At 63.1% G+C, this 47,922-nt stretch carries 42 protein-coding genes, 1 tRNA gene, 11 pseudogenes and 1 riboswitch; of the genes and pseudogenes, 31 read left to right on the plus strand and 23 right to left on the minus strand.

The genetic code is table 11. The features are described 5' to 3' along the window. Positions 1-178: 178 nt before the first annotated feature. Positions 179-694, minus strand: coding sequence for a GcrA family cell cycle regulator (locus tag QNJ43_RS21345; protein ID WP_300472897.1), 516 nt, complete (start codon positions 692-694; stop codon positions 179-181). A 369-nt stretch (positions 695-1,063) separates the two neighbouring features. Here QNJ43_RS21345 and QNJ43_RS21350 point away from each other — a divergent pair, with 369 nt between their 5' ends. The 9 genes and pseudogenes from QNJ43_RS21350 (at position 1,064) to QNJ43_RS21390 (ending at position 9,546) form a co-directional block, all read left to right on the plus strand. Further along, positions 1,064-2,254 carry an aspartate aminotransferase family protein gene (locus QNJ43_RS21350; protein ID WP_300472900.1) on the plus strand — a complete coding sequence of 397 codons (1,191 nt, stop codon included), beginning with the start codon at positions 1,064-1,066 and terminating at the stop codon, positions 2,252-2,254. After that, complete coding sequence (gene argF, locus QNJ43_RS21355; protein WP_300472903.1) at positions 2,251-3,189, plus strand: ornithine carbamoyltransferase; 939 nt, start codon at positions 2,251-2,253, stop codon at positions 3,187-3,189. The genes QNJ43_RS21350 and argF overlap by 4 nt, the downstream gene beginning before the upstream one ends. Continuing rightward, a pseudogene (locus tag QNJ43_RS21360) lies at positions 3,189-4,191 on the plus strand (Hsp33 family molecular chaperone). Before argF ends, QNJ43_RS21360 begins: the two are co-directional and overlap by 1 nt. 564 nt (positions 4,192-4,755) lie before the next feature. Continuing rightward, positions 4,756-5,661, plus strand: a complete 906-nt coding sequence (locus QNJ43_RS21365) for a hypothetical protein (protein WP_300472905.1) — start codon at positions 4,756-4,758, stop codon at positions 5,659-5,661. 191 nt (positions 5,662-5,852) lie between these two features. Then, the gene (locus QNJ43_RS21370) at positions 5,853-6,185 is read left to right on the plus strand and encodes a hypothetical protein (RefSeq protein WP_300472906.1); all 333 of its coding nucleotides are present in this window, start codon (positions 5,853-5,855) and stop codon (positions 6,183-6,185) included. A gap of 181 nt (positions 6,186-6,366) precedes the next feature. Further along, positions 6,367-7,785, plus strand: a pseudogene (locus QNJ43_RS21375) (efflux RND transporter permease subunit); the annotation flags it as partial. After that, complete coding sequence (locus tag QNJ43_RS21380; RefSeq protein WP_300472909.1) at positions 7,782-8,174, plus strand: hypothetical protein; 393 nt, start codon at positions 7,782-7,784, stop codon at positions 8,172-8,174. The pseudogene QNJ43_RS21375 and the gene QNJ43_RS21380, both read left to right, overlap by 4 nt. Further along, complete coding sequence (locus tag QNJ43_RS21385; protein ID WP_300472912.1) at positions 8,171-8,482, plus strand: hypothetical protein; 312 nt, start codon at positions 8,171-8,173, stop codon at positions 8,480-8,482. Before QNJ43_RS21380 ends, QNJ43_RS21385 begins: the two co-directional genes overlap by 4 nt. A 113-nt stretch (positions 8,483-8,595) precedes the next feature. After that, positions 8,596-9,546 carry an efflux RND transporter permease subunit gene (locus QNJ43_RS21390; protein WP_300472915.1) on the plus strand — a complete coding sequence of 317 codons (951 nt, stop codon included), beginning with the start codon at positions 8,596-8,598 and terminating at the stop codon, positions 9,544-9,546. Between the two features lie 261 nt (positions 9,547-9,807). Here QNJ43_RS21390 and QNJ43_RS21395 read toward each other — a convergent pair whose 3' ends face one another. Continuing rightward, positions 9,808-10,464: an alpha/beta family hydrolase gene (locus QNJ43_RS21395; RefSeq protein WP_346433087.1), complete on the minus strand. Its 657-nt coding sequence runs from the start codon at positions 10,462-10,464 to the stop codon at positions 9,808-9,810. Positions 10,465-10,620: 156 nt separating this feature from the next. On the opposite strand from QNJ43_RS21395, the gene QNJ43_RS21400 reads away from it, so the two are divergent. Beyond that, positions 10,621-11,391 (plus strand): sterol desaturase family protein, encoded by a 771-nt coding sequence (locus QNJ43_RS21400; protein ID WP_300472972.1) that lies wholly within the window; start codon positions 10,621-10,623, stop codon positions 11,389-11,391. Here QNJ43_RS21400 and QNJ43_RS21405 read toward each other — a convergent pair. After that, complete coding sequence (locus QNJ43_RS21405; RefSeq protein ID WP_300472918.1) at positions 11,378-12,235, minus strand: transporter substrate-binding domain-containing protein; 858 nt, start codon at positions 12,233-12,235, stop codon at positions 11,378-11,380. The genes QNJ43_RS21400 and QNJ43_RS21405 overlap by 14 nt on opposite strands. Positions 12,236-12,714: 479 nt before the next feature. Between QNJ43_RS21405 and QNJ43_RS21410 the strand changes: the two are divergent. From QNJ43_RS21410 to QNJ43_RS21420, 3 genes and pseudogenes are all read left to right on the plus strand, one after another. Further along, positions 12,715-13,026, plus strand: a pseudogene (locus QNJ43_RS21410) (hypothetical protein); the annotation flags it as partial. Between the two features lie 515 nt (positions 13,027-13,541). Continuing rightward, on the plus strand, positions 13,542-14,039 hold the full coding sequence (locus QNJ43_RS21415; RefSeq protein WP_300472920.1) for a glycosyltransferase family 2 protein: 498 nt from the start codon (positions 13,542-13,544) through the stop codon (positions 14,037-14,039). Between the two features lie 215 nt (positions 14,040-14,254). Beyond that, a complete protein-coding gene (locus tag QNJ43_RS21420; protein WP_300472922.1) occupies positions 14,255-14,467 on the plus strand; it encodes a hypothetical protein in 213 nt (70 codons plus the stop codon). Here QNJ43_RS21420 and QNJ43_RS21425 read toward each other — a convergent pair. Next, positions 14,456-14,529 (minus strand) — tRNA-Gly (locus QNJ43_RS21425). The genes QNJ43_RS21420 and QNJ43_RS21425 overlap by 12 nt on opposite strands. Before the next feature lie 321 nt (positions 14,530-14,850). On the opposite strand from QNJ43_RS21425, the pseudogene QNJ43_RS21430 reads away from it, so the two are divergent. After that, a pseudogene (locus QNJ43_RS21430) lies at positions 14,851-15,578 on the plus strand (ion transporter); the annotation flags it as partial. Positions 15,579-15,666: 88 nt separating this feature from the next. Here the strand turns inward: QNJ43_RS21430 and QNJ43_RS21435 are convergent. Further along, a complete protein-coding gene (locus QNJ43_RS21435; protein WP_300472925.1) occupies positions 15,667-16,677 on the minus strand; it encodes a YihY/virulence factor BrkB family protein in 1,011 nt (336 codons plus the stop codon). Between the two features lie 42 nt (positions 16,678-16,719). Further along, complete coding sequence (locus tag QNJ43_RS21440; RefSeq protein ID WP_300472926.1) at positions 16,720-17,832, minus strand: 2'-deoxycytidine 5'-triphosphate deaminase; 1,113 nt, start codon at positions 17,830-17,832, stop codon at positions 16,720-16,722. An 86-nt stretch (positions 17,833-17,918) separates the two neighbouring features. Continuing rightward, positions 17,919-17,998, plus strand: a riboswitch (SAM riboswitch). Positions 17,999-18,039: 41 nt separating this feature from the next. On the opposite strand from QNJ43_RS21440, the pseudogene QNJ43_RS21445 reads away from it, so the two are divergent. Beyond that, positions 18,040-19,247 (plus strand): annotated as a pseudogene (locus QNJ43_RS21445) (aminotransferase class I/II-fold pyridoxal phosphate-dependent enzyme). Between the two features lies 1 nt (position 19,248). Here QNJ43_RS21445 and QNJ43_RS27600 read toward each other — a convergent pair. Continuing rightward, positions 19,249-19,425 carry a hypothetical protein gene (locus QNJ43_RS27600; protein WP_346433088.1) on the minus strand — a complete coding sequence of 59 codons (177 nt, stop codon included), beginning with the start codon at positions 19,423-19,425 and terminating at the stop codon, positions 19,249-19,251. A gap of 86 nt (positions 19,426-19,511) precedes the next feature. Then, positions 19,512-19,856, minus strand: coding sequence for a CDP-alcohol phosphatidyltransferase family protein (locus tag QNJ43_RS27605; protein WP_346433089.1), 345 nt, complete (start codon positions 19,854-19,856; stop codon positions 19,512-19,514). Between the two features lie 272 nt (positions 19,857-20,128). On the opposite strand from QNJ43_RS27605, the pseudogene apaG reads away from it, so the two are divergent. The 4 genes and pseudogenes from apaG (at position 20,129) to QNJ43_RS21470 (ending at position 22,107) form a co-directional block, all read left to right on the plus strand. Beyond that, positions 20,129-20,520: pseudogene (gene apaG, locus QNJ43_RS21455) on the plus strand (Co2+/Mg2+ efflux protein ApaG). 328 nt (positions 20,521-20,848) lie between these two features. Next, positions 20,849-21,142 carry a potassium transporter TrkG gene (locus QNJ43_RS21460; protein WP_300472929.1) on the plus strand — a complete coding sequence of 98 codons (294 nt, stop codon included), beginning with the start codon at positions 20,849-20,851 and terminating at the stop codon, positions 21,140-21,142. Next, entirely contained in the window at positions 21,090-21,545 is a 456-nt protein-coding gene (locus QNJ43_RS21465; RefSeq protein WP_300472931.1) for a potassium transporter TrkG, read from the plus strand. Before QNJ43_RS21460 ends, QNJ43_RS21465 begins: the two co-directional genes overlap by 53 nt. After that, on the plus strand, positions 21,538-22,107 hold the full coding sequence (locus QNJ43_RS21470) for a potassium transporter TrkG (RefSeq protein ID WP_300472933.1): 570 nt from the start codon (positions 21,538-21,540) through the stop codon (positions 22,105-22,107). The genes QNJ43_RS21465 and QNJ43_RS21470 overlap by 8 nt, the downstream gene beginning before the upstream one ends. A 117-nt stretch (positions 22,108-22,224) precedes the next feature. Here QNJ43_RS21470 and QNJ43_RS21475 read toward each other — a convergent pair whose 3' ends face one another. The 4 genes and pseudogenes from QNJ43_RS21475 to QNJ43_RS21490 form a co-directional block, all read right to left on the minus strand. Continuing rightward, positions 22,225-22,443, minus strand: coding sequence for a hypothetical protein (locus QNJ43_RS21475; protein WP_300472935.1), 219 nt, complete (start codon positions 22,441-22,443; stop codon positions 22,225-22,227). 76 nt (positions 22,444-22,519) lie between these two features. After that, positions 22,520-23,116: a LysR family transcriptional regulator gene (locus tag QNJ43_RS21480; RefSeq protein WP_300472937.1), complete on the minus strand. Its 597-nt coding sequence runs from the start codon at positions 23,114-23,116 to the stop codon at positions 22,520-22,522. A 314-nt stretch (positions 23,117-23,430) separates the two neighbouring features. Beyond that, a pseudogene (locus QNJ43_RS21485) lies at positions 23,431-23,843 on the minus strand (tellurite resistance TerB family protein). After that, complete coding sequence (locus QNJ43_RS21490; protein WP_300472938.1) at positions 23,840-24,319, minus strand: hypothetical protein; 480 nt, start codon at positions 24,317-24,319, stop codon at positions 23,840-23,842. The pseudogene QNJ43_RS21485 and the gene QNJ43_RS21490 overlap by 4 nt, the downstream one beginning before the upstream one ends. Before the next feature lie 239 nt (positions 24,320-24,558). Between QNJ43_RS21490 and QNJ43_RS21495 the strand changes: the two genes are divergently transcribed. From QNJ43_RS21495 to QNJ43_RS21505, 3 genes are all read left to right on the plus strand, one after another. After that, the gene (locus QNJ43_RS21495) at positions 24,559-26,214 is read left to right on the plus strand and encodes a lysine--tRNA ligase (RefSeq protein ID WP_300472940.1); all 1,656 of its coding nucleotides are present in this window, start codon (positions 24,559-24,561) and stop codon (positions 26,212-26,214) included. A 706-nt stretch (positions 26,215-26,920) separates the two neighbouring features. Beyond that, the gene (locus QNJ43_RS21500; RefSeq protein WP_300472942.1) at positions 26,921-27,415 is read left to right on the plus strand and encodes a Tar ligand binding domain-containing protein; all 495 of its coding nucleotides are present in this window, start codon (positions 26,921-26,923) and stop codon (positions 27,413-27,415) included. Next, positions 27,412-28,602, plus strand: coding sequence for a HAMP domain-containing methyl-accepting chemotaxis protein (locus QNJ43_RS21505; protein ID WP_300472944.1), 1,191 nt, complete (start codon positions 27,412-27,414; stop codon positions 28,600-28,602). The genes QNJ43_RS21500 and QNJ43_RS21505 overlap by 4 nt, the downstream gene beginning before the upstream one ends. A 35-nt stretch (positions 28,603-28,637) precedes the next feature. On the opposite strand, the gene QNJ43_RS21510 is transcribed toward QNJ43_RS21505, so the two are convergent. After that, entirely contained in the window at positions 28,638-29,276 is a 639-nt protein-coding gene (locus QNJ43_RS21510; RefSeq protein ID WP_300472946.1) for a helix-turn-helix transcriptional regulator, read from the minus strand. A gap of 356 nt (positions 29,277-29,632) precedes the next feature. Here QNJ43_RS21510 and QNJ43_RS21515 point away from each other — a divergent pair, with 356 nt between their 5' ends. Continuing rightward, positions 29,633-29,959, plus strand: coding sequence for a DUF952 domain-containing protein (locus QNJ43_RS21515; RefSeq protein ID WP_300472974.1), 327 nt, complete (start codon positions 29,633-29,635; stop codon positions 29,957-29,959). Beyond that, the gene (locus QNJ43_RS21520; RefSeq protein ID WP_300472948.1) at positions 29,956-31,056 is read left to right on the plus strand and encodes a quinone-dependent dihydroorotate dehydrogenase; all 1,101 of its coding nucleotides are present in this window, start codon (positions 29,956-29,958) and stop codon (positions 31,054-31,056) included. Before QNJ43_RS21515 ends, QNJ43_RS21520 begins: the two co-directional genes overlap by 4 nt. Here the strand turns inward: QNJ43_RS21520 and QNJ43_RS27610 are convergent. The 4 genes from QNJ43_RS27610 to QNJ43_RS21530 all read right to left on the minus strand — a co-directional run bounded on the left by QNJ43_RS27610 (position 30,989) and on the right by QNJ43_RS21530 (position 32,772). Continuing rightward, entirely contained in the window at positions 30,989-31,471 is a 483-nt protein-coding gene (locus QNJ43_RS27610) for an MATE family efflux transporter (protein ID WP_346433090.1), read from the minus strand. The two genes, QNJ43_RS21520 and QNJ43_RS27610, sit on opposite strands and share 68 nt — an antisense overlap. Beyond that, on the minus strand, positions 31,456-31,605 hold the full coding sequence (locus tag QNJ43_RS27615) for a hypothetical protein (protein WP_346433091.1): 150 nt from the start codon (positions 31,603-31,605) through the stop codon (positions 31,456-31,458). Before QNJ43_RS27615 ends, QNJ43_RS27610 begins: the two co-directional genes overlap by 16 nt. After that, complete coding sequence (locus QNJ43_RS27620) at positions 31,602-32,192, minus strand: MATE family efflux transporter (RefSeq protein ID WP_346433092.1); 591 nt, start codon at positions 32,190-32,192, stop codon at positions 31,602-31,604. Before QNJ43_RS27620 ends, QNJ43_RS27615 begins: the two co-directional genes overlap by 4 nt. A gap of 418 nt (positions 32,193-32,610) precedes the next feature. Continuing rightward, entirely contained in the window at positions 32,611-32,772 is a 162-nt protein-coding gene (locus tag QNJ43_RS21530) for a DUF6460 domain-containing protein (RefSeq protein WP_300472950.1), read from the minus strand. Between the two features lie 590 nt (positions 32,773-33,362). Here QNJ43_RS21530 and QNJ43_RS21535 point away from each other — a divergent pair. Continuing rightward, entirely contained in the window at positions 33,363-33,695 is a 333-nt protein-coding gene (locus QNJ43_RS21535; RefSeq protein ID WP_300472952.1) for a hypothetical protein, read from the plus strand. A gap of 176 nt (positions 33,696-33,871) precedes the next feature. Here QNJ43_RS21535 and QNJ43_RS21540 read toward each other — a convergent pair. From QNJ43_RS21540 to QNJ43_RS21565, 6 genes and pseudogenes are all read right to left on the minus strand, one after another. Then, positions 33,872-36,000: pseudogene (locus QNJ43_RS21540) on the minus strand (3-hydroxyacyl-CoA dehydrogenase NAD-binding domain-containing protein). A 19-nt stretch (positions 36,001-36,019) separates the two neighbouring features. Then, positions 36,020-37,110 (minus strand): annotated as a pseudogene (locus QNJ43_RS21545) (acetyl-CoA C-acyltransferase). 36 nt (positions 37,111-37,146) lie between these two features. Beyond that, a pseudogene (locus QNJ43_RS21550) lies at positions 37,147-38,272 on the minus strand (acyl-CoA dehydrogenase family protein). 353 nt (positions 38,273-38,625) lie between these two features. After that, a pseudogene (locus QNJ43_RS21555) lies at positions 38,626-40,422 on the minus strand (acyl-CoA dehydrogenase C-terminal domain-containing protein). Between the two features lie 151 nt (positions 40,423-40,573). Beyond that, the gene (locus QNJ43_RS21560) at positions 40,574-41,032 is read right to left on the minus strand and encodes a MerR family DNA-binding transcriptional regulator (RefSeq protein WP_300472954.1); all 459 of its coding nucleotides are present in this window, start codon (positions 41,030-41,032) and stop codon (positions 40,574-40,576) included. Positions 41,033-41,301: 269 nt separating this feature from the next. Beyond that, positions 41,302-42,825, minus strand: coding sequence for a hypothetical protein (locus tag QNJ43_RS21565; RefSeq protein ID WP_300472957.1), 1,524 nt, complete (start codon positions 42,823-42,825; stop codon positions 41,302-41,304). On the opposite strand from QNJ43_RS21565, the gene QNJ43_RS21570 reads away from it, so the two are divergent. From QNJ43_RS21570 to QNJ43_RS21595, 6 genes are all read left to right on the plus strand, one after another. After that, the gene (locus tag QNJ43_RS21570) at positions 42,817-43,140 is read left to right on the plus strand and encodes a hypothetical protein (protein WP_300472959.1); all 324 of its coding nucleotides are present in this window, start codon (positions 42,817-42,819) and stop codon (positions 43,138-43,140) included. The two genes, QNJ43_RS21565 and QNJ43_RS21570, sit on opposite strands and share 9 nt — an antisense overlap. 102 nt (positions 43,141-43,242) lie before the next feature. Next, positions 43,243-43,887: a hypothetical protein gene (locus tag QNJ43_RS21575; protein WP_300472961.1), complete on the plus strand. Its 645-nt coding sequence runs from the start codon at positions 43,243-43,245 to the stop codon at positions 43,885-43,887. Further along, positions 43,863-44,357, plus strand: a complete 495-nt coding sequence (locus tag QNJ43_RS21580; RefSeq protein WP_300472963.1) for a hypothetical protein — start codon at positions 43,863-43,865, stop codon at positions 44,355-44,357. The genes QNJ43_RS21575 and QNJ43_RS21580 overlap by 25 nt, the downstream gene beginning before the upstream one ends. 648 nt (positions 44,358-45,005) lie before the next feature. After that, on the plus strand, positions 45,006-45,827 hold the full coding sequence (locus QNJ43_RS21585; protein WP_300472976.1) for an SEL1-like repeat protein: 822 nt from the start codon (positions 45,006-45,008) through the stop codon (positions 45,825-45,827). A gap of 215 nt (positions 45,828-46,042) precedes the next feature. Next, positions 46,043-46,972 (plus strand): sulfite exporter TauE/SafE family protein, encoded by a 930-nt coding sequence (locus tag QNJ43_RS21590; RefSeq protein WP_300472966.1) that lies wholly within the window; start codon positions 46,043-46,045, stop codon positions 46,970-46,972. After that, a complete protein-coding gene (locus tag QNJ43_RS21595) occupies positions 46,969-47,796 on the plus strand; it encodes a TIGR02186 family protein (RefSeq protein ID WP_300472968.1) in 828 nt (275 codons plus the stop codon). Before QNJ43_RS21590 ends, QNJ43_RS21595 begins: the two co-directional genes overlap by 4 nt. Positions 47,797-47,922: the final 126 nt, after the last annotated feature.

Below are 47,922 nucleotides of genomic sequence, written 5' to 3' on the forward strand. Positions count from 1 at the left end.
CTCACGGAGTGCTGGATCCCCGCCTTCGCGGGGATGACAGCCAGAGAAATATGCGCAGGCGCTGCCTGAAGGACACCGCCGTTGTGGTCGCCTCAGCTGCCCGGTTCCTCACCCCCCAAACAAAAAACGACCGCCTTCGGGCGACCGTTTCTCTAACTCACCGATCTTGCGGAAGATCTTATCCGCGGGCGCGCTTGTCGCGGCGGCGGTCGTTCATTGGCTGATAGGCGATGCGGCAATGGTGCGGGCAGTAGGGAACGCCCGGCCCGGAATTGTGACCGCAGAAATAGAAGTCGTCCGTGCTGGGATCGCCGATCGGCCACTTGCAGGTGCGCTCGTTGAGCTGAAGGATCGTCGCGCGTTGCTCCTCGGGGATGTCGAGTTCGGCGACGGGAGCGGGTTGGGCCGCCACGGCTGGAACCGGCGTCGGCTCGGCCTTCAGAGCCATCGCCCCAACCGTCCGCGGTGTCGAGGGGGTCGTCGGACGGGTGGACGCAGGAGCTGCGGGACGGGAGCGGCGCGGTTTGGCCGGGGCGCTGGCGGTCTTGGCCCGTCCGGAAAGTTCGAGCCGATGCACCTTGTCGATGACTGCATTTCGTGTAGCGCCACCGAGTTCGGTCGCGATTTGACTTGCGCTAAGAACTTCTGACCAGAGCCTCTTCAGAAGAGCAACGCGTTCGGTTGTCCAAGACATTAGATAATAACTCCGCCGGATAGCCGCTGCTCAACGGATATACTTGTATCTCAGCTGCCGCATAGACACCTGTCAGAATTAACTGTTTGGTTACGAACTCGGTCCGCCACACGAGATTTCGTATCTGAATGATGAGATTATACAATATGCCGGAAAGCGCTCGCAACCCTGAGTGAGGCAAAAATGGCGGAAATCCGTAGTTTTCCCCAGATTAGCCGGAGCGACGATTTGCCGTTTCCCAGCATTGCATATGGTCAAGCTTTGCATTGACACTCAGCCGCCACAGCGGTGTATATAGTCCCTTCGTAGCCGTGCCGCCATCTTGGCGGCACGCTTTGTTTCTAGCCCTATTTTGTTGGGGATCGGACGATGAGTTCGTCGGTTTTATTCGGTACGTATGCACGCAGTGATCTGGCTTTCGTCAAGGGCGAGGGTTGTTGGCTGGAGACCGCAGACGGCCGACGATTCCTCGACTTCGCTGCCGGCATTGCGGTGAACTCTCTGGGCCATTCCCACCCGCATCTGGTCTCCGTTGTACAGGAGCAGGCGGCGAAACTGTGGCACGTGTCAAATCTGTACACGATTCCCGAGCAGGGACGGCTGGCTGCACGGCTGTGCGAGGCTACCTTCGCCGATCGCGTCTTTTTCACCAATTCCGGCGGAGAGGCGATGGAAGCCTGCATCAAGGCGGCGCGGCGCTATCACTATGGCAAGGGCGCGCCGGACCGCTACGACATCATCACCTTCGAGGGTGCCTTCCACGGTCGGACGTTGGGAACCATCGCCGCAGGCGGCAAGGACAAGTACCTTGAGGGCTTCGGCCCGAAAGCGCCGGGCTTCACGCAGGTTCCCTTCGACGACCTCAAGGCCCTGAAGGCGGCGATCAACGAGACGACCGCCGCGATCCTGATCGAGCCGATCCAGGGCGAGGGCGGCATTCGCCCCGTCCCGCACGAGTTCCTGCGCGATCTGTGCGATGTGCACGGTCTTCTGCTGATCTTCGACGAGGTCCAGACGGGCGTTGGCCGCACCGGGCGATTCTTCGCGCATGAATGGTCGGGCGTGACGCCGGACCTGATGGGCATCGCCAAGGGTATCGGCGGCGGCTTCCCCATGGGGGCATGCCTTGCCACGGAAGAGGCCTCGGCCTGTATGGTGCCGGGCACGCACGGTTCCACCTTCGGTGGCAATCCGCTGGCAATGGCCGTGGGCAACGCCGTGCTCGATATCGTGCTCGATGACGGCTTCATCGAGACCGTGGCGCGCAAGGGCCTGGTCCTGAAGCAGAAAATCGCGTCCGTCGTCGACAGTCATCCGGACGTGTTCGAGACGGTGCGCGGCGAAGGGCTGATGCTCGGCATCAAATGCCGCGCGAATGTCGGCGCGGTGGTCATCGAAGGTCGCGAGCAGGGTTTCCTGAGCGTGCCTGCCGGAGACAACGTGATGCGGATCCTGCCGCCGCTGACCGTGACCGATGAAGAGATCGACGAGGCGGTAAAACGGCTCGATGCAACGGCCGTTGCAATGGAGAAAACACTCGAGGCGGGGGCAAGCGCGTGAAAAAGAACGGCGCAGCGCGCGATTTTCTCGACCTCAGCGAGGTTCCGACAACCGAACTGAGAACAATCCTCACCGAAGCTCGGCGCTTGAAGAGCGAGCGCCGCGGCGCGTTCCGCGGGCAGGGGCCGCTGGCCGGCAAGGTGCTGGCCATGGTCTTCGAGCAGCCCTCCACGCGAACCCGCATCTCCTTCGATGTCGGCATGCGCGAGCTCGGCGGCGAGCCGCTGATGCTGACGGGCCACGAGATGCAGTTTGGCCGGGGCGAGAGCATTCCCGACACCGCGCGCGTTCTGTCGCGTTTCGTCGATGCGATCATGATCCGCATGCTCGACCATGATGCGGTGAAGGAACTGGCGGAATATGCCACCGTTCCGGTGATCAACGGTCTGACCAAGATCTCTCACCCCTGTCAGCTCATGGCCGACATTTTCACCTACGAGGAGCACAAGGGGCCTGTCGCCGGCAGCCGCGTGGCCTGGGTGGGGGATGCCAACAACATGTTGGAATCCTGGATGCAGGCGGCCGAACGCTTCGACTTCGAACTGCGCGTGGCTACCCCGCCGGAGCTGTCGCCCGACATGGACGCGGTGGAGAAGATCCGCTCCACCGGTGCCAACATCATGCTGACCAACGATGCCGAGGAAGCGGTGGAGGCGGCCGATTGCGTCGTCACCGACTGCTGGGTGTCGATGGGCGATGAGGAAGAGGCGACCCGCCACAATCTCCTGAAACCCTATCAGGTCAACACCGCCCTTATGGCAAAAGCGAAGAGCGACGCTATCTTCATGCACTGCCTTCCCGCCCATCGCGGGGAGGAGGTGACGTCGGAGGTCATGGACGGCCCGCAGTCGGTCGTCTTCGACGAGGCGGAAAATCGTCTTCACGCCCAGAAGGGCGTCCTGGTGTGGTGCCTGGGAGCAATACCGAACACATGATGCGCAAGACACAGGCGACGACGGACGTTGGCAGCATCGATCTGGCCGGCGATGATGCGGTGTTGCCCTTCGCCGTGGAGCCGCTCGACGTGCGCGGTCGCGCGGTCTATCTGGGCGATACGGTCGATGCGATCCTTCCAACGTCATGCCTATCCCGCACCCGTGTCCCGTCTCTTGGGCGAGGCGATCGTCCTGACGGCGCTGCTCGGTACCTCGCTCAAGTTCGAGGGACGCTTCATCCTGCAGACCCAGACCGACGGTCCAGTCTCCATGCTGGTGGTCGATTTCGAGACCCCGGACGCCATCCGCGCCTGTGCCAAGTTCAACGACGAGGCGGTGGCCGAAGCTGTGGCGGCCGAGCGTACGTCGTCGGCCGAACTGCTGGGCATCGGCACCCTGGCTATGACCATCGATCAGGGCCGGCACATGAACTGCTATCAGGGCGTCGTGCCGCTCGACGGCGGCTCGCTGAAAGACGTCGTGCACCGCTATTTCGCCCAGTCGGAACAGATCCCGGCCCGCGTGCGCCTGGCGCTGGCCGAGGTTCTGGAGCGCCAGCCCGGCGAAACGCCCAGCCATTCCTGGCGTGCGGGCGGTCTGATCGTGCAGTTCCTGCCCGAAAGCCCCGAGCGCATGCGCTAGCCGGATCTCCATCCCGGCGATGCGCCGGAGGATATCGACCTGTCCGATCCGCTGGGCGAGCCGGACGATGCCTGGATCGAGGCGCAGGCTCTGGTCGACACCATCAAGGACGTGGAACTGACCGACCCGCAGATGGCGGCCGAACGGCTGCTGATCCGCCTCTTCCACGAGCGCGGCGTGCGGGTCTTCGATCCCCAGCCCCTGCGCGACCGGTGCCGTTGCTCGCATGAGCGCGTCGGCGAGATGTTGCGCGGCTTTTTCGTTGACGACATCGATCACATGACAGTGGACGGGCAGATCGAGGTGACCTGCGAGTTCTGCAACTCCACCTATCATTTCGATCCGGTCGAGTTCGAGTAGGCCGCCGCCGCGCGACCTCTCTCGTTAGACGTCCCTCCCGCACTCTCCCCCGTCATTGCCCGGCTTCGTCCGGGCAGTCCAGCAGGCGGCTGTGTGTGCGGATAGTGCTGGATCCCCCGGACAAAGCCGGGGGATGACGACGCAAGGGTTCCGGCAAAAGGCCCCGTATGTCCGTGGGAGATGCCGCAGGCACAATTGTCATCTCCGCGAAGGCGGGGACCCAGTAACCGACTGATTTCGTTTATCGAATGAACGAGCGTTCCTCACGGGGTGCTGGATCCCCGCCTGCGCGGGGATGACAGTTTGGGGCAAAACGTGCCCGTTTCGGGCGTGCGCTTTCACAAGTTAGCCCCGGTGGGTATCTTGGCGCTTCCTCTATCGCGACCTCGATCGCTCCTCTTGGGTTTCCCGTAGCATTGCGCCCGTTACGCCTCGCGACGCTCCGTTACGGAAATTTAATCCAAGTTATCGTGATTCCGGTGCAATGTGCTTTTCCGCTACAATCGGAAGGACGTATTCGGCCTTCTGTCCTCTGGAGCACGTCGTATTGGGAGAAGCTCCGTATTGCTGAAATCGATCGAGACCGACACAGGCAACTCAGCTGATGAGCCGGCCGCAGAGCCCGCATCCCCCGCCGCCGACGCATCCCCCGTCGGCAGGGGCAAAGGCGCGGCGCTGATCTTCGCAAGGGCCATCCTTCAGATAGCGATCGCCAGCGGCGTGCTGGCTGCCGCCGTCTTCGCCTACTTCCATCTCCTGGAAACGCGTGAGGGCATCCCATCGCGCGCGGAGCGCGAACGCGTCTACGTGGTGCGCACCGTGCCCGCCGTTGTGAGCAACGAACAGCCGATGCTGACCCTCTACGGAGAGGTCGTGGCGGCCCATACCGTGGACCTGCGCGCTTTGGTCGCGGGCAAGATCGTCAAGGTCGGAGACAACCTTCAGGCCGGTGCTGCGGTCGATGCCGGAGACCGTCTGGTCGAGATCGATCGCTTCGCCTACGAGGGCGCGGTGGTAGAGGTGCGGGCCAATCTCGCCGAAGTCCGCGCGAAGTTGATCGAGGCGGAAGGCGAACTGCGCCTGGAGATCGCCAACGCCGATTTCGCCCGCGAGCAGCTCGCCTTCGCCGAACGCGATCTGGAGCGTGGCCGCAAGCTGCTGGAGCGCGGCTCGGCAACCGAACGCACGCTCGATGACCGCGCGCTCATTGTCTCCCAGCGCCGCCAGCAGCTCGACCAGCGCCAGTCCGGGCTCTCCGTCCAGCAGGCGCGCGTGGAACAGCAGAAGGCGGCCATCGAGCGGCTGGAATGGAAGCTGGAAGAAGCCGAACAGGCTCTGGCGGATACCGCGCTCACCGCGCCCTTCGATGCGGTCGTGCCCACGGAGGCCGCGGAAGTCGGCCGTCTCGTCAACGTCAACGACGTCATCGCCGTTCTCTATGACCGCAACGCATCGCCGTTCTCTCTATGACCGCAACGCGCTGGAAGTGCGCTTCACGCTTTCCGACAATCAATACGGCCGCCTGTTGAGCGAGACCGGCAACCTGTTCGGCCGCAAGGTCGAGCTTGTCTGGGTCTGGTTCATCGGCAACGAGCCGGTGACCTATCAGGTCGAGGTCGTGCCCGTGGGTGCGGACGTCGCCTTGGAACGCGGCGGCGTCGATGTCTTCGCTCGTATCCGCAATGACGATGCCAAGGTGCCCCTGCGCCTTCGTCGATCTGAAGGTGCCGGACAAGCTCTATCGCGATGTCATCCGCCTGCCGGAAACCGCGCTTTACGGCGGGGACCGCGTCTATGCCGTCGTCGAGGACCGTCTATCGGAGTGCAAGGTCGACGTCATCGCCTACGAGGGCAGCAACGTCATCGTGCGCGGTGACATCGCGGATGGCGACACTGTGCTGGCGACGCAGATTTCCGGGATCGGCAACGGCCTTCTGGTGCGTGAGGAAGGCGCGCCTCCCCTCCGGCCCCGGCCTGCCGTCCGCGATCTCTGAGGGAACCGTCTCCGCTCCCAAGCGCAAGGGGGCTCCCTCGTGAAGCGGCTTGGCAGGGCCACCGGCGTGGCCGCCTTCTTCGTCCGCCACCCCAACGCCGCCAATCTGGTCATGGCGTTGATGCTTTTCTTTGGCATTTATGGGCTCGTGAAGCTCAACACGCAGTTCTTTCCCACCGTCGAAGACCAACCGCATCTCCATCACCGTCGAATGGCTGGGCGCCAGCGCGGAGGATGTGGAATCCAACATCCTGCAGGCGATCGAGCCAGAAGTTTGTTTCCTGGATGAATTGGACGAGGTCGTCTCCTATGCCCGCGAGGGCGTCGGCAGCATCCATCTGGAATTCGTCGAGGGCGCGGAAATGCGCCGCGCGTTGTCCGATGTCGAGCAGGCCGTCAAGACGGTGACCACCTTGTCGGAGGATGCGGAAACGCCCACGGCCAGCTATCGCGAATGGTACGACCGCGTCGCCCGCATCGCGATCACCGGCGATTTCCCCGAACGCTCCCTGAAAGATTTCGCCCGCCGCATCCGCGACGACCTGATCGACCGTGGTATCGACCGGGTGACCTTCTCCGGCCTCAGGGCGGAGGAATATGTCGCTCGCCTGCCTGAGCGCGAATTGCGCCGTCTCGACATGACGGTCGCTGACGTCGCAGATCGGGTCGCCGCCAATACCCGCGATCTGCCGTCCGGCAACGTGGAAGGGGGCGTGGAACGCCAGATCCGCACGGTCGCGCCCGGAACCGGGCCGAAGGATATCGGCCGCATCGACATCAAGACCTATGCCACCGGCGAGAAGGTGCGCATCAGCGACGTGGGCACGGTGGCGCGCGAATACGACAAGAACGCGATCCGCGGCTTTTCCGGCGGCGAGCGCGCCATCGAGCTGACCATCGATCGCCCGGCGTCGGCCGACAGCCTGAAAACCGCGAAGATCCTCGAAGATTATCTGGCCGAGATCCGCCCGCAATTGCCGCCCACGCTCAAGATCGTGGAATACGAGGTGCGCTCCGATGTGCTCAAGGCCCGGATCGGTCTTCTCGTGCGCAACGGTATCGGCGGCCTGATAATCGTCGTGCTCTACATCTTCCTGAACGCGCGCATCGCCCTGTGGGTGGCGGTCGGAATCCCGGTGGCGACCATGGCGACGCTCGGCATCATGTTCATCATCGAACAGGCCATCAACATGATGTCGCTCTTCGCGCTGATCATGATGCTTGGCGTCATCGTCGACGATGCCATCGTGGTGGGTGAACACACCGCCACCCGGTTCGCGCTGGGAGATTCACCGGCCGTGGCGGCAGAAAGCGGCGCCGGTCGCATGCTGGCCCCCGTCATCGCCGCCAGCCTGACCACGGCCGCCGCCTTCGCGCCGATCTTCCTGGTGCGCGGCGCCATCGGGCAGATCATGGGGGCGATGCCGCTGGTGGTCATCGCCAGCCTCATCGAATGCTTCTGCGTTCTGCCGGGCCACCTTGCGCATTCGCTGAAGCCGGGGCCGCGGCGGCGCTGGCACTGGTGGCGGCACGGCATTCTGGCCGGAGTCATGACGTTGTTCGTCGTCGGCCTGTCCTCACGCCCCCCGATATCGAGGTGACGCCCGCGCTCGACGGCCTCGCCGGCTTCGGCCGCGACATGCGCGCCGGGATGGGAGCGCTGCCATTCGATCTCGCCGTTGTCGCGGTCGCCTTCGTCATTGCCGGAGCCATGGAAGTGGGCCTGTCGCTGCTGGGGCCTGGAACCCATGGACTGAGCTATGACGAGCCGACCTTCGCGCGCCGGGCGTTCGATGCCGGGTTCGCGTGGTTCCGCGATCATCCGTTCCGCGCCTTCGTGTCGCTCGCCTACCATTGGCGCTACGTGACCGTGGCGCTTGCCGTCTCCGCGCTCATCGTGGCAGCGGGCTTCGTCTTCTCTCCTCGCCGGAAGAGGAGAACATCCGCGCCACGGTTCATTTCAATGCAGGCATTCCCGAGGCCGAGGTGATTTCAGCACTGGCGCGCATCGAGGCGTCCCTGCGTGTGGCAGAGGCGCGGCTGATCCGCGATGCGCCGCAGGATCTCGTCGTCGCCTCCTATGTCACGCTGGGCGAGTCCGGGCGCAACAAGGGCGACAATGTCGCCGGTATCGACGTGCAGTTGACGGATTTCGAACTCCGCTCCGTCCGCACCCTGCCATCGTCAAGGCATGGCGGCAGGCGTTACCCGCGATTGCCTGCATCGAACGGGTGGCAATCTACGAGCGGCACGGCGGGCCTCCGGGCGCGATCTCGATATCCGCCTGCGCGGCGATGACCCCGCTGCCCTGAAGGAGGCCTCGCTGGAGGTGCAGAAGCTTCTGACAGGCTATCCCGGCGTGACGGGCGTTGCCGACGATCTGCCCCCTACGGCAAAAGCCGGAACTCGTGATGAAACTGACCTCGCGCGGCAAGGCGCTGGGCTTCACGGTGAATTCCGTCGGCTGCCAGATCCGCAATGCCTTCAAAGGCGCGATCGCGCGCCGCTTCGCCGACGACGAGGAGGAGGTCACCCTGCGCGTGCGGCAGGGTCTGAACGACGATGCGGGCGCGGCCGCCTTGCGCAGTCTGTCGCTGCGTGCAGCATCGGGCGAATTCGTGCCGCTCGGCGAGGTCGTCACCCTGACCGACAGGCAGGGCTTTTCGACCATCCTGCGCCGCGACGGCAAGGCGACCGTCAGCGTCACGGCGGATGTGAACTACGAGGTAACGTTCAATGCCGCCATCGTGGCGCGGTTGAGTGCCGGTCCGCTGGCCGATATCGCCGCGCGCCACGGCGTCGACTACTGGTTCTCCGGCCGTCAGGAGGATAGGGCGGATTCCTTCACCGATCTGAAGCTCGGCACGCTGATCGCGCTGGGCGCGATCTACCTGATCCTGGCCTGGATCTTTGCGAGCTACTTCTCGCCGCTCGCCGTCATGGCGATCATTCCCTTCGGCATCGTCGGCGCGGTCTTCGGCCACTACATCTTTGGCTTCCAGCTCATGATCCTGTCGCTGATCAGCCTGCTGGGCCTGGCGGGCATCCTGGTCAACGACTCCATCATTCTGATCTCGCGTTTCGATGAGCGTCGTGCCGAAGGCGAGGCCATGGCGGAGGCTGCGACAGGTGCCAGTCAGGACCGCCTGCGCGCCGTCCTCCTCACCTCGCTCACCACCATCGGCGGCCTGACCCCGCTGCTGTTTGAGACCAGCATTCAGGCCAAGTTCTTGCTGCCCATGGCGATCACCATCGTTTTCGGCCTGGCGATGGCAACGCTCCTGGTGCTGTTCCTGATCCCGGCGCTTCTCGGTATCGACCACGACATCCGCACTGTCTATCGCGGGATCTACGACCCGTGAAGGGATACGGCTCCGGCGGAGTGAGGGGGCGAGGGAGTGGCCTTTTGGGCGTCTCGGGCAACGGACGTTCCAACGTCTGGCCCATCCTTCGAGACGGTCGCTGACCTGACCTCCTCAGGATGACGTTATCGTGTTGTTAGCGATAAAGAATCTTTCAACATACACAACGTCATCCTGAGGAGGCCTGACAAGGCCGTCTCGAAGGATGGGCCGCACAGTCGAAACGAGCGGAATATCGCGCGCGCTTCTCCAGAGTCGTTGCTACGCGTGAAGCCCGTCCGCCAGCTTCCGGATCGCCTTCGCCGCCAGCTTGAGATTGCCGTCCCATGTCGCGGGCGAGGAGCCGCGCGGGGCGAGGTCGTGGCTGCCGTCTTCCAGAAACAGCACCTCGATCGCCTCCGGCAGCCCGTATCCCAGCACCTCCTCGCGATTGCCGAAGGCGTCGCGCTCTCCTTGCGCGATCAGGCAGGGCAGGGGGAGAGCTTGCAACGGCTCAAGCCGGAGCGCGTCGGTCTTTCCCGGCGCATGGAAGGGATAGCCGAGGCACACAACGCCCGCCACATGGGCATCGAGCGCCGGATCGGCCGTGATCATTGCCGCCACGCGCTCGCCCACCGACTTGCCGCCGATCAGCAGCGGTCCTTGTGCCTCGCCCGAGATTTCGGAAATCACTGTTAGATAGACGTCGATCAGCTTGTCCGCGCGCGGTGGCGGGCGCTTCTTGCCGGTTCTGCGGCGCTCGGCCATGTAGGGGAACTCGAAGCGGACAACAGCAATGCCCTCGGCTGCGGCAAAGGCCGCGATCTTCTCCATGAACGGAGAATCCATCGCTGCGCCCGCGACATGCGCCAGAAGAAGGGTCGCGACCGGCGCGCTGTCGGGTCGTGTCCAGAGAAAATCGGTCATCTTGATATCCATGCGCGGGGAATCGCGCGCTCGTGACTTGCATCTGGCCCGCTCAAGCGGCCATCGTCAACGCCGCGACGCGCGCCTGTTGAGCCCTTCGAGCCCCATGAGCCTGGGAGATCCCGAACCTTGAGCGAACTGACGATCCGGCTTGCCATCTTCGCCGCCATGGCACTTTTCGAGGTTCTGGCCCCGTGCCGCCCCTTGCGTTACGGCCGCGGCCGCCGCTGGGTGACCAATCTGGCCATCGTCGTCATCGATTCCGCCGTCATGCGCATCGTCTTCCCGCTCGCCGCCGTGAGGGCTGCCCTGTGGGCGGAAACGCGCGGGCTTGGCCTGTTTCACGCGCTCGGCATTCCGACTTTTCTCGCCGGTATCATTTCCTTCGTGGTGCTGGATTTCGCTGTCTGGCTGGAACATCTCGTTTCCCACAAGGTGCCCGGTCCTGTGCCCATCCACCGCATGCATCACGCCGATCCCGATATCGACCTGACCACGGCGCTGCGCTTTCACCCGCTGGAAATCCTCATATCGATGGGCTGGAAGGCCGGCCTCGTTGTGGCGCTTGGAGCACCCGCCACCGCGGTTCTGATTTTCGAGGCGGTGCTGACGATGTTCAATCATTCGAACGTGCGCCTGCCCGCCCGCCTCGATGCCGTGTTGCGCCCGTTTATCGTCACGCCCGACATGCACCGCGTCCATCACTCCGTCATCCGGCGCGAGACGGATTCCAACTACGGCTTCAACCTGTCGATCTGGGATCGGCTCTTCCGCACTTATGTCGCGGAGCCGGAGCACGGCCACGAGGGCATGACCATCGGACTGGCATCCTTCCAGAATGCGGCGCCGACCGGCATTCTCTGGTCGCTTCTGCTGCCGTTTCGCCCGCAAACGCGAGACGGCGAGGAAGAGCCCCCGGCGCGGCTCAATAGAAGCTGATCGGGAAGTAGCGCAGGTACAGCTCGCCGAAGCGGCCGTCTTCGTTGACCTGTTGCAGAGCGTAATTGATGGCCGTGCGCAGGCCTTCGTTCTTGGCACGCAGAGCAATCGAAAGGCCGTGGTCGAAATATCCCGGTTCCAGCCACGGGCCCGGCGCAAAGACGCAGCAATCGACAGAACTCGTGCCCTGCAGCCAGTAGCTCAGCGCCAGTCCGTCGCCGAAATGGGCGTCGACCTCGCCGCGCCGCAGCGCATCGCGGGCCTTCTGCTGATCGTAATAGGTGGCGATCCGGCTTTCGGGAAAGAACTTTTGCAGGAAGTCGGCATGGGCGGTGTGGTTGGCGACCGATATCCACTTGCCCGCCATGTCCTCCGGCAAAAGCGGCGTATCGCTCGCGTCCGCCTTGCGCACGACGAAATGCGCCGGGAGCTTCAGATAGGGGGCGGAAAAGATGATGGTCGGCTTGTCCGCGGTTTGCGTTTCGTTCGCAAGCGTTTTGCTCGCGTCCGGGTCCAGCTCCAGCCTCGCGATCACCGCATCGCCTTCGCCGCTTGCGAGTGCGGGCAGAAGCTCCTTGAACGGTTTCACCCGAAGCGTGCAGATCACCCGCGCCAGATCGACATTGAACCCCGTCAGCCGACCGGCCGGATCGCGAAAGGCAAAGGGCGGAAAGTCATCGCTTGCAAGAAAACGAATGGTGCACGCCGTCTCCGTCGGCTTGTCAAGTCGTACGCGTGAATCCCAGAAATTCGGGATGATCGGTCCCGTGTCCGCCGCAAGGGTACCCTCGACAAATATTGTCGAGAGTGCTAATAATTTTAATATCACACGTACAAGTCTCATTTAAAGCGAAACTCATTCATTGCGCCGTGGTGATCTTCGGTAAAGCGCATTGGTAACGAGAAAAGTCCCCATTTTTGAAGTCAGGTACATGATCTTTCCATATAGATGATCTGCAAGGCTCGACCCATTGCGAAGTCGCCGCAAGGGCTGGTTTGTACCGACGTCGCCGAACCACCGTCCGCATTCGTGAGCAGACCTTAGTTTATTGCAAGGGCGGGGGGAAGCCGTTGAGTGGCTTGTCGGATGGGGCCGACGATCACGCGTCGTCTTTTACGGGCTTTCAGGATGCCGGGCAGGCCGCTTTTCAGCACGCGCCGCCCGTAATGGCCGTATCCGGTTTCGAGCTTTCGCTTGCCCCGTCGCCCGACCGTCTCCCCGAACTGAACCTTCCCGAAGATATCCGCTTTCTGGCCGACGATGCGGCCTCCGCCTCCGGCGTGCCCCGCGCCCTGTTGGACGAGGCGGCCCGCTGGTCGCTGATGACGGGCGGACAGGCCGCCGAATTCCTGATTGCCCGCAGCATCGTTTCCGCCGATGACTACTACCGGCGCTTTGCCGCCTCGCTCGGCGTTCCCTTTCTCGCCTTCGAGGCCTTACGTCCGGATCCCCGCTTGGCGCCTTCGCTTGTTCGCGCCGAACCCGCCAAGCTCGCCGTTCTGGCACTGGAAACGGAGGGTGCCGCTCTTTCGCTCGCCATGGCGACGCGTCCGGCTAGCGTGGCGGAGGTGATCGCGCGGGTTCGTCGCAACCCGCACGTGGCAGCCCGCCTGTTCATCACGACACCGAACAACATCGTACGGGCTGCGGCCATTCACTCGGCCGTCCACGGTCTCGCCGTCGCTCGGCCGGAACGCTCCGCTGCCCATATCCGCCTGTTTGCCAATGCGGCCGCCACCGCACGCGCCGTCGTCTTTTCGCTGGCCGCCGCTTCAGCCGCGTTCTTCGCGCCCGGCCCGTTGATGGCACTTGCGGGGCTTCTCTTCGTCATCGGAGGGATCGCTCGCTTTTCCGCCGGGCTCTACAACGGCGTGGAGCACCCCCTTCGCCGGAGCCGCACGCCCGATGCGCAGGACTGGCTGGTCTACACCGTGCTCATACCGCTTTATCGCGAGGCCGCCGTCGCGCCGGATTTGATCGCCGCAATGCAGCGGCTTGAATATCCGCGCGAGCTTCTCGACATCAAGCTGGTGGTGGAGGAGGAGGACCACGAGATCCGCACCGCTCTGGCGACCGCCCTGCCGGGCCCGCCCTTCGAGGCGCTGGTCGTGCCGCCCAAGGGCCCGCGCACCAAGCACTTTCCTACGCCATGCGGTTTGCGCGCGGCGATCTCGTCACCGTTTTCGATGCCGAAGACCGGCCCGATCCCAACCAGCTGCTCAAATGCGCAAGGCTCTTCGCCTCCGCGCCGGCGCCCGTGGGCTGCGTACAGGCGCGACTGGCGGTCGATCATGCGGAGGAAACCTTCTTCACTCGCCAGTTTGCGCCGGAATACGCCACGCTCTTCGACATTCTGCTGCCTTGGATGGCGGGGCGCGAACTGCTTCTGCCGCTGGGCGGTACGTCGAACCATTTCCGTCGCCGTGTGCTTGAGGATTGCGGCGGCTGGTACCCGTACAACGTGACGGAGGACATCGATATCGGCATCCACCTGATGCGCGACGGCTGGCGCATCTTCACGGTTGAATCGATCACATGGGAGGAGGCTCCGCTGACCTTCTTCGCCTGGCTCAATCAGCGGGTGCGCTGGCACAAGGGCTGGCTTCAGACCTGGCTCGTTCACATGAGAAGCCCGCGCCAGCTCTGACGGGATCTGGGGCTGGTCAATTTCGCGGTCACGGTGCTGCTCTTTCTGGGCACCGTGCTCGCGCTCTTTGCCCATCCGGCGTTTCTTGTTTCCGTGGTGCTTTATGCGGTGAACGACACGCTGCTGCCGCGCCTGCAGGGGGTTGTCGATTTCACGGCTCATGGGAGCCGGGGACGGCCTGTCTCATCGGGGGCTATGGCGCCTCGGCCTTTGCCATGGTCCGTGCGGCGCGGTTCCCCCGCCTGTCGATCCGGCTCAGTGATTGGCTGGGCCTTCCCGTGTACTGGCTGATGATGAGCGTTGCCTTCGCCGTCGCGGTCGTCGAACTCGTCTGGCGGCCCTACCATTGGCGCAAGACGCAGCATGGCGTGGCCAAGGCGCGCAAAAGCGAAGGGAAATGGTCAAGATGGATGAGATGGAGCGGGTGAAGGGAATCGAACCCTCTTCGTAAGCTTGGGAAGCTTCTGCTCTACCATTGAGCTACACCCGCGAAAGGCACCGTCTCTTTTCCGTATCCGGGCCCGTTCTGTCAAGCGCAATAGCATTGGAACGGCGTGTCTTGCGCCGCGCTTTCAACAGTCCGGGGGCGGGGAGGGGCGCGGCTCTGCCGCAGCTTGTCGCGCTGGATTCCGGACAAGTGAGGCGTAAGCCGAACGCTGATCTGGAATCCAGCGCAACAGTCTGCGCCGCAGGCGCCCCGCTTCCCTTCTCTTTCCCCACTGTCCGCCCCTTGGCAGGGGCCGTACTGCCACCTACATCGCATCGACAATCGCGGCCGACGGGGGCTGCCTTTTGAAACCGAGGTGGAAGGATGCGCGCAAGGCTGCAGGGGCTCGTTCAGTCGAAGCCGTGGGAATGGGCGATCATCTCGATCATCTCGATCATCGTCCTCAATGCCGTAACGCTCGGTCTGGAAACGAGCCCGACCGTCACCGCGGCCCTTGGCGGCATGCTTGGCGTTATCGATCAGATCGTCATCGCGATCTTCGTCAGATCGCGCTGCGCATCTACGTCTTCCGCCTGTCCTTCTTCAAAAGACCGTGGAGCCTGTTCTACTTCTTCGTCGTCGCTGTCGCGCTGGTGCCCGCAACCGGTGCGCTGTCGGTGTTGCGCGTGCTGCGGCTTGTCTCCGCCGTCCCCTCGCTGCAGCGGGTCATCGGCGGGTTGATCGCAGCGCTTCCCGGTCTCGGCTCCATCGTGCTGCTGATGAGCCTGGCCTTCTACATCTTTTCCGTCATGGCGACGAACCTCTACGGCGAAACCTTCCCCGAATGGTTCGGCTCGCTGGGGGCGTCCGCCTACATGCTCTTCCAGATCATGACGCTGGAAAGCTGGTCGATGGGCATCGTGCGCCCCGTGATGGAGGCGCATCCCTGGGCGTGACTGTTCTTCCTGCCGTTCATCCTGTCCACTGCCTTCACCGTGCTCAACTTGTTCATCGGTATTATCGTCTCTGCCATGCAGGAGGAACACGACCAGATCGCGGAGGCCGACCGCCAGGCGATCCATTCGGAAACCGGCATCGTGCTGCAGGAGGTGCATCGTGCTGCAGGAGGTGAAGGAACTACGTCGCGAACTGGCGGAACTGCGCAAGACGGTGGGCCGTGCGGCCGGGGGCGTGAGCCGCCTATTGCCCGCGCGCCTTGCCCAGCGTATCGGCCACCACCGCGCCGTGTTCGCCCATCGGTTTAGGGGCGCCGGTCGTTGAATCGCGTGCGGTCTGGTGCTCCAGCTCCGCGTTGAGCTCCGCGCCCACGATCACGATGACGACCGAGATCCAGATCCATACCATCAGGCCGATCACCGCGCCCAGCGTGCCGTAGGTGGCGTTGTAGTCGGCGAAATTCTCGATGTAGTGGGAAAAGGCGAAGGAGGCGGCGAGCCATAGCGGCGTGGCGAGCGTCCCACCCCATGTCAGCCAGCGCCATTTCGCCCGGCTTCTGTCCGGGCCATGGCGATAGATCAGCGTGATGGCGAAACCGATCACCGCCAACAGCAGCGGCCAGCGGGCAAACGCGATTGTGCGCCCCGCCATATCCCCCAGATCGACGAAGGCCAGCACCGTCGGAATGACGCCGAGGGCGAAGATCAGCAGGAACCCGGTGAAGATCGCCCCGAGCGTGAAGCCCAGCAAAATCAGCGTGAGCCGCACGAAACTGCGTCTCTCGCGCTCGCCATAGGCGATGTTCATGGCCTCAAACAGCGCCTTGATGGCGGAATTCACGCTCCACAACGACACCTTGAGACCGCCGTAAAAGGCGAGGTTGAGCATGTTGCGCGTCTGCCCGGCGAACGCCTCGAGCTGGGCGTGAACGAGATCGATTGCGGCCGCAGGCGCAATGCCCTCCAGCGCTTCTACATGGTCGGCGATGGAAGCGGGGTCCGCGATCAGCCCGTAAAGTGCGACGAAGGCCGCAAGTCCTGGAAACAGTGCCAGCAGGAAATAGTAGGTCACGCCTGCCGCCACCAGCATGACACGGTCGACGACGATCTGATGCGCAACCCGCCAGATCACGTCGAAAAGCCCGCGCAACGGGATCTGGGACGGCCATGCCGCGCTCCGTCCCCGGCCGCGTTCGCGCGCACGGGCGGCGTCGGTCCGGTCTACGGTTTTCGGATCAAGGCCCGTCTGCGTCACGTCGTTTCCTGTTTGCAGGGTTTTCGCCGTGGCGGAATGTCGTTACTCTACCGGGTGGAAATGCTTGGAAAGCTTCAGCGCCTGGCCCTGATAGTTGGAGCCGCTGCCTTCGCCGTAAAGCGCTTTCGGCCGCTCCGCCATGCGCTCGTAAATGAGTCGCCCGACGGTCTGGCCGTGATCGAGAATGGAGGGCACGTTGTGCGAGCGAACTTCCAGGACCGCGCGCGAGCCCGCCCCGCCGATTTCCGAATGACCGAAACCGGGATCGAAGAAGCCCGCGTAATGGACGCGGAATTCGCCCACCAGCGGATCGAAAGGCACCATCTCGGCGGCAAAATCGGGCGGCACGTGCACCGCCTCGCATGAGACAAGAATGTAGAACTCGTTGGGATCGAGAATGAGTTCGGCCGCCCCGCGCCGATGGATCGGCTCCCAGAAATCGAGCGGATCATGCGCGGCCTTCACATCCATGTCGATGACGCCGGTGTGCCGCTTGGCGCGGTAGCCGACCAGATGATCCTCGCCCGATCCTTCCAGATCGATAGAAAGCTGCAAGCCGTTGCCGATGCGCGCATGACCGCCGGAGATCAGCTCTGCCGTCTCGTCGATGCCCTCAAGCTCGGCGTCCGAAACCGTCGGATGCCCGCGCCGGAAGCGGATCTGCGACAGCCGTGAACCGGTGCGCACCAGAACGGGGAAGGTCTTGGGGCTGATTTCGGCAAACAACCCGCCCTTGTAGCCCGCCGGGATCGTGTCGAATTCGCAGCCCTCCTCCGAGATCACGCGGGTGAAGACGTCGAGCCGTCCAGTGGAGCTTTTCGGATTGGTGGTCGCCGCAACGTCGCCCGGCAGGTCGAGTTCTTCCAGAAGCGGCACGATATAGACGCAACCCGTCTCCAGCACCGCGCCGCCGATCAGGTCGAACTCGTGCAGTTTCAGCCGGTCGAGCTTGCTCGCCACCGATTTGCCCGGCCCCGGCAGGAAGGAGGCTCGCACCCGCCAGGCGACCTTGCCGAGCCTGAGATCGAGGCTTGCGGGCTGAACCTGGTCCTTGTCGAGGGCGCGGTCGGCAGTGATGGCGCCTGACGCGAAAAGCTCCTCGATCATGTGCGCCGGAAGAATACCGGCTGCTGCGTCTTTCGCTGCGTTTGTCATCTCGATGCTCGCCTTGATCCCCTTGTCCGGTCCTCCCTTAATCGATCCCCGCATTGACGCCAAGCCGCTCATGCCGTAACCAGGGATTGCATCCTCGTGGTGATTTGAGCCGGTCGGCTTGTAGCCACGTTAAACAAGTCGCTAAAAAGACCGAGTGCTTCAGATCCCGGCTGCTTGCGACCGGGTTTTTTGTATCTGGAACATGGAATAACGCAGGAAAAAGATTGGCGCCCCGCAACGAAGCTCGTTCACGGTGGTACCCTCCGCAGCCCCTTCAACGAAACATCCGAAGCCCTCTATCTGACGCAGGGGTTCGTTTGCCCGAGCGCCGAGAAGGCCGAGGCCCGCTTCAACGGCGATGATCCCGGCTTCGTCTATTCGCGCTATGCAAACCCCACCGTCGACATGTTCGAACACCGCATGTGCGAACTGGAGGGAGCGGAGGCCGCAAGCGGCATGGCGGCTTTCACCTCCGCGCTTCTGGCCTCCGTCAAGGCGGGCGATCATATCGTCGCGGCCAAGGCTCTGTTCGGCTCCTGTCGCTATATCGCCGAGACGATTTTGCCGCGATTCGGTGTCGAGGCGACCATGGTCGACGGCACGAATATCGAGGAATGGAAGGCGGCGGTTCGTCCCAATACCCGCGTGATGTTCTTTGAATCGCCCACCAATCCGATACTGTCGGTCGTCGATATAGCGGCGGTCGCCGACATCGCGCATGAAGCGGGCGCGCGGCTGGTGGTCGACAACATCTTTGCCACCGCGCTGTGGTAGTCGCCGCTGAAACTCGGTGCCGACACGGTCGTCTATTCCGCGACCAAGCACATCGACGGTCAGGGCCGGTGTCTCGGCGGTGTCATGCTGTCGGACGAGGAGTGGATTGAGGAAGAGTTCCACCCCCTCTTCAAGCATACCGGTCCGAGCCTCTCGTCCCTTCAATGCCTGGGTGATGCTGAAGGGGCTTGAGATGATGTCCTCTGCGCGTCGAGCGTCAGACGGAAAGTGCTGCGCGTCTGGCCGATTTCCTGGTCGAGCACAAGGCTGGCACGCGGTTGATCTATCCCGGCCGCGACGACCGCCCGCAGGCCGATATCGTCAAGAAGCAGATGCGCGGCGGCTCCACGCTCGCCGCCTTCGAGCTTGCCGGCGGCAAGGAAGCGGCGTTCTCCTTCTGCAACGCGCTGGATATCGTCAAGATCTCAAACAATCTGGGCGACGCCGAGAGCATCATCTGCCATCCGGCAACGACCACGCACTAGAATGTCAGCGAAGAGGCCCATCTGGAGATGGGCATCACCGGCGGCACGCTGCGCATGTCGGTCGAGCTTGGGCATATCGACGATCTGATCGCCGATTTCGATCAGGCAATGGTTGCAGTCCGAACCGGGCGTCTGAGCCGGAAATGCACCCGTTAGATCAACGGCGCAGCATCAATGCGCCGTTGATCACGCGCATTAGCGCGGAGAAATAGCACACGCCTGAAAAGATCCAGGCAAGCAGCGCGAAATGGTCGGCAAACAGGCAGATTGCCACGAAGAAGGCGATCGCCTCGGTTCCTTCCGCAATACCGCCGAGATAATAGAGCGACTTCACCCCTTGCGCCGAGGTGGATAGCCCGCGCCGCTCGGCAATCGCCGCGAAGGCGAGGAACGTCGCGCCCGAGGCGTAGGAGCTCGTCGCTAGCGCCGCACCCGCGAACGCGTTGGCGGCAGGTCCGCCACGACGAAGGCGAACGGCACCGCGCCGTAAAACAGAAAATCGCACACGATATCGAGATAGCCGCCCATGTCGCTGGGCCTGGTGGCGCGCGCGATCGCGCCGTCGAGCCCATCCGCAATCCGGCTCGCGATCACGAAGATGAGCCCGACAAGCGGATGATGGAGCGCGATGGCCGCCGCCCCAGCAATGCCTAAGGCAAAGCCTGCGAGCGTCACCGTGTTTGCGCCTGCGCCGTGTCGCGCCAGCCAGGGGCCGGTCGCGTTGAGCGGTGGGTCGATCATCGGGCGGACAAAGGCGTCGAGCATGGGGTCTGCAGGGCTTGGCCGGGCAGGTTGGAAGGGGCGGTTAACCTTTCGCTCTACCGGCAATGATGAATTGTACGTATTGGCTTTATCCCACGCGCTGGGGCCGATATGACCGGCTGATCGGATAAATCCAGCGGCCGTGCGAAGACGAGTCCTCTTTGCCTGTGCTTGAGTTAGAATGATTCATCGGTGCCGGTCCACAGTTTCCGTTCTTCTCTGGCGGGGCTGACATCGGCACCGGGAGTATCGCCCGCTTATCACGGAAGCACACAATGTACAGCGAAGAGACGCGCGGAATTGAGGTCGTGGTCGAACCGACCTTCCTGGCCGACCAATCCGCGCGGAGCGATGATCATTATTTCTGGGCCTACACCGTGCGTATCGTCAACCAGAGCCAGGAAGAGGTTCGGCTTCTGTCGCCTACTGGAAGATCACCGACGCCTCTGGCCGGGTGCAGGAAGTGCGTGGGGCGGGCGTCGTTGGCGGGCAGCCGGTGCTGCAGCCCGGCGCCAGTTATCAGTACACCTCGGGTTGTCCGCTCAACACCATCTCCGGCATCATGGTCGGCAGCTACGAGATGAAGACGGCGAACGGCGAAGCCTTTTCCGTCGCCATTCCGGCCTTTCCGCTCGACATTCCGAACATGCCCCGGGTTTTGAATTGACATTTATCTGGGGGACGGGCACCTCGATCGCAGCATTGACGCATCGTCATTGGCGGTCGACATTCGCCAGTGCATTCCCGGCGCCTATCCCGTGCCGGGCCCCGGTGCACCCAATGATCGCCCGAGGCTTCATCCGTGCTTGATCTAAGGTCCATCCTGCTTGTCACGGGGGCGCTTCTGGCCACCCTGGGGGCGGTCATGATGGTGCCCGCGATGGTCGATCTCGCCGCCGCCAACGAAGACTGGCAGGTGTTCACCGCCTCTGCCCTGCTCACGATGATGGTCGGCGTCGCCCTGTGGATGTCGGCACGCGGTTCTCCGGGCCAGCTTGGCCTGCGTCAGGCCTTCGTCAACCTGTCTGGTCTGGATCGTTCTGGCCGCCTTCTGCGCGTTGCCGCTTCTATGGTCGGGCAGCGTGTTCACCTATACGGATGCCTTCTTCGAGGCTATGTCGGGCCTCACCACCACGGGCGCGACCGTGGTCGTCGAGCTCGACACCGCGCCGCCGGGCGTCGTGTTCTGGCGCGCGATCCTGCAATGGCTGGGGGGGCGGGCTCGGCATCATCGTCATGGCGCTCTCGGTGCTGCCGATGCTCAAGGTCGGCGGCATGCAGCTCTTTAAGGCCGAAGCTTTTGATGCGCCGGAAAAGATCCTGCCGCGCGCGACCCAGATCTCCGGCATCATGACGCTGATCTTCATCGGGCTGACGGCGATCTGCGCGATCCTCTACCACGTGGCGGGCATGGAGCTCGACGATGCCATCATGCACGCCATGACGACGGTCGCGACCGGCGGTTTCTCCTCGAAGGATGCCTCCATGGCCATTTCGACAGTGCGGCGATCGACTGGGTCGTGGTCGTCTTCATGTGCATCGGTTCGCTGCCCTTCCTGCTCTACGTCAAGACGCTGCAAGGCGAACCGCGCGCGCTCCTGCGCGATACCCAGGTGCGCACCTTTTCTTTCTGCTGCTGGCCGTCTTCACGCTGATCATCTGGCTGTTCCAGCACCACACGGGCGTGCATGACGGACTGGAGGGCTTGCGCTACGCGGCCTTCAACGTCGTCTCGGTGATGATGGGGACGGGTTACGCCAACGCGGATTACAATTCCTGGGGGCCATTTTCCGCCGGACTGTTCTTCATCATCATGTTCATCGGTGGCTGCACGGGCTCAACGTCCTGCGGCATCAAGGTCTTCCGCTTCCAGGTGCTGTGGGCGAGCCTCGGCCAGCATTTCAACCGGTCGGTCTATCCGAACGGCATCTTCGTGCCGTGCTTCAACGGTCGCCCGATCGGCGACGGCGTCGTCGTCGCGGTGCAGAGCTTCTTCTTTCTCTATACCTGCAGCTTTGCAGGCCTTGCCATCGCGCTGAACATGACCGGGCTCGACGATCTGACCGCCCTGTCGGGGGCCGCCACCGCCATTTCCAATATCGGGTCGGGCCTTGACGAGATCATCGGCCCCGCGGGTACGTTTCAGCCGCTCAACGATCCGGCGAAATGTATCCTGTCCTTCGGCATGCTGCTGGGGCGCCTGGAACTGCTGACGGCGATGGTTCTGTTTATTCTGCGCTTCTGGCGAGTGTGACGAGGAATTCCCGGGGCGGGGGAGTGTGGAGCGTGGGGCCCATCCTTCGAGACGCCCGCACAAGCGGGCGTCTCGAAGGATGGGCGATAACGCCGTGCCCCTCGTTTCTCCCACCACTCATCCCCGAGGCGCGGGACATTCCCGTTCGAACGTCTCCGCTTCCTCCCGGAGCCAGGCGAGAAACCTTGCCGCCTTTCGATTGCGCCGCTGCCGCTTCAGGCAGACATACCGCTTGTCGCTCTTCACGAACCCCCAGGGTGCGACGAGCCTGCCAGCGCGGATGTCGTCGGCCACCAGCGGCCAGGGCGCGACCGAGGCGCCAAGCTCGGAAACCACCGACCTCCAGCAGAAAATAGAAATGCTCGTAGGAGCGCCCGCCCGTCCCGGGCACGGCAATGCCGCTCCAGTCCGCCTATGCATCCGGCCGCGTCTGGGTGTGCAGCAGCTGTGCATCCCACGGGCCGTTGCCGTTTCCGGTCAGTTTCCCGACGAGCGTCGGCGCGCAAACCGGGCCGACCCATTCCTCCAGAAGCGTCGTCACCTCGGCGTCGGCAGGCCAGTCGTCTTCCCCGGTGCGTATCGCGAGATCGAAACCGTCGTGCTTGAAGTCCACCGGTCGACCCGAGGCGCTGAGCCGGACTTCTATCTCGGGGTATTCGCGCTGGAAGCGGTGCAGACGCGGAATGAGCCAGCGGATCTTGAAGGTGCCGAGGCAGGAGAGATCGAACGGCCCGTCCTCGTCATCCGCAATCAGCGAGATGGCTGCATCCATCTGATCGAAGGCGACGGTCAGGGAGGGCAACAGCGTGCGGCCCGCCTCCGTCAGCCTGAGAGCGGTCTTCGGGCCCTCGAAAAGTGGCGTGCCGACAACGTCTTCCAGATGGCGCACCTGCCGGCTTACGGCACTCGGCGTGACACAAAGTTCTTCCGCCGCAACCGTGATGCCGCCGAGCCGCCCGGCCGCCTCGAAGGCGCGCAAGGCATTGAGGGGAGGGAGATGTCTCGCCATTTGCGTTTTTGGAACCGGGGCTTTCGAAAAGCTCGATTAGAGCGGCGGGATTTCAATGCTTTAGTTCAGCTCATGATGAACGATTTGAACATATACGCAAGAACGTCCCGCCCGCGCCCGCCGGTTTCCGCAAACGCGATGGTCGGACTTGTGAACCGCTGGTTCGAAAGATCGGCCCGGCGCAGGGAATTGGCCGGGCTCGATGCCCATCGCCTGAGGGTCGTGGGTATCAGCGAGGCCGAGCGCGCCCGCGAATGCCGCAAGTTCTTCTGGCAAGAATCGCCCGTCCTTCCGGCAAGCGTAGACCCGCCGCCTCACACCACCCGGCGGCGCACCCTTGCGCTCAGCTCGATGGCGGCAACCGTGAGCTTGTCGAGGTTCAGCTTGTCGCGCAGCAGCGCCAGAAACCACAGTTCCTCCTGCTCCACCACCAGATCGGCCGCACCACTTCCACCGCCAGCGCATAGGCCTTCTGGTAGAGTTTTGTGGGCAGGGAGGCCGCGATGACGTCGAGAATGGTGTCGAGCCCGTCATCGGCTTCCAGCAGGCGACCGCATTCCTCCGCCACCTGCACCAGGTTGTCGCCGTCGAATTCTCGGAACACCGGCAGGGTCTGAACGATCTCTCCGATCTTCAGCAATTCTGAATCGGTCATCGTGCTGTCGGTGGCCGAGATCGTGACCATCGTGTAGATCAGGGCTTTTTCGGGAGACACCGTATTGGTCATGGCTGGAGCTGGGTCCTGCAAAGCGAGTTGTCATTGGGTGTGACGTTAGGCGTTCGACCCGGCATCCGCAAGCGGGCTTCCGTCGCGGCCTGAAGTGCCTCCACATCCCAGGTCACGATGTCCCTGATCCGGATCTCTCCCTCCTGCCAGTCCACCTCCTCGACCAGAAATATCATATCCACCGGCGCTTCCGCCAGGATGCGGTGCTGCGTATCGATCAGGCAGAGATGACCGGGCGCGTCGCTGCCATGGCCGGGCGTGATGAAGGGCGTGTTGGTCTGGCGCAGCGGCACGACCGCATGCCGCTTGTCCGGCGCCTCGTACCGGTGGGTCATCTCGAACTCGGGCGTCGGCGGGATCATCAGCAAGAAAAGCGCCGCCGTGAACATCGGTGCCACGATCATCCCGACGAAGAGGAGAAAGAGCACCACCACCGGAGCAAGCAGCAGCGCGAAGAGGACACGACGGAGTTTCAAGACGCTGTGTCTCCTGGGGCAAACGCAGTGCGCGCGACCGGGCCTATCGCATCGATCCGGGGCGCTACGTTAGTCAGAACCGCTTGTCATGCGCATGGAAATCGGGCATCGCCCCGTTCCGAAGCGGATTCCCCATCGTTACCGCTTTTTTTGATTTCGTATTGCGTCAATCCACACTAGTGTCCCGGCGCGCTGCCAACAGCGCGCTTCATCATGACCTCAATGGAACAAACCGGAAAATGACCGAGCAATTCCTGCCCTCGCTTGACCTGTCGCCTGAATTCGTCGAGGCGGCCCAGGCTTCCAAAGCCTGGCCGTTCGAAGAAGCGCGCAAACTGGTCAAACGGATCGAGAAACGGGGAGGGGATGCGCCGGTCCTGTTCGAGACGGGCTACGGTCCCTCCGGCCTGCCGCATATCGGCACCTTCGGCGAAGTTGCGCGCACGACCATGGTGCGCACCGCCTTCCGTCTGCTGACCGAGGACAAGATCCCGACCCGGCTCCTGTGCTTTTCCGACGACATGGACGGGATGCGCAAGATCCCCGACAACGTGCCGGACAAGGCCGCGCTTCAGCCCTATCTGCACATGCCGTTGACCTCGGTGCCGAACCCGTTCGGCGGCGATTTCGACAGTTTCGGCGCGCATAACAACGCCATGCTGCGCCGCTTCCTCGATACCTTCGGTTTTGAGTACAAATTCGCCAGCGCCACCGAGTATTACACCTCCGGCTGCTACGACGAGATCCTGCTTCGGGCAGTCGAGCGCTACGACGACATCATGAAGGTGATGCTGCCGACGCTCGGCGAGGAACGTCAGGCGACCTATTCGCCCTTCCTGCCGATCTCGCCCAAGAGCGGCCGCGTGCTCTACGTGCCGATGAAGGCGGTCGATGCCAAGGCGGGCACCGTCACCTTCACCGACGAGGATGGCAAGGACGTCACGCTGGAAGTGACCGGCGGCAAGGTCAAGCTGCAGTGGAAGCCCGATTTCGGCGCCCGCTGGGCGGCGCTCGGCGTCGATTTCGAGATGTTCGGCAAGGACCACGGTCCCAACATGGGCCTCTATGACCGGATCTGTCAGGTCATGGGCGGCACGCCGCCGGAGCATTTCGTCTACGAGCTGTTTCTGGACGACAAGGGCGAGAAGATCTCCAAGTCCAAGGGCAACGGCCTGACCATCGATGAATGGCTGACCTACGCGCCGACGGAGAGCCTCGCGCTCTACATGTTCCAGAAGCCGCGCAGCGCCAAGAAGCTGCATTTCGACGTCATCCCGAAGGCGGTGGACGAGTATTACACCTTCGTCCAGAAGTACCCCGAGATGCCGGTGATGCAGAAGCTCGGCAACCCGGTCTGGCACATCCATTCCGGCAACGTGCCGCAGATCAATCTGCCGGTGCCCTTCGCCATGCTGCTCAACCTGGTCTCCGCCTTCAACGCGGTGAACAAGGACGTGCTGTGGGCCTTCATCTCGCGCTATGCGCCGGGTGAGACGGCCGAGAGCAATCCCGAGCTGGACCGGCCGGTCGGCTACGCGCTCCGCTACTTCGAGGATTTCGTCAAGCCGACCAAGTCCTTCAAGACGCCGGACGAGGTGGAGCGGCAGGCGCTTGCCGATCTTGACGCAAGCCTCGCGGCACTTCCCGCCGATGCGGATGCCGCGATCCTTCAGGACACGATCCTCAATATCGGTCGTGCGATTGAGCGCTATCAGGATCCGAACAAGAAGGGCCCGGATGGCGGCCCCGGTGTGTCGATCGCCTGGTTCTCCGCGCTCTATCAGCTTTTGCTGGGCCAGGAATGCGGTCCCCGCTTCGGGTCCTTCATTGCCCTCTATGGCATTGACGAGACACGCGCTCTTATTGCCAAATGTCTGAAGGGTGAACTGGGCTGATCGCAAGCGGGAGGAGATGAATGGGGGAGGGGAGTGCTGCCGTCCGGCTCGCCGCACTGGCAAGCTGGCTCGCTTTCCCCGTTTACGCCTGGCAAGGGACCGGCGTGCGCCTGCGCGTCGATCGCCTTCTGCCCGCCCCCGATGATGAAACCGGCCGGATCGAAGGAGACGGCGCGGACCTGAAGCTGCTGGTGGTGGGGGACTCGTCCGCCGCCGGCGTCGGCCTCGACCATCTGGACGACGGCCTTCTGCGCCGACGGCTTCCACCCGTCTGCCTCCGGCATGGAAGGCTGGGGCGCCCATGTGGTCGACCACATGCGTTTGCCGGACGGGTTTTGACATCGGCTTCAGCCCCCGCGTTCTCCTGCCGGAGGCTGCTTCCAAGTTTATACGTGCTTCCGCCTTTTCCGGCTGGGCGTAACCCCTCCGGACGTGCTGTCATGCCTACAGTCGAGCGTAAGAATTAAATATATAATATATATCTAGAGATATTGCGTAATATACATTGTGTCTATTGCGTATGTGGAAGTAAACTCACGTTTAACGTGTCTGCATGACATTTAATATGACGATGCATCGTTGCAATATCGGAGGGCTGGAAGGCCAAATTCGGGGGCTGACTCAGTTCGCGAATGCCACTCTGCGGCGATCGAATTCATAGGGTCATTATCAATTCATAGGGTCATTATCCATGTCACCAGCCAATATGTCGATATCCAAGAAGCTTCTCGTGATCGTCGCATTTATCAGCATTTTTTTAGTCGCAAACAGCGTGATCGGCTTCGTGTTTTTGAACCAGGTCGGCGGTGCCGTGGTATCGGTTGACGAGACCGCCAATCAGGTCCGGCTCGGGGCCCGCATGAACCAGGATGCGGTGGAGCTGAACCGCGCGGAATATCGTCTCGCCGCGGAGGCGCATGTTCTCGACGAAATCCGCGCCGTCGTTGCGGAGAGCGAGGCCTCGTTCCGGGATCGCTACGAGCGGGCCCTGGACGGTGTGGGCGCGCAACAGCGCAAATTGCTGGACGATGCCAAGGGCGCCTTCGACATCTATGCCGAGAAGGTTGATGAAACCGTGTCCTTGGCGCAATCTGCAGAGGCGGCGGCAACGGAGGAGATGCGCAACCGACTGGTGGGGCGTGGGGAGGAGAACCGTCCGTTCGCCAGTCAACTGTGCGCGCTACCCTTGCCGCCTTCGTGAGCTACAACGACACCAAGGGCGAGCAGGCGTCCGGGGCTGCTGCCGAAACCTCCGTGTTCGCCGCGACCGTCGTCGTCGTGCTGGCGGTAGCCGGTGTGGTCGTCGGTGTCGCCCTGGCGCTCCTCGTCTCGCGCCGGTTTATCGTGGCGCCGGTGACGAGACTGGTGTCCGGGCTCAAACGTCTGGCTGCCGGGGGATTCGATTTCTCGATCGAGTATGCGGAACGCGAGGACGAGGTCGGCGACATCGCCAAGGCGATGCTGATCTTCAAGGAAAATGCCGCCGAGCGTCAGAAGATGTTGGCCGAGCAGGAGGCCGACATGCGCGCCAAGGCGGCACGCGCGGAGCGGATCGGGACATTGACCGCGCGGTTTCGCGGCGATGTCGATGAATCCCTGAGCGTTCTCAGTTCCGCCTCAACCGAACTGGAGGCAACCGCCCAATCTCTGGTGGCGACGGCGGAGGAAACGGCCACGCAGAGTTCCAGCGTTGCCGCAGCCTCCACGCAGGCTTCCTCGAACGTGGAAACGGTGGCCTCTGCGGCGAAGGGAATAACGGCCTCCATCAAGGAGGTGAGCGCCCAGATCCTGAAAACCTCGGAACTCGCAGAAGATGCGCGCACGCAGGTCTCCTCCGCATCCGGGCGGGTGTCCTCCCTGAAGACGGGGGCGGAAACGATCGGCGAGGTTATCAGCCTGATCAGCACCATCGCCGAACAGACGAACCTCCTGGCGTTGAACGCCACCATCGAGGCCGTCCGCGCCGGGGTGGCGGGCAAGGGCTTTGCGGTCGTGGCCGCGGAGGTGAAGGAACTCGCCAATCAGACATCGAAGGCGATGGAAGACATCACCACCCAGATCAGCAAGATGCAGGACGACGTCCAGTCGACGGTTCCGATGATCGTGAAGATCTCCAAGGTCATCGGCAACCTGAGCGAAATCTCCGCAACCGTTGCCTCGGCCGCCGAGGAGCAGGCCAGCACGACGGAGGAAATCGCCCGCAATGTCGGCGAAGCCGCCAAGGGCACGGGCGAGGTCTCGCGCAATATCGTCTCGTTGAACGAGGCGGCGGAAACAAACAGCGCCGCGACCTCTCAAGTTCTCTCCACCGCGCACTCGGTCGCGGAAAAGAACGAACGCCTGAACGCCCAGGTTTCGGACTTCATCCGGGAAATTCAGGCCGCCTGATCAGATGCTTTGCGGGCCTCTACTGACTGGCCCCCTTACTGACTGGCCCACGTGATCCGCGAGATCCATTCGATCTCTTCGACCGGCACGGTCTGCTTCGTGCGGTCGGCGCCGATGGGGGTCAGTTCCACCGTGGTTGCGGTGCGTCTGTGCAGCACCCAGGGGGCGATTTCGCCGCCTTGCATGCGCACCACCACTCGGTCGCCGCGCCGGATCGGGCTCTTGGGCGAAACGATGATCGTGTCGCCGTCGGGGTAATGCGGCAGCAGCGAATTGCCCGAAACCTCCAGCGCAAAGACCCCGTTTTCGTCGCAGCTGGGGAAGGGGGCGTCATCACATCGTCCGCTCTCCGGCGGGCCGTCCTCACCGAAGCCCTGAGCATTGACGGGGCTTTGCAGGAGCGGCTTGGCGATGGTCCCGTCCCCGAAACGGGTCTCGGTCACGGGCGAGGTCACGAGCATGACGAAATCGCCGATTTCTGTGCCGGTGGCTTCCAGCACCTTGGAAATGGATTCCGTGGACGGCCAGCGCGGGCGGCCGTCGCCCGCAATCCGCTTGGAACGGTTGAATGTGGTTGGATCCAGACCGGCGCGCCGGGCGAGCCCCGAAGGCGACATGCCGTTGATCTTCGCTAACGCGTCAATGGTCGCCCAGACCCGATCATGGGAAAGCATCGATCGGCCTCCGAGTGTTTGAAGGGTGAATGTGCAGGAATTTATACCTCTATTCAATCCCGTTTCGGTATATATTCCTTATTCGACCCGTATTCCATACCGCATCGGTGTGGCGGGAGCGCGGCATCGAGCCTGGTGTCCGGCCGATCGTGCGATCGGTCGCGCGAAACATTCCCTAACGTCAACAACGCTTGAACGAACGCATCGGAAGGCGTCGAGCCCACCGTGGCCGATTTGCCCGGCGACGGGGCGGTGTCATTTCTGCCGGGCGGAAACTGCGCTAGGAAGGTCGGGAAGCGGCGGATGATTCCCTTCCCGCCCGCAAGGACGGAGCAGCGCGTGAGCACGATCTACAAATCCTCCCTCGGTGCGATTGGGAGACGGCCGTGACCGCCGGCGTCTTCACGGGCGCGCCGGTCGACGTGAAGGACGGTTTCATCCATTTCTCCACCGCCGATCAGGCTGCGGAAACGGCGGCCAAGCATTTTGCCGGCCAATCGGATCTGGTTCTGATCACCGTGCCGGATGCGCCGCTGGGAGATGCGCTCAAATGGGAGGTTTCGCGCGGTGGGGCATTGTTTCCCCACCTCTACGCGCCACTCGACCCCGCCCTTGCCGTCTGGGCAAAGCCGCTGCCGCTCGGCCCGGACGGGGCACATGTCTTTCCGGAGTTTGAACCATGATCGGGTCTTTCGTCACCCGCTTCGGGCGCGTTGCCATGTTGCAGCTCGCACCCGAGACCGCGCACCACATCACCATCAAGGCGCTGTCGATCGGGCTGGTCCCCGCCTGCCGGCATCGTGTCGATCCGCGCCTGTCGCAAAACCTCTTCGGCCTCGACTTCCCCAATCCAGTGGGGCTGGCGGCTGGTTTCGACAAGAACGGCGAAGTGCCCGACGCGCTTCTGGCACAAGGCTTCGGCTTCGTGGAGGTGGGCACGGTCACCCCGCGTCCCCAGCCCGGCAACCCTTCGCCGCGCATTTTCCGCCTCGCCGAAGATCACGCCATGATTAACCGCATGGGCTTCAAAAATGAAGGCCACGCGGAAATGCATCGTCGGCTGGAGCGTCGCCGCGCGCGCGGCGGGCTCGTCGGCATCAATATCGGCGCCAACAAGACGTCGACCGACCGCGTTGCCGATTATGTGGCGGGCGTCGAGGCCTTTGCGGATCTGGCCTCCTATTTCACCGTCAACATCTCCTCGCCCAACACGCCGGGTCTGCGAGATCTGCAGACGCGCGACGCGCTCTCCGGGCTTCTGGAAAAGACGCTGGCCGCCCGCGATGAGGCCACCGAACGGGTTGGCCGCCGGGTGCCGGTTCTCGTCAAGATCGCGCCCGACGTGGACGAGGCCGGGCTTGAGGGCATCTGCGCGGAAATTGTGGAGCGTAAGGTCGACGGTCTGATTGTCTCCAACACCACGCTCGCGCGCGAGGGCGTCAGCGATCCGGCGGTGGCGCGCGAGGCGGGCGGCCTGTCGGGACGTCCGCTTCTGCTGAAATCCACCCGCATGCTGGCGAAAACCCGGCGCCTTGTCGGTCCCGACCTGCCGCTCATCGGCGTGGGCGGCATCGACAGCGGCGATACCGCCTGGGCGAAGATTGCAGCCGGCGCGGATCTCATCCAGCTCTACACCGGCTTCATCTACGAGGGTCCGGAGCTGATCGGCCGCATTCTCGATCATCTGGCCGAAAAGCTGACCCAGCAGGGGTTCAACTCTCTCCGGGAAGCCGTGGGCTGCGAGCTGGATGTCTGGGCGGCGGTGGAGGAGGGCGCCTGAGGCGCCTCTTGTCCGTCGGATCAGGCCGTACCGAAGGTTTCCTGCGCGCGTATGCGGCTGATACACCACAGTGAGAAAAGCCGCGTGCACCCAGGAAGATCTCCAGCGCCAGCCACAGCCCGTGATTGCCGAGCAACGGGAACAGGATCTCGTAGGCGGTAAGATAGAGCGCGATGGAAATCAGCATCATGTTGCGCATGTCGCGCGACCACGTCGCGCCGACGAAGATGCCGTCCATCTGGAAGGCCAGAACCCCGAACAACGGGGTCAGCGCCACCCATATCAGGTAGTTCTCGGCCATCTCGCGCACTGGAACGTTGGTGGTCATGAAGTCGATCAGCCACGACCCGCCGAGCCAGAAGATGAGTGCGGCCGCTCCCGCGAGCACGACGACCCAGATCAGCGTGAGCTGCACCGCCCGGTCGAAGGCCGGTCTGTAGCGCGCTCCGAGCGACCGACAAGTTGCTCCGCCGCGCTGGCAAAACCGTCGAGAAAATAGCCGCCGACCATAAAGAACTTCTGCAGGATCGAATTGGCCGCCAGCGTCATGTCGCCCTGTGCCGCGCCGTGCGAGGTGAAGAAGGCGAAGAACACGAAGAACACGTGAAGGAGCGGATCATGATGTCCTGGTTGAGGCCGAACATCCGCGCAATGCGCCCGCGGCTGAAGATCCGCTGCAGGGACGGCATGGTCGTGTTGGCAAAGCTGCGCCAGACGACCATTCTGCCCACCATCGCCGTGACCACTTGCGCCAGGAATGTGACGAATGTCACCCCCGCTATGCCCCAGCCGAATCCCATCACGCACAGGATCGAGAGCACGATGTTCACGACGTTCAGAACGGTCTGGACCAAAAGCCCTGTTCCCGCCCGGCCGAGCCCCAGAAGCCAGCCCAGGATGGCGTAGTTGATGAGCGTGAACGGCGAGCAATAGATCCGCCAGTCGAAATAGGTCCGGGTCGCCGCCTGCACCTCCGCGCTGCCGCCAAGTAGCGTCACGCCGAGTTCGCGGATCGGCCATTGCAGCACTACCAGCCCGATGCCGGCGACGGCGGAGACGATCAGCGCGCGCAACAGCACCGCACGAACTTCCTTGCCGACACCCGAACCTACGGCCTGAGCGGTCATGCCGGTCATGCCGGACCGCAGGAAACCACAGGAAATTGAATGTGGTGAGGATGAGATCGAAAATGATGCTGCCGACCGCGATCCCGCCAACCAGCGAGGCCGAGCCGAGTTGCTCGATCACCGCCGTATCCACCACGCCAAGGATCGGTGTCGACAGATAGGCGAGCGTCATCGGGATCGCCAGGGCAAGGAGCGTGCGATTGGTCACGGTGAAGGGGCGTGTGGCAACGTTCATTGAAATTTCCGTTTCAGGGCAAGCTAGCCCCTCGAGGTTGCCGGACCCAGCGTCCTGCGATCATAACCTCTCATTGGGGAAAAACGAGAACAGAATTCGTATTTCGTGCAATACGCACCGTCAGCGCGCAGGAGAGAGACGGTGTCGAGACCGATTTTCGGGTCGATCTCCCAGTCGATCTTCGGGCGAGCCTCAGGGCTCGCCGCGGCCGATCTTCAAAAGCCGCTCGATCAGCCACAGCGTCACCACGATGACCGCGCCCAGCAGGAAATAGGAGCCAAGCCGCCGCACCGCATCGAACCCCATGCTCCAGATGCCCATGACGACGTCCTCGATCCAGTAGAGCAGGCCCATCAGATCCAGGTCGATCGCGGACAGGATAGATTCCCACCACGAAGGAGATAACGACAAGGCGCACGATGACGTGGCCGGGTGAGCCGCCGAAGAATCTGTGGAGCGAATCTGAGCGCATGATCGGGGTTTCCGTTCGCGGGTTGAGACGTCTTCGCTGCGTTGTCCGGCCGGAAGGCGGAGCCTCGCGCACGGCTAATGCCACGCGCCTAAGACGAATAATTGGGTTTCTCCTGCGGTTTACGCAAGACCGCCGACGATCGGAACGGGCACTGGTGTTTTCTCGATGCTCCGGGGTTGTCCGTTTTGCACGGCCTTGCAATTCGCGAATTCATTAAAATGCCGTCTATTTCCTTAATTCTCGCTGAACTGTTGGCTTGTCGAGGCAATTGAACGCCTTTGTTGAGGGGCATATATCTAGATCCGACCAGATATCCCCAATTTATTATTAGTAATTTTGGAAATCCAGAAAGTAATAATTGATATATTAAATTGAGTGTGTAGGAGGAGATACACGTGTTCGTACAAATATAAGTAATATCTGTGATGAAATTTCTGTGTATTACCGTTATGCAGTCGCAGGAGGATTTCTCGTGGACGAGCGTGTGGAAGACAGCCCGTTGACCCCGGACCCGGCCCGCGCCGGGCTCGACGGTTGGCATACGAAGGCGTCTTCGCGCGTGAAAACCGCGGATTTCCTCGACCGCGGCGAGCCCAAGGATCTGGTCGATATCCTGCACCGCCGGGGCCTGACCATGCTGGCCTTCGTGGTGGTCGCGATGGGGGCTTGTCTTGCGGTTACCCTTGTTTCCGTCTGGATCGGACTTGGAGCGATCGCCACGGCGGTCGCCTGCTGGCTGGTCGCCAATCTGGCGCTGGTTCTGGTCACCGTCCTGATCGGCCCGCGTCTGCCATCGCGTTACTGAGGCGTATGATCGGACTGTGCGGGGATGACGGTCGCCGGGAGGCGACGTCAGTCACGAGCAAAACCTGCCCGTCTCGGATCTCGGCTCAAACCGGCCGGGTCGCCCCGGCCGGTCGATCACGTTGAAACCGCTCAGGCGGCTTCCTTTTCCGCGGCCTGCTCGGGTGCGAAGCGGCCCTAGAAGACCTCGCCGTTCTTGGCCATCTCGCGCAGCAGCTTGTTGGGCTTGAAGCGGGGGCCCCATTTCTTCGTAAACTTCTTGCAAAGCTCCACGAAGGCCTCCGCGCCCATGCCGTCGATGTAGGAAAGCGTGCTGCCGGTATAGGGCGCAAAGCCGAAGCCGAGGATGGAGCCGACATCCGCCTCGCGCATGTCGGTCAGCACCTTCTCCTCAAAACAGCGCGCCGTCTCCAGCGCCTGCATGACCAGAAGCCGCTGCTTCAGTTCTTCCACGTCGAAGGTATCCGCTTCTTGCTGCCTGCCGGATAATCGTAGAAGCCCTTGGCGTTCTTGCGCCCGAAGCGTTCGCGCTTGATCACCATCTCTTCCAGGATGTTGTCGAGCGGTCCGGCCACGTACTTGTCGCCCATGTCCTTGCGGGTGGTGGCGACGATCTTCCAGGCGAGATCGAGCGCCACTTCGTCGGCCAGCGACAGCGGCCCGACCGGCATGCCGTTCATGCGGCCGACATTCTCGATCATCGCGGCCGGAACCCCGTCGTCCAGCATCATCAGGCCTTCGCGGATATAGGTCATCACGACCCGCGAGGTGTAGAAGACGCGGCTATCATTGACCACGATCGGCGTCTTCTTGATGGCGCGGATGTAGTCGAGCGCCATGGCGAGCGCCTTGTCGCCGGTCTTCTTGCCCATGATCACTTCCACCAGCATCATTTTGTCGACGGGCGAGAAGAAGTGGATGCCGATGAAGTTCTTTGGCCGTTTGGAGGCTTCCGCCAACGAGGAGATCGGCAGGGTGGAGGTGTTCGACGCATAGACCGCACGCGGCTTTATCATCGCCTCGGTCGCCTCCGTCACCGTCTTCTTGATGTCGCAATCCTCGAACACCGCTTCGATCACGAGATCGCAGGGCTCAAGATCGGCATAGTCGGCCGTCGGCGTGATGCGGGCGAGAAGCTTTTCCTTGTCTTCTGCCGTCGCCTTGCCGCGCTTGACCGCCTTCGACATCAGTTCGTCGGAATGGGCCTTGCCCTTTTCCGCCGCAGCCATGTCGCGATCGAGCAGGATTACGTCGATACCCGCCTTGGCGGTGACATAGGCGATCCCTGCGCCCATGAAGCCCGCACCCAGAATGCCGACCGTCTTGATCTTGCTGGGCCGCTGATCGGCCGGGCGACGCGCGCCCTTGTTCAGCTCCTGCATGGAGACGAACAGCGAGCGGATCATCGCGGCCGCTTCCGGCGTCTGCAGCACATGGGCGAAGTAGCGGCTTTCCACCGTCAGCGCCTGATCCATCGGCAGTTGCAGACCCTCGTAGACGGATTGCAGGATGCCGCGCGCGCTGGGATAGTTGTTGGCCGTCTCGCGCCGATAGATGGCGTTGGCGGTAGGCCAGAACTGGAACCCTTGCGCGGAGTAGATCGGGCCCAAGGGCAGCTTGAAGCCCTTCTTGTCCCACGGCTTGAACGGATCGACGCCCGCCTTGAGCTTCTTCTTCGCCGCCTCGATGAGTTTCTTCTTCGGCGCGACCTCGTCGACGAGCCCCATGCCGAGCGCTTTCTTGGCGTTGAGCGTGCGGCCCTGCAGCAGGAACTGGAGCCCGGCCTGCGCATCGACCATGCGCATCACGCACTGCGTGCCGCCGGCGCCGGGAAAGAGCCCGACCTTCACCTCTGGCAGCGCGATCTTCACCGCATCGGCATCGGAGGCCACGCGGGCATGATAGGTCAGCGCCAACTTGGTCGCCCCGCCCATGCACACGCCGTTGATGGCAGCCACCCACGGCTTGCCGCATGTCTCGATCGCCCGGTAGAGCAGCGACATGCGCCGCGACTTCTCGAACAGCTCCTTGACGGCCGCTTCTGGATCCTTGCCCCGCACGGCGTGGAACTGGCGCAGCAGTCCCTCCAGCATGGTCAGATCGGCGCCGCCGGAGAAGCTCGCCTCCTTGCCGGAGGTGACGACGACGCCCTTGATTGCCTCGTCGGCAACGACCGCGTTGAGCGCCGCTTCCAGTTCGTCCATCACCTCCATGTCGAAGACGTTCATCGACTTGCCCGGCATGTCCCAGATGAGCAGAGCGATGCCGTCGACATCCGTCTCAAGCGTGAAGTTTTTGTAGGTCATTGGTTCTGCCTCCCTCGTCTCAGACGCGCTCGATGATCGTGGCGGTGCCCATGCCGGCCCCGATGCACAGGGTGATGAGCGCGGTCGAGAGATCGCGCCGCTCCAGCTCGTCCAGCACCGTGCCCAGGAAGGATCATCGCGCCGGTAGCGGCTCAGCGGATGCCCCATGGCGATCGCGCCGCCGTTGACGTTGACGATCTCCTCATCGAGATCCAGCGCCTGGCGGTAGCGCAGCACGATGGAGGCGAACGCCTTGATGCGGGCGCGCGGCTTCAGCCCCGCCGCCTTGCCGCCCTTGCGGTTGCCGATCAGAACGGTGGATGCTCCGTCGACGATGCCCGACGAATTGTCCACATGGTGGATGTGGGTGACGGTCTCGACCTCCGGATGGGCCTGCACGGCCACCGCATCGAACCCGCCCATGGATCCCATCAGCTCGAACAAGGCGTTGAGCGAGGCGAGCGACTGCATGTCTGTGTCGGGGCGCATGTGCTCGTCACGGTCGAGCAGCGTGATGCCGTTGATATCCTTCACCGGAACGACGGAGTTCTTGAAGTAGCCCTTCTCCCAGGCATGGGCCGCCCGCTTCTGGCTTTCACCGCATAGGCGTCCACGTCGTCGCGCGAAAAGCCGTACTTGGAGGCGATCAGATCGGCGGACACGCCCTGCGGCATGAAACTAGGAGGGCAGCGCCACCTGCGGATCGACCGCCCAGGCTCCGCCCGACGCGCCGAGCCCGATGCGGCTCATGCTCTCCACGCCGCCGGAGACGACCAGATCGTGCTGGCCGGTCATCGCCTGGCCGGCGCCCATGTTCACGGCATCGAGGCCGGAGGCGCAGGAGCGGTTGATCTGCATGCCGGGCACGGAATTGTCGTAATCGGCGGTGAAGACGGCGGCGCGCGCGATGTCGCCGCCCGCCTCGCCGATCGGATCGACGCAGCCCAGGATCACGTCATCGATGAGCTTGGTGTCGAGCTTGTTGCGTTCCTCGATCGCTTGCAGCGTCGAGGCCGCGAGCCGGACGGTGGGCACCTCGTGCAGCGCACCGTCCTTCTTGCCGCGTCCGCGCGGGGTGTGGACATGATCGTAAATGTAAGCTTCGGGCATGGATCGCTCCCGTTTTATGGATTGGTCTCAAAAGCCTCAGAGGCTGCGGGCGATCAGAACCTTCATGATCTCGTTGGTGCCCGCGTAGATGCGTTGGATGCGGGCATCCTGATACACGCGGGCAATAGGGTATTCGCTCATGTAGCCGTAGCCCCAGTGCAACTGGAGGCACTCGTCGACGACCTTGCACTGCAGATCGGTCGTCCAGCACCTCGCCATGGAGGCGTGGTGGTATCGAGTTCGCCCTTCAGGTGCCGGGCGATGCAATGGTCCGTGAACACCCGGCCGATGGTGGCCTCGCTCTTCAGTTCCGTGAGCCTGAACTGGGTGTTCTGGAAATCGAGGATGCGCTTGCCGAAGGCCTTGCGCTCCTTGAGGTATTCGATGGTGATGGGGAGCGCGCGCTCCACCATCGCCATGGCCTGCACGGCGACCAGCAGGCGTTCCTGCGGCAACTGCTCCATCAGCTGATAGAAGCCGCGGCCCTCTTCCGGGCCGAGCAGGCTGTCGGCGGGCACGCGCACATCGTCGAAATAAAGCTCCGATGTGTCGTTGCCCTTCAGCCCGATCTTGTCGAGGTTGCGCCCGCGCCGGAAACCCTCGACCTGGTCCGTCTCCACGACGAAAAGTGAGGTACCCTTCGGGCCCATGGACGGGTCGGTCTTGGTCACGGCAATGATCAGGTTGGCGAGCTGGCCGTTGGTGATGAAGGTCTTCTGACCGTTCAGAACTTAGTGATTGCCGTCCTTCACCGCGGTGGTGCGCACGCCATTGCGATGACCGAGCCCGCGGCGGGCTCGGTCATCGCAATGGCGCCGATATATTCGCCCGAAACGAACTTCGGCAGCCAGCACTTCTTCTGATCCTCGGAGCCGTAATGGGCGATATAGGGGGCGACGATGGTGGAATGCAGCGCCACGCCGAAATGGTTGAGCCCGATCTCCCCCATCACATGCGCGATCACCGCGTCATGGGCGAACGTCCCGCCGGCGCCGCCATAGGCCTCGTCGATCCCCGCGCACAGCAGTCCGGCTGCGCCGGTCTTCTCCCAGGCCTCGCGGCTCACGCAGCCATTGGCGACGAAATCCTCGTAATCGGGCGCGATTTCCTGTTCTAGAAACCGGCGTGTGACCGCCTCCAGCAGGATGAGGTCCTCATCCATCCACTCCGGCCGCGGTACCTCTATAGCGCTCATATGGCATTGTCCTCCCAACCGATATGTTACGCAGTCTCCACTCGGAACCGACCTTCCCGCCGGTTCGTCGGTCTTGTTCTTTCCCACCGATCGCCCCTTGCACCGCTGTCATCCCCGCGAAGGCGGGGATCCAGCACTCCGTGAGCCAACGTTGTGCCTTTGAGCCAGGCCCTGTGGGTTACTGGATCCCCGCCTTCGCGGGGATGACAGCCGCGGGCAAACGCGCTCCCGTCGCCTCGTATCCAATCATTTCTTCCATGAGGTGAGGAGTGTCGGGCTTTCCGTATCTCTGAAAGCCCGACGTCACGTCGTCCCGTTCCTCAGAATGCCTCCGCGGGCAGCTCCATCACCGTGTCCGCTCCGGCTTGGATGTGGGCAAGGCGCGTTGCGGTTTCCGGCATCTGACGTTCCATGAAGTGACGCGCCAGCACCAGCTTGGTCTTGTAGAAGTCCTCGCTGCCTTCTGCCCCTTCCGCCAGCTTCGCCTGCGCCACGCGGGTGATCTGCGCCCACATGTAGCCGAGCGCCACCAGCCCGAAGAGGTGCATGTAGTCGGTCGAGCCCGCGCCCGCATTGTCGGGCTTGGTCATGGCGTTCTGCATGAACCACATGGTTGCCTTCTGCAGATCCTTAAGTCCCGACTTCAGCGATCCGGCCAGCGGAGCGACGCCTTCTTCTGCGCCCGCTTCCTGCAAGAAGGTGCCGACCTCGTTGAAGAAGGACATCACGGCCTGCCCGCCGTTTGCGGGAAGCTTGCGGCCGACGAGATCGAGCGTCTGAATGCCGTTCGCGCCCTCGTAGATCATGGAAATGCGCGCATCGCGCACGAACTGCTCCATGCCCCACTCCGCGATATAGCCGTGCCCGCCGAACATCTGCTGGGCGATGACCGCGTTGTCGAAGCCCTTGTCGGTGAAAACGCCCTTCAAGACCGGGGTCATCAGCCCCATCACGCCCTCGCCCGCGGTGCGGTCCTTCTCGTCGTCGGAGCGATGCGAGACGTCGCCTTTAAGCGAGGTCCACAAAACCAGCGCCCGGCCCGCCTCGTTGAAGGCGCGCACCGTCATCAGCGCGCGGCGCACATCGGGGTGAACGATGATCGGATCGGCCGCCTTGTCCGGCGCCTGCGCCCCGGTCAGCGCGCGGCCCTGCAAGCGGTCCTTGGCGTAGATGGCGGCGTTCTGATAGGCGACCTCGGACTGCGACAGCCCCTGAACGGCAACCCCGAGCCGGGCCTCGTTCATCATCCTGAACATGGCGCGCAAGCCCTTGTTCTCCTTGCCGACGAGCTAGCCCGTCGCCCCGTCATAGTTCATGACGCAGGTCGAATTACCGTGAATGCCCATCTTCTCTTCCAGCGAGCCGCACACGACGCCGTTGCGCTCACCTATAGAGCCGTCCTCGTTCACCATGAACTTCGGCACGACGAAGAGCGAGATGCCCTTGGTGCCCGCCGGAGCACCTTCGATGCGCGCCAGAACCAGATGGATGATGTTGTCAGACAGATCGTGCTCGCCGGCGGAGATGAAGATCTTCGTGCCGGAAATCGCGTAAGATCGGTCGCCGTTCGGCACCGCCTTGGTGTGGATGAGAGCCAGATCCGTGCCGCAATGGGGCTCGGTCAGGTTCATGGTGCCGCACCATGCGCCCGACATCATTTTGGGCAGGTATGTCTGTTTCTGCTCGTCCGATCCGTGCACCTGAAGCGCCGCGATCGCGCCCTGGGTGAGGTCCGGATACATGGAAAACGCCATGTTGGCGGAGCACAGGAACTCGTTCATGGCGACGGTCAGCGTGTGCGGCAGACCCTGTCCGCCGTAATCCGGATCGGCCGAAAGCCCGATCCAGCCGCCTTCCGCGAATTTGGTGAAAGCGTCCTTGAAGCCCTTGGGTGTCGTCACCGAGCCGTCCTCGGCCCGCGTGCAGCCCTCGCGGTCGCCCGACTGGTTGAGCGGCTGGACGACCTCCTCCGCCAATTTCGCCCCCTCGTTGAGGATGGCCTCCACGAGGTCCGGCGAGACGTCGGCAAAGCCGGGCAGGTTGGAATAGCGATCCATGCCGAACACATCGTTCAGCAGGAAAAGGGTGTCTTCGACCGGTGCGCGATAGCTTGGCAAAACGTGATCCTCCCAGAGCCGGCCCGTTCAAGGGTCCCATTAATCATCGCACGTAACATTACGTCTGCGTAAACGTGAACTCCCCTCGGTACGTTCTCTCCGTTCCATCTTCTCTCATGGCGGAAATACGGAGGCTCATGGACCTCTCGCGCTATTTCTTCTCCGCCGCTTCCTTCTCCTTCAGCATGCCGGACACGACCTCCACCGTGCGCGACAGCTCGTCGATCGCCTGCTCGATATGGCTCCTCTGCTCCTTGAGCACGTCGATCTGCTGGTTGAACTTGTCCAGTGCCACGCGAAGCTGCACCACCTGGCCGTTGCGCAGGTCGTAGAGATCCAGCATGTCGCAGATTTCATTGAGAGAAAAGCCGACCTTCTTGCCCATCAGCACGAGCTTCAACCGCGCTCGGTCGCGGCGGCTGTAGAGCCGGTTCTGACCGTCGCGCTTGGGGTTGATCAGCCCCTTGTCCTCGTAGAACCGTAGGGTGCGCAGGGTGACGCCGAACTCCTTGGCGAGTTCGCCGATGGTGAAGGTGGTATTCTTGCCCGGCTCGTCGGCGGTAGAGATCGCCGAAGCGATATCCCCGTCTATCAAAAGTGCTTCGCTCATGGCATCGTCTCTTGTTGCAGCGTGCGCTCCACGCGTGCGAAGCGGCGCTCGACAGTCGATTTGGCTCCCATGATATCTTACGTTTGCGTAAACGTCCAGTGATTGCTGCTCTGCGATGCTCCGGTACCTTCCCAGCCGATGCTTGTCTGAAAAGCTGCGGAATTCTGCGCATCTTGCGGCTTATGGTTAATCGAAATACCCTCGAGTGTTCCATCAGATGCCGCACATTAACCCGGCGTTTACCCTGAAAGGAGGAAATCGCCGAGGGATTAGGTGCGCCGAATGTGGCGTCCATCGGTCGGTTGCCGGGCCAAAAGGCTGCCAGAAGGTTGCCAGAAAAATGGCTGCGTGTGGGCACGCGGTAGAATGACGGATAGCGGGGACTGCTCATGTCGTGGAGCATTCGTGACTTGGGCAACGATGCTCGGGATAGGGCGGTAGAAGCCGCCGAGCGTGCCGGCATGACAGTCGATGAATGGCTCAATTCGCTGATCCGCGATGGGATCCGCTCCGAACAGACCGACATGGGTGCAGCCCCGTCCGCCGCGCCTGAGTGCCGCGAACGCGAACGCCCGTCCTTGCGCGAGCGCGGTGAGCGTCTGCGTGGAAGCTCGATCTCTCGCATTACCGACAATGATAATATTTAATATATCACCAGCGCGCTCGATCGGCTGCTTGCCGAAAATGTCCGCGACGACGCCCGCCAGGGCGATGACCGCTGTGCCCCGCCCGTGCGGCCCGCAAGCCGCGCCGAAAGGCGTGCTGATGAACGTGCGTCCTGCGACCGGGTTGTCGAACCCGCCCGCGCCGCAGCGCCTGCGGAACGTCATGTCGACGTGTTGCCGGAAGAGTGCTCCCATCGGATCGAGAGTGTTCTGGCCGCGCTCGGCAAGCTCGCTCAGCGCATGCGCTCCCTGTCGGCCCGCAATGGCGAGACTGCTGCCGGCCAGGGAGCCAGTTAGGGCGCCAACCAAGACACAGGTCAAATCCCGAGCCAGGCCATCATCGAGGAACCTGTCCGCACCATCGAGCGCCGCGAAGAGACCGGTAACTGGAACGAGCCCCGGCTTGGACGTCGCCGTGAGGTTCGCGAGCGTGCTACCCGCTTTGAGGAAGACCGCCGTCGCGAAGATGTCCCCGGGGAGGATCGTCGCCGCGAAACCCGGCGCAGCGACGGGCGGCGGGCGACGGACAAGTTCCGCGCAGAGCCGCGCCAGGAGCCGGTTGTCCGGTCCGAGTGTCCTTCCTACGCCGCGGCGCCACGCCCGCAATAGGATCGAGAGCAGCCCGCCGTCTTTGCGGAACGGCGCGTCGCGCCCAACGCCGAAATCGAACATCACTTCCGCGATCTGGCCGAGTGCATCGACTCTCTGCGCTAACCGTACGATGAGGCCTTCGCCGATCTGTGCGAGGAGATCGCATCGCTCCGCCGTTCCATCGAACGCGACGGCACCAGCGACCGGGATCTCGGCGAGATCACGCACCTGATCGCCTCCGTGGAGCGCATGCAGCGCGAGGCGCACGATCCGCACTTGGCCGAAGAGGTGCGCGCCGAGATCGCCGATCTGCGCGAAACGGTGATGAGCCACAATATTGACAGCGCTATGAAGACGCTGGAATCCGGTTACGCCCACATCGTCGAACGGCTCGATGACATGCGCCGCCGGATTGACGATCCCGATGCGCTTCACGCTCTCGACCACCGTCTCGACGAGATCAAACGCAGCCTGGCCGACATTCCGCGCGCCAGCAGCTTTGCCGTCTTTGACGATCGCCTCGATGACATGGCGCATCGTCTGCACGACCTGTCCTCGCGCGGTGCGCTGCAGGGGCTCGATCATCTTGAACAAGAAATGCGCGAACTGCGCACGGCCATCCGCGAACTCGATGTTGCCAATCTGGTGCGCAGCGTCGACGGCCAGCTTCGCGACCTGAGTGACCGCATCGATGCGATGTCGCAGGATGCCTCTGCTGATATCCACGAACGCCTGCTGACCTTCGAGGATCGTCTTCCCGACCGCGCCATTCTCGACACGCTGAACAACCGCATGGAGCGCATCTCCTCCATGCTGGCGGAGAATCGCTCCTCGACCGGCGGCGCCCATTAGCGCGTCGACGAGCGGCTCGGCGAAATCCTCGGTCGTCTCGATCGCATCGAACGCCAGTCCGGCGGTCCGGCGGAATTCGAACGCGCGCTAGGTCTTCTGGAAATGCGCATCGACGGCATTTCCGGCAAGCTCGGTGCCTTCGAGGGCCCCGCACTCGATGCCGACACGCTGGAAAGGGCCGTCGCGCGTATCGATGCCGCCGCCGACCGGATGAGCACCGAACGTCTCGCCGAACTTCAGCGCCAGGTCGCCGATATCGCAGGCGCGCTGAGCGCCGGCTACGGACAGGACCTTCACGCCGCCCAGGACCTTGCCGCCATGCGCGAGGATGTGAAGGCTCTGCGCGACGAGGTCACGCACAACGAAACGCTCGTTGCTGCCATCGAGCCGCAGATCCAGCAGCTCGTCCGCTCGCTCGTCACCGATGATCGCGGCGCGCCCGATGACGCCAAGCTGCAGCGCATCGAACAGCAGATCGCCGTCATCGCCGGTCAGTTCGACGCCACGGAGGACCGGCTCGCAGGTCTCGTTAATATTGAGGCCGCACTCGGGCGCATCGATGCCGTCGTCTCCGCGCGCGGACAGGACGTCCATGAGGCGGCCGCCTCGCCGCATCGTCGCAAACCGTTTCGCGCCCCGATGCTGCCATCGAAGGGTTGCGCGGCGATCTGGCCCGTCTGTTTGAGGCCGCACAGGACGACCGCCGCGAAACCGACACCTCGATGGAGCGGGTCCCGCGGGTTCTGAGCGAAATTTCCGCCCGTCTTGCCGCTCTTGAAAACGACGACGAGATGGAAGGCGAGATCGGCTATGCCGAGGTCGCCGTCGCCGCAGGTGGCGGTCGGCGGATGTCGATGGGCTATCCCCCGCGGCCGCCCTTCACCGGGCATTCCGGCAACCTGTCCGATCACGATACGAACGGGCACGATACGAACGGGCACGATGAGAACGGACACGACGAGGACGAGCTTCCCGATCTGTCGACGGTGAAAGACGTTCCGCTGGAGTCGGGCACAGTGGCAAGCTGGATCTGGCCGCCCTCCTGCGTGCTCAGGCGGGGGAGGAGAATGCCGCAGGTGCGTCGGGCGATCGCAAGGCCGATTTCATCGCCGCCGCCCGTTGCGCCGTCCAGACCGCATCCGCCGAGGTCGCGGAAGAGGAAAAGGAACGGGCCGGGGAAACCAAGGACCGCGGCGCTCGGCTGCGCAGCCGGCTGAAGCGCTCGCGCAGCGACGATTCTGTCGCCCCCGTTTCCGAGGAAGAGGCGCTGGCGCGCGGTTTCGAAAAGCCAGGAAAAGAGAAAAAGGCAAATAAGATCAAGGAGAAAGGCGCGGCCAAAGGGTTCGGCTCGACCTCGCGTCTCTGTCGTCCCCTGATCTATGCGGTAGCTGCCGTGATCCTGACCATCGGCGCGCTGAAGGTTTCGACGATGTTCGAGGGTTCCCAGCCGCAGCCCACTCCGGTGGCCGACACTGGCGGTCAGACCGATACGTCGTCTGCGTCGCGAAGCGCGGATGCGGCCGGCGCTGCCAACAATGGCGGGCATGCCATCCCGCCCGCACCCAGCAGCACGCCTGATGAAGCGGTGACGTTCCAGCCGCACACGGCGGAGCCCGGAAAGTTCGCCAGTCCCGATGCCGTCCAGCCTTATGGACGCTTCAACAACGCGCCTGCCAAGCCGGCTCGCACGGAAACCGCGAGCGCCGAGGCGACCGGCAAGGTCGGTGCCGACAGCGCCGCGCCTGTCGCGTCCCAGGCCAATGCTCCTCAGGCAGTGACACCCCCAGAGCGAAAGCCCCTCATCGGGTGGGACGAATGCGGCGCCGTCCGTTCCCACGCCCGGAGCGGCCGTCGGCCCGCTGGCGCTGCGCCTTGCCGCAACCGACGGCAACCCTCGCGCCCAGTTCGAAATCGCCTTGCACTACACCGAGGGCAAGGGCGTCACGGCGGATCTCGCCAAGGCGGCGGAATGGTATCGCCTGGCCGCCGAAGGCAGTCTTGCGCCGGCCCAGTATCGTCTGGGCAGCTTCTACGAAAAGGGTCGCGGGGTTGTCCGTGATCTCGCAGAGGCGCGCAAGTGGTATCAGCGCGCCGCCGATCAGGAAAACGTCAAGGTCATGCACAATCTGGCCGTTCTTCTGGCCGACGGCGCTCTCGGCAAGCCCGACTTCGCCCGCGCCGCACGCTGGTTCGAAAAGGCGGCCCACCGCGGGGTCCGCGACAGCCAGTTCAATCTCGGCGTTCTCTACGCCCGCGGCCTCGGGGTGAAGAAGGACCTGTCGGCCTTCTACAAGTGGTTCGCCATTGCCGCCAAGCTCGGCGACGGCGATGCCGCGGCCAAGCACGACGAGATCGCCAATTCCATGCCGCAGGACCAGCTGGTCAACGCGCGCAAGGCGGTCAGCTCCTGGAACGAGAAGGCGATCAACGAGGACGCCAATCGGGTAGAGAGCGACGCGGCCTGGAAGGGCAAGCCCGCCGATGCGGCGTCGGCCGCCGACATGGGGCTAGTCAAGCAGGCCCAGCTTCTGCTCGGCAATTTCGGCTTCGATCCGGGCCCTGCCGACGGGGTTGCCGGTCCCAAGACGCTGGAAGCGATCCGTACGTTCCAGAGCCGCGAGGGACTGCCCGTGAACGGCGCGGTCGACAAGAAACTCATCCGGGCTCTGGCCAGCCGAATGATCTGATCCCGGCGCCTACGCCGGGACGGGTTTCAAGGTCGGTAATGTGTCCGAATCCTGCGAACTGTGCCATGGCCGACGCGCCATGAACCGAAAGTGAACCAGAACCGCGAAAGGCCGATTGACAGCGCCCGGCGAGGGGGGATTTAAACGGCATTGTTTGCGGTGCGAAATGGCGGCACGAGCGCGCCCGCCGCAATCCTTAGCACCGGACTGGGCCGTTGCAGATCTACCTCCCCATTGCCGAGCTACCGGTCAACATTTTCATGATCCTGTCGATGGGCGGTGTCGTCGGCTTCCTGTCGGGCATGTTCGGCATCGGCGGCGGTTTCCTGCTCACTCCGCTGTTGATCTTCACCGGCATTCCGCCCGCCGTTGCGGTCGCGACCGTGACGACCCAGGTCATCGCCTCCTCCTTTTCCGGCGTGCTCACCTACTGGCGGAGCAAATCCATCGATTTTCCGCTCGCCTTCGTGCTCCTGTGCGGCGGCATCATGGGGTCGGCGCTGGGCGTCTGGCTGTTCTCGGTTCTGCGCGCGCTCGGTCAGCTCGATCTGACGATTTCCATCGCCTATGTCTCCTTCCTGACCCTGATCGGTGGGCTGATGATGGTGGAATCCGTGCGCGCCATGCTGCACAGCCATTCCGGCAAGCCCGCCACGCTGCGCCGTCCGGGCCAGCACAACTGGGTGCACAGGCTGCCCTTCAAGGTCCGCTTCCGCCGCTCCAGGCTCTATGTCAGCATCATTCCCATTGCCGGGCTTGGCATCACCATCGGCTTTCTGGGCGCGGTACTGGGTATCGGCGGCGGCTTCATCATGGTGCCTGCGCTGATCTACCTGCTGTGCGTGCCAACCAACGTGGTGATCGGCACCTCGCTGGTGCAGATCCTGGCGACCATGGTGGTGGCGACCGTCCTGCAGGCAGTGTCGAACCAGTCGGTCGATGCCCTGCTGGCGCTCATCCTGATGATCGGCGGCGTGGTCGGCGCCCAGTTCGGAGCCCATCTCGGCCAGCATCTGCGCGGCGAACAGTTGCGCGCGCTCCTCGCTCTCGTGGTGCTTGTGGTCGGCATGCGCTTCGCCATCGATCTGGTGCTGGAGCCGACCGACCTCTATTCTCTGTCAATCCTTTCGGAAGGCGGTCAATGAGGGTACGGGTGGTGGAGATCGGACTTCTGACCCCGGCGCGTTTGAAGCATGTGCGTCTGGCACAAGCCGTGCTGACGATCATTTCAGCGTTATTCCTCATCAGTGACAGCCAGGCCGAAACCCTCGTCACCGCTCTTTCCGAACCCACCGTCAAGATCACCTCGAACTTCACCGGCGCGGAGATCGTCGTCTTCGGCGTGATCGAACGTGATGACAAAACCGTCGAGCGACCAGAGCCTTACGACATCGTCGTCACCGTCGACGGGCCGAAGGAAACCATCGTCATCCGCCGCAAGGCGCGGGTCTTCGGCGTCTGGGTCAACAACGAGTCCGTCCGTTTCATCGATATCCTGTCCTTCTACGCCCTGCACAGCACCCGTCGGCTGAGCCTGATCGCCGATGAGGCGTTGCTGAAGGACAAGGGCATCGGCGCGAAAAACCTGACGCTTCGTTCGGATGCCGGGTTCGACATGAGCGAAGACGACCGACAGTCGTTTCGCGATGCCCTGTTGCGGTTGAAGGTGCAGGAGGGCCTCTACGCCGAGCGCTCCTCCGCGGTTGGCTTCCTGTCGTCCTCGCTGTTTCGAACCACCGTCCCGCTTCCCGCCAACGTGCCGGACGGCGACTACAAGGTGGATGTCTCGCTCTTTCGCGGCGGCGCGCTTCTCACCACCCAGCGCCAGAATCTGCGCATCGCCAAGGCAGGCTTCGAACAGTTCACCTATTCGACGGCCCACACCAACACGCTCATCTACGGCCTGACCACGGTGCTGATGGCGATCTTCACCGGCTGGCTGGCTGGCGTCATCTTCCGCAAGGAATAGGGGTGGCAACGCGTCTCCATTTGTGAAGCGTGTACCCTTCTTCCCCCATTGGCTAAAGCGCTCCAAGGTCCGACAGAAATGGCTGAGGGAAATACCTCTCCCATGGGGAGAGGTCGGGCCGAAGGC

It is taken from the genome of Breoghania sp. (assembly GCF_030066895.1).
Taxonomy (GTDB): Bacteria; Pseudomonadota; Alphaproteobacteria; order Rhizobiales; family Stappiaceae; genus Breoghania.

Coding starts and splice junctions, on each gene's coding strand:
- QNJ43_RS21345 (WP_300472897.1), bottom strand. CDS start 694: ATGTCTTGGACAACCGAACGCGTTGCTCTTCTGAAGAGGCTCTGGTCA.
- QNJ43_RS21350 (WP_300472900.1), top strand. CDS start 1,064: ATGAGTTCGTCGGTTTTATTCGGTACGTATGCACGCAGTGATCTGGCT.
- QNJ43_RS21370 (WP_300472906.1), top strand. CDS start 5,853: ATGTCTTCGCTCGTATCCGCAATGACGATGCCAAGGTGCCCCTGCGCC.
- QNJ43_RS21390 (WP_300472915.1), top strand. CDS start 8,596: ATGAAACTGACCTCGCGCGGCAAGGCGCTGGGCTTCACGGTGAATTCC.
- QNJ43_RS21395 (WP_346433087.1), bottom strand. CDS start 10,464: ATGGATATCAAGATGACCGATTTTCTCTGGACACGACCCGACAGCGCG.
- QNJ43_RS21400 (WP_300472972.1), top strand. CDS start 10,621: ATGGCACTTTTCGAGGTTCTGGCCCCGTGCCGCCCCTTGCGTTACGGC.
- QNJ43_RS21405 (WP_300472918.1), bottom strand. CDS start 12,235: ATGAGACTTGTACGTGTGATATTAAAATTATTAGCACTCTCGACAATA.
- QNJ43_RS21415 (WP_300472920.1), top strand. CDS start 13,542: ATGCGGTTTGCGCGCGGCGATCTCGTCACCGTTTTCGATGCCGAAGAC.
- QNJ43_RS21420 (WP_300472922.1), top strand. CDS start 14,255: ATGGTCCGTGCGGCGCGGTTCCCCCGCCTGTCGATCCGGCTCAGTGAT.
- QNJ43_RS21440 (WP_300472926.1), bottom strand. CDS start 17,832: ATGACAAACGCAGCGAAAGACGCAGCAGCCGGTATTCTTCCGGCGCAC.
- QNJ43_RS27605 (WP_346433089.1), bottom strand. CDS start 19,856: ATGCTCGACGCCTTTGTCCGCCCGATGATCGACCCACCGCTCAACGCG.
- QNJ43_RS21465 (WP_300472931.1), top strand. CDS start 21,090: ATGGCGCTCTCGGTGCTGCCGATGCTCAAGGTCGGCGGCATGCAGCTC.
- QNJ43_RS21480 (WP_300472937.1), bottom strand. CDS start 23,116: ATGGCGAGACATCTCCCTCCCCTCAATGCCTTGCGCGCCTTCGAGGCG.
- QNJ43_RS21495 (WP_300472940.1), top strand. CDS start 24,559: ATGACCGAGCAATTCCTGCCCTCGCTTGACCTGTCGCCTGAATTCGTC.
- QNJ43_RS21500 (WP_300472942.1), top strand. CDS start 26,921: ATGTCGATATCCAAGAAGCTTCTCGTGATCGTCGCATTTATCAGCATT.
- QNJ43_RS21510 (WP_300472946.1), bottom strand. CDS start 29,276: ATGCTTTCCCATGATCGGGTCTGGGCGACCATTGACGCGTTAGCGAAG.
- QNJ43_RS21520 (WP_300472948.1), top strand. CDS start 29,956: ATGATCGGGTCTTTCGTCACCCGCTTCGGGCGCGTTGCCATGTTGCAG.
- QNJ43_RS27615 (WP_346433091.1), bottom strand. CDS start 31,605: ATGACGCTGGCGGCCAATTCGATCCTGCAGAAGTTCTTTATGGTCGGC.
- QNJ43_RS27620 (WP_346433092.1), bottom strand. CDS start 32,192: ATGACCGGCATGACCGCTCAGGCCGTAGGTTCGGGTGTCGGCAAGGAA.
- QNJ43_RS21530 (WP_300472950.1), bottom strand. CDS start 32,772: ATGGGCCTGCTCTACTGGATCGAGGACGTCGTCATGGGCATCTGGAGC.
- QNJ43_RS21560 (WP_300472954.1), bottom strand. CDS start 41,032: ATGAGCGAAGCACTTTTGATAGACGGGGATATCGCTTCGGCGATCTCT.
- QNJ43_RS21570 (WP_300472959.1), top strand. CDS start 42,817: ATGGCGCATCGTCTGCACGACCTGTCCTCGCGCGGTGCGCTGCAGGGG.
- QNJ43_RS21565 (WP_300472957.1), bottom strand. CDS start 42,825: ATGCGCCATGTCATCGAGGCGATCGTCAAAGACGGCAAAGCTGCTGGC.
- QNJ43_RS21575 (WP_300472961.1), top strand. CDS start 43,243: ATGCGCATCGACGGCATTTCCGGCAAGCTCGGTGCCTTCGAGGGCCCC.
- QNJ43_RS21580 (WP_300472963.1), top strand. CDS start 43,863: ATGGAGCGGGTCCCGCGGGTTCTGAGCGAAATTTCCGCCCGTCTTGCC.
- QNJ43_RS21595 (WP_300472968.1), top strand. CDS start 46,969: ATGAGGGTACGGGTGGTGGAGATCGGACTTCTGACCCCGGCGCGTTTG.